Genomic DNA, 56,291 nt, shown 5'->3' with positions numbered 1-56,291 from the left:
GGAGCGGTCGACCGTGCGGACCTGGCTGCGGCGGACGTCGGAGGCCTCCCGCTCCGCTTCCTCCTGCGCCGCCGCGAGGAGCCTGGAGCGCAGGATACGCATCGCCTGCTCCTTGTTCTGAAGCTGGCTCTTCTCGTTCTGGCAGGAAGCGACGACTCCGGTGGGAATGTGCGTGATGCGCACCGCGGAGTCGGTCGTGTTGACGGACTGGCCGCCGGGGCCCGAGGAGCGGTAGACGTCGATCCGCAGATCGTTCGCGAGGATCTCGACCTCGACCTCCTCGGCCTCGGGCGTGACGAGGACGCCGGCGGCCGAGGTGTGGATACGGCCCTGCGACTCGGTGGAGGGCACGCGCTGCACGCGGTGCACACCGCCCTCGTACTTCAGGCGGGCCCAGACGCCCTGGCCGGGCTCGGTCGCGCCCTGGCCGCCCTTGGTCTTCACGGCGACCTGGACGTCCTTGTAGCCGCCGAGCTCGGACTCGGTGGCGTCGATGATCTCGGTCTTCCAGCCGATGCGCTCGGCGTAGCGCAGGTACATGCGCAGCAGGTCTCCGGCGAACAGGGCGGACTCGTCGCCTCCGGCGCCCGCCTTGATCTCCAGGATGACGTCCTTGTCGTCGCTCGGGTCGCGCGGGACCAGCAGCAGGCGGAGCTTCTCGGTGAGCTCCTCGCGCTGCTTCTCCAGGTCCTTGACCTCGGCGGCGAAGTCGGGGTCGTCGGCGGCGAACTCCTTGGCCGTGCCGATGTCGTCCCCGGTCTGCTTCCAGGAGCGGTACGTCGCGACGATCGGGGTCAGCTCGGCGTAGCGCTTGTTGAGCTTGCGCGCGTTGGCCTGGTCGGCGTGGACCGACGGGTCAGCGAGCTTCTTCTCCAGATCGGCGTGCTCGCCGATCAGTTCCTCGACCGCCTCGAACATCTCCGGCTCCAATGGACTGTCCCCGGTTCCGGGAGGGCCCGGGGACGTAGGTACGGCGTGGGGTTCCCCTGCTCGATCGCGTCGAGAGCCCGGGGAGGGGGCTGGACCGCAAAGCGCCGGTCCCGGCGTCCCCCGTGCGGGAGACTCCGAAGACCGGCGCTGTGGGCTCGCTACTTGTTGGCAGCGGCAGCCTTGCCGAAGCGGGCCTCGAAGCGGGCCACACGGCCACCGGTGTCGAGGATCTTCTGCTTGCCCGTGTAGAACGGGTGGCACTCGGAGCAGACCTCGGCACGGACGGTGCCGCTGGAGATCGTGCTGCGGGTGGTGAACGACGCGCCACAGGTGCAGCTGACCTGCGTCTCGACGTACTCGGGGTGGATGTCGCGCTTCAAGGGTGTCTCCTAGTTTCGGGAGGGCGCCGGGTCGCCGCCGCTGGATGCGGATGCGTGAACCGGGGCCGACGTACCAGTCTGCCAGGACTGGCCGTATCCCCCAAAACGGGGGGACGCGGTGATCTATTCCCAGGAGGCCGCGCGGAGCCCGCACGGCACTCGCGCGACGCGGGCGCAGGGCCGTCGTGGGCCCCGTACGCGGCTCAGCCGGGGCTGACGACGCCCTTCGCGGTGCCGGTGGCGGTTCCCTCGGTGGCGGCCTTCGGGATCGGCCGGTCGGCCTTCAGCGCCTTCCAGACCATCGCGGCCTTGGCCTTGTCGACCAGGACGCGGTTGCCGTCGGCGGGGTCGTACTGGACGGGCATCGTGACCATGTTCATGTGGGACGCGCCGATCCCCTTGAGGCCGCCGGCGAAGGAGGCGAGGTCGGTGACGCTGCCGATGTCGGAGTCGGTGGTCACCGTCCTGGTCGCGGTGTCGGCGAGGTCGTACAGCTTTTTGGGGTTGGACAGGAGCCCGATGTGCTTGACCTGGCCGACGAGGGCCTTCATGAAGGCCTGCTGGAGCTGGATGCGGCCGAGGTCGGAGCCGTCGCCGACGCCGTGCCGGGTGCGGACCAGGCCGAGCGCCTGCTTGCCGTTGAGCTTGTGCGATCCGGCCGCCAGACGCAGATGGCTCTCGTGGTCGGAGATGGCCTTGTTCGTGGTGACGGTGACACCGCCGAGATCGTCGATCAGCTTCTGGAAACCGCTGAAGTCGACCTCGACGTAGTGGTCCATGCGGATGCCGGTCACCGACTCGACGGTCTTCACCGCGCAGGCCGCGCCGCCGGTGGAGTAGGCGGAGTTGAACATCGCGCCGGAGACGGCGCCGTGGACCGTGCCCTTGGAGTCGGTGCAGGAGGGCCGCGCGACGAGGGTGTCACGGGGGATGGAGACCACGCTGGCCCGCTTGTGGCCCTTGTACACGTGGACGATCATCGCGGTGTCCGAGCGGGCACTGCCGTCGTCGGCGCCGCCGCCCAGCTTCTTGTTCGTACCGGAGCGGCTGTCGGAGCCGAGGACCAGGATGTTCTCCGAGCCGTTGTCGACCTTCAGGGGCCGGTCGCTGCCGAGCGCCTGGTTGATGTCGACGCTCTTGAGGTTGCCGTTGAGCTTGAAGAACAGATACCCGGCTCCGGCGCCGCCGAGCGCCACGACACCCGCCGCGGTCCAGGCCGTGATCATCAGGGCCTTGCGCCGTGCGCTGCGGGGCTTGCGGCGGCCGCCCCCTGGGCGGCTCGGGGTGCTGTTGCCCGGGCCGCCCGGTATGGCGGGCTCCGGCGTGCTCTCGGCAGGCATATGGCTCCTCGGGTCCTTTGCGGTCGGTTACCCCCTGCTTTCAGGGCCAGGCCCATCTGGTCGTGACGAGGCGTACCGCTCCATGGTCACTCCGTACGGTCAGACGGGGAAACTCGGGAAAGGGTTGCACGACGAAAAGTGCCCACCGCGTGATGCGGTGGGCACTCTGCGTCATCGGCCTGAGCGGGGAGAACCCCACCCACCTGCGATGTCAGCCGAAGATGTCGTACGCGTCGAAACCGGTACCCACCGAGATCCTTGTGGCAAAGATCTCGCTGGTGGCCTTTCCGGTCCCGGGGTACAGGTACAGCGTGCCGGCGGGGGTGCGGGCCAGGAAGTCGGCCTTGCCGTCGCCGGTCACGTCACCGACGGCGTCGAAGGCGTTGTAGCCGGACCAGGTGCGCACCTTGACGCGGGTGGAGAAGGCTCCGCTGCCGGTCTTGCCCGTGCCCTTGTACAGGTACATGTACGAGCCGGTCTTGCTGCGCACGATGAGGTCGGCCTTGCCGTCGCCGGTGAAGTCGCCGTGCCCGCGCACCGAGTTGTACTGGTTCCAGCCGGTGGCGACCTGGACGCGGGCCGAGAAGGTGCCGTTGCCCTTGCCCGGGTACTCCCACAGCACTCCGGCGGAGTCGACGGAGAGGATGTCGGGCAGACCGTCGCCGGTGAGGTCGCCGGGGGCGACGATCCGGGTGCGGGTCTTCCAGTTGGTGAAGAGCTTGTCCTTGGCCCACGTCCCCGTCGCCGGCAGCCAGTGCATCCAGGTGACGTCGCCGCTCGCGCTCTCGCGGACCACGAAGTCCTGGTAGCCGTCACGGTTGAGGTCCGTCTGGAGCACGACGTTCACGCCGTCCCACGAGCTCCACGACTGGCGCGCGCCGAACGAGGTGCCGTTGGAGTCCTTCTCGTAGCCCGTCTTGGTGGCCGCGCTGCGGACCCACAGGTCCGCCTTGTGGTCGCCGTTCAGGTTGGCGTCCTCGACGCGCGGCCAGGCGGCGCCGACGTAGGCGCTGACCTTCGAGAAGACGCTGTACGCGCCCTTCTTGACGCAGTCCTCGACGCCCCAGGAGACGACGCCCACGATGCGCCCGTCGACGATCAGCGGACCGCCGGAGTCACCGTTGCAGGCGCTGATGGTGTGGGCGTCCGTGCCGGATGCCGGGGTGCCCGCGCAGATCATGTGGCCCTCGACGAAGGCGTCCACGCCACCGAGGACCGACCGCATGGCCGTGTTGCACGTGCTGTCCGAGTTGATGGGCAGCGTGGCCGTCTTCAGTACCTCGGAGATGTCGTTCGTGGTCGAGGTGGTGCGGCCCCAGCCGTAGAGCGTCGCCTTGGTGTTGGCCGCGTACGACGCGGTGTCGCCCGAGGTCGTCATGCGGATCGGCTTGGCGGTGACGGCCGCCGACAGCGTGAGGACCGCGACGTCGTTGTTCAGGGTGCTCGGGCTGAAGGACGGGTGGGTCCACTGGCGCGAGACGCCGGTGGCGACACCGCCGTTCAGGCTGGTCTCGGACGGCAGCTGGGAAGTGCCGGTGATGACGGTGCCGTTGGCCGCCCAGTCGTACGTCTTGCCGTTCTCGTCCTTGGTGCAGTGCGCGGCCGTGAGGATCTTCGTCGGGGAGACGACGGAGCCACCGCAGAAGAAGCCGATGTCCTTGGCCTCGTCGTAGTACCAGAGCTGCGCCATCCACGGAGCCGTGGCGATGGCGGTCGTGGTACCACCGATGATCTTCGGATCGACATGCGCCGGCGTCGTGGAGGCGCTCAGGGAGGACTTCCGGGCCGTATGACCCGCGATGTCGTCACTGGCCAGGGCGCCCGCGACGCGCTTCTTCAGCACCGCCTGGGACGGCACGGAGCCGGCGAGGTGTACGGCGGGCAGCGACGGTGCCGCCGGGCCGGTCGCGGCGTTCGCGGACGACACCAGAAGCGCACCGGCGACCACCGCGGCGAGCCCGGCCGCGGCGACCGGGACGGCGATCCGTATACGGCGTCTGTGCCTACCGCCCCCGGACGTGGACGTATCCACTCAAGTCCCCCCTCAGAGATAAGAGTTCAGATCTGATTCAGCAGAAGTTCGAAGGCGCGATCGTACATGTGCCCCGGGCAGGGCAAAGGGCCGCCCCCGTCACCTGGGTGACGGGGGCGGCCCTTTGCGGTTCTGCCCTGCGAACTTCGGTCCTGAGGGACCTCGGTCGTCAGGAGATCAGTCGTTGCCGTTGCCCGGCGACGGCGTGGTCTTCTGGATCTGGAGCAGGAACTCCGCGTTCGACTTCGTCTGCTTCATCTTGTCGAGCAGCAGCTCGATCGCCTGCTGCTGGTCGAGCGCGTGGAGCACGCGACGCAGCTTCCAGGTGATGGCGAGCTCGTCGGCGCCGAGCAGGAGCTCTTCCTTACGGGTACCGGACGCGTCGACGTCCACCGCCGGGAAGACACGCTTGTCGGCGAGCTTCCGGTCGAGCTTGAGCTCGGCGTTGCCGGTGCCCTTGAACTCCTCGAAGATGACCTCGTCCATGCGCGAGCCGGTGTCGACGAGCGCGGTGGCCAGGATGGTCAGCGAGCCGCCGTCCTCGATGTTGCGCGCGGCACCGAAGAAGCGCTTCGGCGGGTACAGCGCGGTCGAGTCGACACCACCGGACAGGATGCGGCCGGAGGCCGGGGCGGCGAGGTTGTACGCACGGCCCAGACGGGTGATCGAGTCGAGCAGCACGACGACGTCGTGGCCCAGCTCCACCAGTCGCTTGGCACGCTCGATGGCGAGCTCGGCGACCGTGGTGTGGTCCTCGGCCGGACGGTCGAAGGTCGAGGAGATGACCTCGCCCTTGACCGACCGCTGCATGTCGGTGACCTCTTCCGGACGCTCGTCGACCAGGACGACCATCAGGTGGCACTCGGGGTTGTTGTGCGTGATCGCGTTGGCGATCGCCTGCATGATCATGGTCTTGCCGGTCTTCGGCGGGGCCACGATCAGACCGCGCTGGCCCTTGCCGATCGGTGCGACGAGGTCGATGATGCGCGTCGTCAGCACACCCGGGTCGGTCTCCAGACGGAGCCGGTCCTGCGGGTAGAGCGGCGTGAGCTTGTTGAACTCCGGCCGGCCGCGGCCCGAGTCGGGAGCCATGCCGTTGGTCGAGTCCAGGCGCACGAGCGCGTTGAACTTCTCGCGGCGCTCGCCGTCCTTGGGCTGACGGACCGCGCCGGTGACGTGGTCACCCTTGCGCAGACCGTTCTTGCGGACCTGGGCGAGCGAGACGTACACGTCGTTGGGACCCGGCAGGTAGCCCGACGTACGGATGAACGCGTAGTTGTCGAGGATGTCGAGGATGCCCGCGACGGGGATCAGCACGTCGTCGTCGGCGACCTGCGGCTCGGCGATCTCGTCGCGTCCACGACGGCCACGGCGGTCCCGGTAGCGGCCGCGACGGCCGCGGCGGCCGCCCTCGAAGTCGTCGTCGTCCTGCGGTCCGTTGTCCCGCGGGCCGTTGTCGCGCGGTCCGTTGTCGCGCGGCTGCTGGCGGTCCTGACGGCCGCCCTGCTGCTGACGGTCCGGGCGCTCCTGCCGGTCCTGGCGCTCCTGGCGCTCGGGACGCTGCTGGCCGGCACCCTGGCCGCCCTGCTGCTCGTCGCCCTTGTTCGGGCGGCGGTCACGGCTGCCCGAACGGTCGCGGTCGCGGCGGTCACGGCGCTCACGACGGCCGTCGGCGCCCTCGGCGTCGCCCTGCGTCTCGGTCTTCGGCTCGCTCTTCGCCTCGGCGGTGACCGTCTCGGGGCTGCCCGCCTCGGCGGTGGCACGGCGACGGCGGCGCTCGGCGGGAGCGTCGTCCCCGCCCTCGCTCGACCGGGAGGGACCGCCGGCCGGCTGGCCGGGGATCTCGATCTGCTGCTGAGACACGGCCTTCTCGGCGGCCTTCTCGGCCTTGTCGACGGCCGGGGCCGCGGCCTCGTCACCCGTACGGGCCTTCGAGGTGGTCCGGCGCTTCGGCTTGGCCTCGGCGGCGTCGGGCGCCGCCTTGGCGGGAGCGCCGCCGCCGGCCTGGGCCTCCTTGATGACCTCGATCAGCTGGCTCTTGCGCATCCGCGCGGTGCCCCTGATGCCGAGGCCGGATGCGACCTGCTGGAGCTCGGCCAGCACCATGCCCTCGAGGCCGGTACCGCGGCGTCGCCTGGAGCCGGCACCGGTGGCAGGCGCGGAGGCGTCCGTGGCGGGCGCGGCGGTCTCCTCGACACGTGCGCCCATCAGATCGGTGGTGTCGCTCACGAAGGGTCCTTCCCTGGAGCGGACGTCGGCCTGTCTGGCTCGGCGACCGGTTGTGCTGTCCGGCATTGGCCCTTGCTGTGTGGACCGTGCCGGGGCGGTGGTCCGCCTGAACGGCGGAAGACATTGCTGGTGATGACGATTCCAAAGCCGTGGCACTGAGGTTCGGTGTCATCGGCTCGGTCACGCCGGTTCCGGAGCGTGCTCAGCACTGCTCAGCGCATAGCACCCAATGCAAGGCACGAAGCAGTTTGGGAGGCTCCCGGAAGAATGGGTGTCCCGGACAGGGACGCGAAGCACCTCGCCATGGTGGGGTCGGGTGCAGACTTGAGGTTAACACTACCGGATCCAACAAACATTCCCCCTCTCAAAATCCGGCGACCGTGCGTCGTCAATCGACCTCGACAGGTGCGAGGGGCAGCACGCACGCCCCCTGGGCGTCGAGGTCCAGACGGTTGGCGGCCCAGCCCTGACCTGCGAGATCAGCCACCTTGTCGGCCGACGCGCGGTCCGCGAGCGCGAGGACCGTGGGGCCCGCGCCGGAGATCACAGCCGGGATGCCGTCGGCGCGCAGGCGCTCGACGAGCGCGGCGCTCTCCGGCATCGCCGGGGCTCGGTACTCCTGGTGCAGCCGGTCCTCGGTGGCGGGCAGCAACAGCTCGGGGCGCCGGGTCAGCGCCTCGACGAGCAGTGCGGCGCGGCCCGCGTTGGCGGCGGCGTCGACGTGCGGCACGGTGCGTGGCAACAAGCCGCGCGCGGTCTCGGTGAGGACGGGCTTTCCGGGGACGAAGACCACCGGAACGATGGAGTCCGCGGGGTCCATCCTGATGGCCCGCGCGGCGCCCGACTCCATCCAGGAGAGCGTGAATCCGCCGAGCAGACAGGCCGCGACGTTGTCGGGGTGTCCCTCGATCTCGGTCGCGAGCTCCAGGAGCGCGGTGTCGTCGAGCCTGCTGTCCCCGCCTATGGTCACCGCGCGCGCGGCGACGATGCCGGCGCAGATGGCGGCCGACGAGGAGCCGAGACCCCGGCCGTGCGGAATGCGGTTGGCGCAGACGATCTCCAGACCGCGCGGCTGTCCGCCGAGCAGGTCGAACGCGGTGCGCAGGGAACGGACGAGGAGATGCTTCTCGTCGCGCGGCAGCGTCTCGCTGCCCTCACCCGCGATGTCGATGTGCAGTCCTGAGTCGGCCACCCGGACGACCACGTCGTCGTAGAGCCCCAGTGACAGGCCGAAGGCGTCGAAACCCGGGCCGAGGTTGGCACTGGTGGCGGGGACGCGCACCCGGACGGCGGCGGCGCGGAACGCTGGACCGGCCATCGCTCGATGACTCTCCTTGAGCTGCGTGATGTACGAGATTTTCGAGGAACTACGAGGTGAACCGCGACGAACGGGCACGAGGGCCCGGAGTCCGCACAGACCGCGCGACACCGCGGCATATGCGGCGGGCGGGTTCGGTACAGCCTATCGAAGGAAGGTTCTGTGGCGACATAGGGCGCACAGGAGGCGCACGATGCGTGTCGTAAGCCCCTCGTGCACCCCCCGTCGGGTCGGCATGGGGATGACCCCACGAGCGGACGGGTTCCGTCGGTGTTCCCGGCGGTTTCCCGCCCGCTCACGGCGAGTTCCCGCGGCCGGACGAGTCCCGCCGGTCCGTACGGGGGCCGTCCGGACGAGGTCCGGGCGGCCCCTTCGTACGAGGACCGAGCCGCTCGGCTAGACGAGTCCGAGCCGCTCCGCCGCCGTCGCCGCGTCCACCGGGACCGTGACCGGCTGCGGAGCCCCCGCGACGGCCCAGTCGGGGTCCTTGAGGCCGTTTCCGGTGACGGTGCAGACGATGCGCTGGCCCGGGTCGACCTTGCCCTGCTCGGCGGCCTTCAGCAGACCGGCGACCGACGCGGCGGACGCGGGCTCGACGAAGACGCCCTCCTGCGCGGCCAACAGCCGGTAGGCGCGCAGGATCTCACGGTCCGTCACCTCGTCGATGAGGCCGCCCGACTCGTCCCGCGCGGCCAGCGCGAACTGCCACGAGGCCGGGTTGCCGATCCGGATCGCGGTGGCGACGGTCGAGGGGTCCTTGACGATCTCGCCGCGCACGATGGGCGCGGAGCCGGACGCCTGGAACCCCCACATGCGGGGGGTCTTCGCGGCGACGCCGTCGGCGGCGTACTCCCTGTACCCCTTCCAGTACGCGGTGATGTTGCCCGCGTTGCCCACCGGGAGGACATGGATGTCGGGCGCGTCGCCGAGCATGTCGACGATCTCGAAGGCAGCGGTCTTCTGGCCCTCGATACGCACCGGGTTCACCGAATTGACCAGCGCCACCGGGTAGTTGTCGGACAGCGAGCGCGCCAGCGTCAGGCAGTCGTCGAAGTTGCCGTCGACCTGGAGGATCTTGGCGCCGTGGATGAGGGCCTGGCCCATCTTGCCGAGCGCGATCTTGCCCTGCGGCACCAGGACGGCGCACACCATCCCGGCGCGAACCGCGTAGGCGGCGGCACTGGCCGAGGTGTTGCCGGTGGAGGCGCAGATGACGGCCTTCGCGCCCTCCTCCTTCGCCCGCGTGATGGCCATCGTCATACCGCGGTCCTTGAAGGAGCCGGTCGGGTTGGCGCCCTCCACCTTGAGGTGGACCTCGCAGCCCGTGCGCTCGGAGAGCACCTGCGCGGGCACGAGCGGCGTACCGCCCTCGCAGAGCGACACGACCGGCGTGCTGTCGGACACCGGAAGCCGGTCCCGGTACTCCTCGATGATTCCGCGCCACTGGTGGGTCATTGCTCGCTACTCCCCTTCAACCCGCATGATGCTGGAGACGCCCCGTACGGTGTCGAGGCCGCGTAGCGCCTCGACCGTCCCGGCGAGGGACGCGTCGGACGCGCGATGGGTGACGACGACGAGGGAGGCCTCGCCGTCCTTGCCCGACTGGCGCACGGTGTCGATGGACACCCCGTGCTCGGCGAAGACGGTGGCGACCTGGGCGAGGACACCGGGCTTGTCGGCCACGTCGAGGCTGATGTGGTACCGCGTGACGACCTCGCCCATGGGCGAGACGGGCAGCTGGGTGTACGCGGAGTCGCCGGGCCCCGTGGACCCGCCGAGCTTGTTGCGGCAGACGGCCACCAGGTCGCCGAGGACGGCGGAGGCGGTGGGTGCGCCACCGGCGCCGGGCCCGTAGAACATGAGCTGCCCCGCGGCCTCCGACTCGACGAACACGGCGTTGTACGCGCCGCGCACGGAGGCGAGGGGGTGGGTCAGCGGAATCATCGCGGGATGGACCCGGGCCGTCACCGAGCCCCCGTCGGCGGCCCGCTCGCACAGGGCGAGCAGTTTGATGGTGCAGCCCATCCCCCTCGCCGAGGCGAAGTCGGCGGCGGTGACCTCGGTCATGCCCTCGCGGTAGACGTCGTCGAGGCGCACCCGCGTGTGGAAGGCGATCCCGGCGAGGATGGCGGCCTTGGCGGCGGCGTCGAACGCCTCGACGTCGGCGGTGGGGTCGGCCTCGGCGTACCCGAGCGCGGTGGCCTCGTCGAGGGCCTCCTGATAGCCCGCCCCCGTGGAGTCCATCTTGTCGAGGATGAAGTTGGTGGTGCCGTTGACGATGCCCATCACCCGGTTGATCTTGTCGCCGGCGAGGGACTCGCGCAGCGGCCTGATCAGCGGGATGGCGCCGGCGACGGCGGCCTCGTAGTAGAGGTCCCTGCCGTGCTCCTCGGCCGCCGCGTGCAGGGCGGCACCGTCCTGGGCGAGCAGCGCCTTGTTCGCGGAGACGACGGAGGCGCCGTGCTCGAACGCGGTGGTGATCAGCGAACGGGCGGGCTCGATGCCGCCGATGACCTCGACGACCACGTCGATGTCCCCGCGTTTGACGAGGGCGGTGGCGTCCGTGGTGATCAGGGCGGGGTCGATGCCCGCGCGCACCTTGGAGGGCCGGCGCACGGCGACGCCGGCGAGCTCGACGGGGGCGCCGATCCTTGCCGTGAGGTCGTCGGCGTGCGTCGTCATGATGCGAGCCACCTCTGAGCCGACAACCCCGCAGCCCAGCAGCGCCACCTTCAGCGGACGCGTACGCATCATCCGACCTCGTTTCCTCATACCGTGTTCGGTTGGACCAGTCTCACTCACCGGACGGGAGTTTCTACCCTTGGTCCGGATCGTGAGACGTCCATTTCATTTTTCTGGAAGGTGACGACAGGAGATCTTCCGTCCGGTTCCGCACCGGCCGATCCGGTCTCCCGCCGTCGGGCTCCCGAGCCTCTTACGACGGACTCCTGAGCCTCACCCGACGTCGAGACGCAGGAGGTCCTCCTCCGTCTCGCGCCGGACGATCACCCGCGCCGCGCCGTCCTTCACGGCGACGACCGGCGGGCGGAGCGCGTGGTTGTAGTTGCTGGCCATGGACCGGCAGTACGCGCCGGTGGCCGGCACCGCGATCAGGTCGCCCGGCGCCAGATCGGCCGGCAGGAAGGCGTCCTTGACCACGATGTCCCCGCTCTCGCAGTGCTTGCCGACGACGCGCACGAGCATCGGCTCGGCGTCGGAGGTGCGCGAGACCAGGGCGACGCTGTACTCGGCGTCGTACAGCGCGGTGCGGATGTTGTCGGACATGCCGCCGTCCACCGAGACGTAGGTCCGCAGCCCGTCGAGCGGCTTGACGGTGCCGACCTCGTACAGCGTGAACGCGGTCGGACCGACGATGGCGCGCCCGGGCTCGACCGAGATCCGCGGTGTGCGCAGCTTCGCCGCCTCGCACTCACGCGTCACGATCTCGCTCAGCGCCTTGGCGATCTCGTGCGGCTCGCGGGGGTCGTCGTCGCTGGTGTACGCGATGCCGAGGCCGCCGCCGAGGTCGATCTCCGGCAGTTCGACCCCGTGCTCGTCCCGTACGGCGGCCAGCAGCGCGACCACCCGTCGGGCCGCGACCTCGAAGCCGGCCATGTCGAAGATCTGCGAGCCGATGTGCGAGTGGATCCCGACGAGTTCGAGCGCGTCCAGCGAGAGGGCCCGCCGTACCGCCTCGGCGGCCTGTCCGTCGGCGAGCGCGATCCCGAACTTCTGGTCCTCGTGCGCCGTGGCGATGAACTCGTGCGTGTGCGCCTCGACGCCCACCGTCACCCGGATCTGGACCCGCTGCCGCCTGCCGAGGGACTGCGCGATGTGGGCGACCCGCACGATCTCCTGGAAGGAGTCGAGCACGATCCGCCCGACCCCGGCCTCGACGGCCGTACGGATCTCGTCGGTGGACTTGTTGTTGCCGTGGAAGGCGATGCGGTCGGCGGGCATCCCGGCCGACAGGGCCGTCGCCAGCTCACCCCCGGAACACACGTCCAGGTTGAGCCCCTCCTCGTGCAGCCACCGTACGACGGCGCGCGAGAGGAAGGCCTTGCCCGCGTAGAAGACGTCGGCGTCGTGCCCGAACGCGGTGCGCCAGGCGCGCGCCCGCTCACGGAAGTCGCTCTCGTCGAGGAAGTACGCCGGAGTGCCGAACTCCTCGGCCAGCGCGGTGACTTCGAGCCCGCCGACGCGGACGGCCCCGTCCTCCCCACGGCTCACGGTGTGCGACCAGACCTTGGGGTCGAGGACGTTGAGGTCGGCGGGCGGGGCGCTGTAGTGGCCCTCGGTGAGGACGTCGGCGTGACGGGGCCCGGCGGGGTGCGCGGAACGGCTCATGTCTGGAGTGCTTTCTGCTTCGTCAAAGGTAGTCGGGTGCGCTGATGCCGAGCAGGGACAGGCCACCGGCCAGCACCGCCCCGGCGGCTTCGGCGAGCGCGAGCCGGGCACGGTGGGCGGCCGAGGGTTTCTCGTCGCCGAGCGGCAGCACGGCGTACTGAAAACCGAGAACGGCGTCGGCGGTCACGACCAGATGCCGCGCCACCCGATCGGGCGCCCGGTCCCGCGCGGCGAGCCGCAGGGCGTGCGGGTAGTCGGCCAGCGCGACGAGGAGCTCGGTCTCGGCGGGGGTGGTGCCGGGGCCGGGGGGTGTCGTCGTGCGGGTGGGGCCGGGGGGAACGGGGGCCGGCGGGGCGTCCGTGCGGGAGCTGTCGGCGGGGGCGGGGACGGCTGCGAGGACGGGGTCGGTGCCGGGGCCGGGGCCGACGGCATGGCTGCGACCGTGGCCGTAACTCTGACTCTGACTCTCGCCGTGATTCTGACTCTCGCTGTGGCTGTGGCTGTAGCCGAGGGTGGCGGCGTTGCGGCGCAGGGCCCGGGTGCGGGCGTGGGCGTAACGGACGCGGAAGAGAGGGTTGCTCTCGCGCTGGAGAAGGTGATCGGCGCTGATCCGGGGCCGGTCGTGCGCCGCGGGGTGGAGCAGTGCCCAGCGGGCGGCGTCGTGTCCGAGGAGAGCGGGGTCCTCGGGCGCGGGCACGGGCCGCAGGTTCACGGGCTCGGCGTGACGGACCTCGGCACGTCCGCCCTGGGTGGCGACGATCCGTACGAGGGAGTCGGCGACGATCTCGGCCCGGGTGTCATAGGGCACGCGCAGCTCGACGAGCTGTCCGGCGAGGGTGTCGCCGTACCCGTAGCGCGTCCCCTGCTCCAGAACCTGCTCGACCAGGCCGGCGGACACGCCACCGGCGAGGGTGATGTTGAGGAAACCGGGCCCGGTGACGGTCACCTCGGCGACACCGGGCTCGCGCTCGATGTACGTCCGCAGGATCCCGGCGACTTCGAGCGCCGGCTGCCGAGCCTGCCCGGCCAGCCGTAGGGCGACGTTGCTCGCGTAGTCCCCGCACCCACCGGGCCCCGGCGGACCGACCGCCACGCTCGCGGGCACGGAGACGTCCAGTTCCCCCACGTCGACAGCACGACGCACCGCGCGCAGCACGGTACGGGAGAGCTCGACGGGGGTCACGGGGCAAGCCTAGGGGAGGAGGGGGGTGGGAACGCGAGCCAGTTTGTCGATGGTCCGGGATGTGGACGGGGCTGATGCGGGGAGGGGGTGCGGATGCCGCTCACGATCGAATTGATGATCGAAAGAAGCCGCGGGCGCCATATGAAGGGCCGATGCACGGCGGCCTATGGAGCTCAATGCCCCCGAGGCACGCAACACCGGGAGGGACTCATGGCTCGGAAGAACTCAATGCCCGGAAGGACTCAGCGTCAGGAGGGAATCCATGCCCGGAGGGAATCCATGCCCGGAGGGGCTCAATGCCCGGAGCGCCCGGCCCGCTCGGCCTCCTCGACGGCATCGTCCGCGCCACCACTCACCTCGCGCGGACCGTCCACCTCACGCCGCTCGATCAACTGCCGTACGAGACTGACGAGTTCGGATGGCTCGAAGGGCTTGGCGAGAAACGCATCGACTCCGACGTCGAGCCCGCTCTCGACCTCGTACTGCGTGCAGGCGCTGACGATGGCGAGGGGAAGATTCCGGGTCCGCGGGTCGGCACGCAGCCGAGCGGCGGTACGGAGGCCGTCGAGCCGGGGCATCACGACGTCGAGGGTGACGACATCGGGCCGGACCTGATGGACGACGTCCAGACACTCGGCACCGTCAGCCGCGGTCACGACCTCGAGACCCTCCAGCTCGAGATTGACCCTGATCAGCTGCCGGATGACCTTGTTGTCGTCCACAACAAGCACCCGACCGGACGCGCCTGGCACAACTCGAGAGTAGGTCCGCGCCCACCGCCGCGTCCGGCTTTTCCCCACTTCCACCCCGCACGGCCCCACCACCCGAGCCACCCTCCACACCCACCCCGCTTCCCCCGTCCCCCACTCGCCCCTCACTCCCCTCTCCCGCCCCCACAACACCACCCCCACCCCGACCAAAACACGTGGCGATCACCCCTGAAAGAGCTGGTAGGGTTCTACCCGTCGCCGCACAAAGCGCCCGACACGCCCCCGTAGCTCAGGGGATAGAGCAACGGCCTCCGGAGCCGTGTGCGCAGGTTCGAATCCTGCCGGGGGCACTCGCCTGTCAGACACCCAGAACCACGATCTGACCAGGGCGGATGCCGACAGATAAGGGCGGGAGTCAGTCTCACTGACTCCCGCCCTTTCTCACTCTCTCCCACTGATTGTGCGTGAGGAGTGCGTGAGCCACGCACGGCTCATAACGCAGCGTCCGGCGATCCCCAACCCATCGCCCTTTCGATCTTCTTGTTGTCCTCTGCCTCGCTGTTGTCGAGGCAGCCCGCATAGTGGCGGTCGATGACCTCAGGAGACGTGCCAGCCCTGCGAGCCACCTCCGCCACCGGGAGGCCCGAACGGAGCCAGTCGGTAATGCACGTGGCCCTGCCGTCGTAGGGCTTCCTAGCGAGCGGGGACGGGATCTTGTGCGGCGGGAACGCGAGGGGGCGCGCCTCCTGCCAGACGCGCCAGTAGCTGGAAGTGCCCACCAGACCGCCCCGCTCATTCTGGAACAGCCGGCCGTCGGCCGCCGTACCGAATTCCTTCACGTGCGCCCGGAGCATCGCGACCAGGACGGGCGGTATGGGCACCGGCCGGTCTGCCTCCGGGTCCCGCATCTTCAGCCCCCGCTTATCGTGCCTCTCGCCGGAATCGGTCCATTTCTTGCCCGACACGGGGCGAGTCTCACGCAGAGTGAGCACACCCCATCCCGTTTCCGGCAAGTGGCAGTCATCCAGTCGCAGCGCTACGACTTCCGCCGGACGCATTGCCGCGTACAGGATGCAGCCGAAGAAGGCGACCAGACGCCTTCCTCTATTTCGGTGCACCGACCCCACATACGAGACGGCGGTTAGGAACTCCCGCCCCTGTACGGCGTTCATGAGTACGCGAGGGTCGATAGGTCCACTGGCGGCAGTGGCGGGCCTTTCCAGCCCGGCAATTGGGTTTGCTTCCAGATACCCCTTCTGAATCGCGTACGCCATGGCCGAGTTGAAGCCTCGCCGGCGGCGCTTGTAGGTGTCTTTGGCCGCGAGCTTCCCGTCAAGCTTGTAGGCGAGCCGATAGTGCACGTCCTCGGCGATGCCGGATTCCCTCAGCGCGGACAGCGGACGGGAGTTCTCTGCGAGCCACGCACAAACCTTCTCCAAGGCCGGTGGAGGTTCTGCGTTCTCATGACTCGGTACCACCGCCCATCTGATGGCCAGACGCACCGCAGCAAGTTCGGGAGCATCAGATCCGTCCCCGAGCATGCCCAAGGCAGCCGCTGCAAGACTGTCCGCGAATCCTTCCCGCGTCTTTGCCGCCGCAGTACGCCAGCGACGCTTCATGAACTCACGCGAGAACTCCCACCATGTGGGATCAGCCTTGGATTCGGCCGCATCTTTTGCCGCTGCTTCAGCTTTTCGAACCTCCGATTCAGGGATACCAGACTCCACGTCGAACGCCTCGCCTTTACGCATGGCTTGCCGTAGCTCTGCGCGGCGATTGTCGGCGAGTGTGAAGGTAGAAAATGACGCATAGCAGCGTTTTCCCGCCACCGCCCAACGGAGTTGATACGGCGCGCTCTTGCTTCTTACTTTGCTGATCCCCCATACGCGAACATCACTAGAGAAGACGTGTTCCTTGCCCCCGGGGCGCCCACTCTCGTGGGCGCCCCGAGTTGCACCGTTCTTACTGATGGTCACGCAGCGTCCTCCCGCTCCGCAAGCCAACGCTCGTATTCCGAACGCCGTATTCGAACGTCTCCGTTCGGGAGCTTGATGGCTTTAGGGGCTTTCCCCAGTTGCCGCCATCTGTGAAAGGTCGAAGGGGGAACCTTCAGATCGGTAATGACCTCTTTAATGGTCATCTTTTCGTCTACCACTCGGGCGCTCATGCCGGCGGCGTCCTCTCTGGAGTTGTGTTGTGGGGCATGAAGTTGGCGTCACATTCCCGTGGGTCGCGGACCATCGCGGACCACCCCTGTTGACCTGCGGCTTTGTTGACGTCGCGTCCGGACCATCGCGGACCACCGGTGGACGGGTGGTCCGCGATGGTCCCGTTTCCGCGGTTGATGAATGCGCAGGTCAGGCAGGGTGGTCCGCGATGGTCCGCGACCCGGCGGAATGTCGGCGGCGCTCTACTCGGGTGCCTCTTGGGAGGGGCGCAGGCCGATTCCGGTGTAGGTGCGGATACGGATACCGCCGTCGCGAGGGCGGGTGAGGATGAGCTGAGGGATGACGGACAGAAGGTTGCGGCCGAAGATCTGCTTCGTGCCGTGGCGTACGCCGTTGTCCTCGGTCCACTCGCGCCATACGTTCCACAGATCGTCCACGGCGACGGTGCATGCCGGGCCAGTGGTGCAGCGTTCGCGGACGAATGCACTGGTCGGCGAGGCGGTGTCCTGCATGGTGGTGATGGCCTCGCGGCTGGACGGTGGCTGTGTAATCCGTCCGTTGCGCTGGAGGCGGGCGAGCCCGTCCAGGGCCCAGTTGAGGATGCCGGGCATCTCTGCGGTGAGGCGGTCGGTGAGGGTGGAATCTTCCTTGCCGAGCCAGGACACGCGCATGCTGAGCAGGATGAACCGGTTAGCGATGACGCCGGAGGAATCTCCGAAGTGCGGCAGCTCGTTGGACAGGATCATTAGCCGCGAGGGCACCCGGCCTGTCCACGGTTCGCGGAACTTGCGGTCGATGTCGATCGTGTCGTCACCGGAGATCGTCAACAGCCGCTCCACCACCTGACTGTTGTCGTTCCCGGACAGACGGGCGTCCGAGATGATCGCGAGGGACTTGCCAATCAGCGTGGACAGACCGAAGTTCGTCCCGAGCCCGGCCAGGGTCGGGCCGGCCAGATTCTCTTTGCCGACCAGCGCTTTCAGCACGCGGGCGATGGTGCCCTTGCCGGAGCGGGACGGGCCGACGATGAGCAGGATCTTTTGCTGGTCGGTCCGGCCGGACAGGACGTAGCCGAACCACTCCTGAAGTGCGGCGATGCTGTCCGGGTCGTCGGGCCAGAGCTGCGCGAGGAACCGTTCCCACGTCGGCGCGGTGGCGTCGGGGTCGTAGGCGAACGGCACGGACACGAGGTTGAAGAATTCCGGACCGTGCGGCAGTAGCGCACGGTCCTGAATCCGCAGGAGTCCGTTCTCACAGGCCACGATGGGTCCCTCATCCTGCCCCGTCGCCCCCTGCCCGTCGATCCATGCCGGGACGTCGGTATCCGTGGGCAGCAAGGTGATCGCCCCGAGCGCGTCGAGCAGGTTGCCGATCTTCTGCTTTGTCGGGGCCCACTGGTGCGGTTCCGGCTCTCCCTTCTTGTTGACGCCGATGTAGATGGCGTGTTCGAGACGGGTGTACATGCCGGCGCGGATCTGTGCGTCGTCCATCTCGCGCCAGCAGGAGCCGTTCCAGCGCATCCACGATGCCCGCCAGCGCCGGCACACGAGCCGTCCGTCCTCGGTCCGCCAGTCGGGCAGCAGCCGGCGGGCGACGGCCAGGGGGTTGGTGGGTGGGGGCAGTTCCTCGGTCTCGGTGTCGGTTGCGGGGCGGTTCCTCATGCGGCCGTCCTCTCTTCGGCAAGCGGAGCGGGTGTGCCGGTGCAGACGGATCGGTGGGCGCGGTAGTCGGCGACCAGCGCGGCCACGGCGTGGGCTCCGGTAGCGGTGCGGGTCTGCCCGCACGGGCAGGCGTAGGCGGCGTTCGGGGTGCTGCCGTGCCGCTTTGACCAGCGGGCCCCGTCGTTGGGGTGGCGGTAGACGGGCGGGGCGAAGATGCGGATGCCGGGGCGGTTGGGTGTGGGGTTGTTCGTGTCGCTCGTGTGCGGGTCAGAGCTTGTTCGGACGCCCTGACGGGCGGCGCCTTTCGGCTCGCCTACGGCCACGGTGTCCACAGGCTGTGGAGCGGCGTGCGGGCCGTCCGGGGTGGTGGTGATGCTCTTCAGAGGGGGATGCCGGGGGGTGCTCATGCCGTCCGCCGGCTGCTCTGGTTGTGGGCAATCGACCAGTCCAAAGCGCTCCGCAGCGTGGAGCGGCATTCGGACGCGGACAGTCCGGCCGCTTCGCCCCCCGCCTGAAGAGCCTGCTCTACCACGTCCCGGGGGAGGTCGCCCCACGCGACGAACCGTCCCAGAGCGCGTGCGGCCCGGAACAACTTCGCTTCCCGCGCCCCGACTTGAGCCGCGGCCACATTCCGCGTCTCCGCGGCAAGCGCTACATCCGCGTATCGACGGGATTGCCCCGCCACGGCCCCTGAAGGTGCCTGTACAGGCTTGGGGGCCGGCCGAAGGATGCTCAGCAGCCATGACGGCACAGGGGACACCACAGGGCCGCTGACGGCTTCGTAGGGTCCGATGGGGGTGATGCTGCCCGCGGCAACGACGTAGCCGCCCCATGCCCGCGTGTCGACCAACGGGGCGATGGTTCCCGCGGTGTTGGTCATCCGCGCCCCCACCGGCGCGGTGAAGTACAGGTGCCCGCCACCGCTTGCGGTCCGCGTCCGATAGGTGTCGGGGACGACATGGCCGGTGCGCTCGCAGAGCGCCCCAAAGGTCGCCGCGCCGTCAGGCGTGCCCTTGTTGCTGTTGTCCTTGGGCACGTCGAGGTCGACCACCAAGAGCCCGGAGGGGCCGGTGGCGATACCGACGTTGAACGGCCCGCGGGACCAGGTGGCGCGGATGCGGTCCGCATCAGTGGTGGCGCGTTGCTCCCACTTGCGGTGGCCGGCCGCGCACACTCCGGTGCGCGGGCATGATGCCTCCCCGTGCAGCGCGGGGCGCTTCGTGGCGGGACGGAGCGGGAAGACGTGCCAGCCGCGTTCCGCGGCTGTCAGGGCCGCGGCGAGTAAGGCCTCTCGCGGACTGTCGGTCGGTTGCGTCATGCTGAAGACCTCCAACAGGTCTGTTGCGGACTGGTTGGCAAGGGCGGCCCCGTTCTTTGGCGAGATGCGGGGGCCGCCCTTGGCGTAGCTAGCTGTAGAAGCGGTTCCGCTTGATCACGGCTTTGCGGATGTTGACCGTGCTGCCCTTGCCGCCGCTGATCGCCCGGGCCGGGGCTCGCAGGGCAAGGACGATGACGGCGACCCACACGAGGGCCCCGCCGCTGATTCCTGCGGCAGCGCTGACGATCTCGCCGACGCCGTAGCCGATCCCGGCCGCGAGGGCACCGCCCCCGAGACCGGCACCTAGGAAGCGTTGGGCGAGCGGGTCCAGGAGCGGGAGCGGGGTGAGGTCGCGCGGCTCGGGGGCGAGGACCGGGGCGGGGGCGAGGTGCTTGGGCATGGGGACCATGCGCCCGTAGGCGTCGGGCACCCACACCACCGGCCCGCGTTCGGCGGCCAGTTCCACGGCGGCCGGGATTGGCGCGTACAGGGTGAGTGATGCCAGGTCGTACGCCGGTGCGGCGATCGGGTCGGTCCGCGGGGCGGGGGCGTGTCCGTTCACGGCGGTCTCCTTCTCTAGCGGCCGGTGCCGGCGAGGGCGCCGGTCACGGCGGTGACGAGTTGGTTGACGGTGTCGGCCGCACCGGTGTCGGCGAGGTAAAAGCCGAAGAGCACGGCGGCGACGGCCGCGCCGGCACCGAGGGCGCGGAAGCGCAGCAGCAGGGCGAGGACGGCGGCGAGCAGCAGGACAAGGGGGATGGTGAGGACCACGGGTGTCTCCCGGCGGGGTCAGCGGGTGCCGGCGCGGTAGGTGCGCGCGGCGCGGTTGTAGATCCAGCGGCCGACGCGTATGCGCTTGCCGGTGGCGTGGCAGCGGTGGCAGTCCCGGCCGCGTCGGGTCCTGCCTTTGCGGTCGGTTTTGAAGGCGTGGCCCATGCCGTGGCACTTGCGGCAGTCGCCGAACGGGCTCAGCCAGCACTTACCGACGTAACCGAGTGTGATGACGAGCAGGCATGCGATAGCAAGGAGGGGAAGGCTCATCAGGGGCCTCTCGGAGGGGTTTTCGAGGGTTTCCGCAGGTGGGCCGCTATCTGCTAGCGGCCTGATCAGGTGTGGTTTGGGTTGCTAGCAGGGTTGCTACCGGTAGCGACGCCCGCCGCTACCGGTAGCACCCTCCGAGACCTATCCGGCGTCCCGCTTCTGGTTGCGCTGCGTAATCGCGGTGGCGATGTCGTCGCGCTTGATGCCGCGCTTGTTGACCTGTTCGCCGTCGATGCGCCGGCTGATCTGCCCGGTGCCGATACCGAACGGCTTGAGCGCGGCCGTGAGCGCTTCCGCCTTGGGCTTGGGCTCCAACTCCGCCCACGGGCCGTAGGTCTCGGGGCGGAGGTCGGCGAGGCGGTCCACGACTGTTTCGGACCACACCTTGGCCTCGCCCTTGCCGAGGACGGCGGCGACGTCGTCCAGGATCGTCGCGGATGTCTCCGGGGCCGGGGCCTCGCCGACGGCGTCGCCGGACAGGGTGCCCTCGGCCTCGCGCAGGGCGGCGGCGCGGGTGAGGATGCGCTCCGCGTCGCGGCCGTCGGCGAGGTAGGTGCGCACGATCCCGGAGTCGTCGGACATGCCCTTGAGCAGTCCGACGCCCTTGTGGGACTTGAGGAGTTTGGACGCGTCCAGCCCCTCGGAGTAGGAGCCGGCGCCGAGGATGGTGTCGGAGACTTGGTAGGCGCCGACCCGCAGGGCGAACCGTGCCTGATGCTGGTCACGCAGCTCCGAGGGGCAAGCCTTGTCGTCCGGCTTCTGCGTCGCCGTCATCACCGAGACACCGACCGCCGGGGCGACCCGGGCGAGGTAGACCATCAGGGACAGGATCTCTTTGCCGTGCTCGGGGTGGGTCAGGTACTCCTGCACCTCGTCCACCACGAACAGCGTGAGCGGCATGTTCAGCTTCGGGTCCCGGCTGATCTCCGGGGTCAGCTTGCCCTCCGGGCAGATGTGCAGCGGCAGTTCCGAGAGCCGGTGGTATCGGTCCTCGACGTCCGCCTTCAACTCCCGCAGCGAGGTGAGCAGATGCGCCACCGGGTCGATGCCGTTCTTCGGCACGATGCCGAACCCGATCCGGTGCGCGACCAGCGCAAACTTGCGCCAGTCCGGCGACGCCTTCCCGTCGAACACGTACAGGCGCACGTACGGGTCCAGCGCCGCGGCGAGCGCGATCGTGCGAGCGGAGAACGTCTTGCCCTGCCGCGGAACGGCGCCGACCAGCAGCGACAGCCACAGCATCGTCGCCATCACCGCGTTGCCGCGCTCGTCCACACCCCACGGGAACGGCTTCCAGAAGTCCACCCGGGTCGCCCCCAGCAGCGGGGACTTGCCGGACGGCACGGCGAGCGGGTCACGGTCGGCGATCCAGTACGACACCCGCCGGCCGCTCGTCTCGTCCTTGTCGAGGAAGAGCTGAGTGGGGGCGATGTCCATGCCGGAGGCGAGGCGGCCGTGAGCCTTCATCGCGTCCTCGAACGTCTTGCCGTAGGGCAGGTCCACCACGACGCGCCATCCGTCGCCGTCCCGGCCGATCGGCCGCGGGAAGGCAACCGTCTGATCCTTGCTGGTCAGCCCGGCTACCTCGTGCGCGCGGATCACGATGTCCGAGGACAGCCGCCGCTTGCGGAACGTCACCTTGGCCATGTCGATCAGCGGCCGGTCCGCCGGCGCCCCGACCACCCCGAGGGTCGTGGTCAGCGCGGCCATGGCCAGCAGGAGCAGCCACGACGGCGCCATGACGTAGAGGGTCAGGGCGGCGGCGAGACCGACCATGGACGCGATGGCGGCGACGATCCCCCGCAGTCGGACGCGGTCGTTGCGCTGCCGCGACAGCTTCAGGTACTCCGCCGCGTCCTCAGCGGCCACGGCCGCGAGCCTGAGCGTCTTGCCCTCCGCGTCGAACACCCACCGGCCGGTCGCGGCCGACCAGCGCCACGCACCGCGAGGCGCGTACAGGCAGATCTTCGGCGTGTAGACCAGCGGCAGACGGACCGCGTGATACCCGACCACAGCCGAGTAGTGCCGGACGGCCCACTTGCGGACGGCCGTGCGCTGGTCAGGGAGCTTGACCCAGTCCGGGAGGACGGGAAGACGGGTCTTGTCCCGCTCCTGCATCCATTCCGCGGCCGAGGGCGGGTAGACCTCGCGCGGAGGGTCGACCGGGGCGCCGTCGGTCAGGCCGTCGGCCTCCGGGTCGTCGGTGTCGGGGAGTTCAGCCTCCCACTCCCCCGGCTTCACCACACCCTCGCTCGGGCCGGTCGGGTCGGGGTCGGTCTTCTTCTTCAGCGGGAACGGCAGCACGGCCGCCGTCGGCCGCTCGATGCCCTCCGGGTCCCCGGCGGGCGTGAAAGTGGTGGTCTCGGTCACGATGTACGTACTCCTTCGGGAGTCGACGGGTCCGGCCGGCTTGCTGTGGAAGGTCGGGCGGCCGGACCCGGAATTCCAGGGATGGTTCAGGCAGCGCGCTGTTCTTCGGGATAGGCGCAGGTCACGCACGATCCGAGCGAGGGCGGGATGACGTATCCGGCATCCCTGCCGCACTCGGGGCAGGTGCGGCGGGCGCGCATCATCGCGGCGTGAGCCCGCCATCGGCCCGGCGTCATCGGCCGCACCGGTTTGGCGAGGTCGACGCGGTACAGGTGGGCGACCAGCGGCGGGCGCCGGCGGCGCGGGCGTTCAAGCGTCGCGGCCACCTGCTGACCACCGGGCCGCAGTCCGCGGGACCGGAGTTGGCGGCGGGTCGCGTAGCCGTCCGGGGCGAGGTGCCACCGGAACACCGGCAGCGTGCTCACGCCGCCCCGCGCCGTCCCGGACGACGGCCCGCCACCGACCCGAGCAGTCGACCGAGGCGGGCCCGGCGAGGACCGGACCGGCCGGAACGCTTGGCCGCGTACATCGCCTCATCGGCGCGGCGCAGCAGCGCTGACAGGTCCTCGCCCGGGTGGTCGGCGGCCCGTACCCACCCGAGCGAGACGGTGGTGTGCACGTCGGGGGCGGTGTCGACCGGCCGGGCGAGGACGCGGGCGAGGGTGTGCAGCCGATCCGGCATCGTGCCGTCGCGGTCGACGACGACGGCGGCGAACTCGTCCCCGCCGAGCCGCCCCGCCACCCCGCCGAGGGTGGTGCCGTGGGCGAGGCGGGCGGCGACCGTGGCGAGCAGCGCGTCACCGGCGGCGTGGCCGTGGGCGTCGTTGATCTGCTTGAAGTGGTCGACGTCCGCCAGCACGACCACGGCGCGCGGGTCGCGCAGCAGGCGACGGGCCCGGCTGGTGAACGCGTCCCGTGTCCACAGGCCGGTGAGCGGGTCGCGGCGGGCCGTGTTCAGCCTGCCGTGCAGCCACCGGGCGTGTGCCGCCCACCCGAGGACGGGCGGCACGGCCGGTAAGAGTGCGGCGAGGGTGTTCATGCCGCCACCCGCTTCCATGCAGCCCGCAAGCGGACTTCGGATGCGGAGTGGCCGGCGGTGCGGAAGCGGGTCGCCATCTCGCGGTAGGACAGGGCCGGAACGCGGCTGGTACGGATCTCGTCCACGACCGCGTCAAGTTCGGCGTCGGTGAGGGCTGGCCCGGATTCGAGGGCGGTGAGCGTCTCGGTGGGTCCCCAGATGGGCAGTTCCCAACTCGGTGTGACGTCGGGCGTGACGCGGCTCGTCACGCTGGTCAGCGCCCTGCCGGTGTCCTCACCGTTGCGTGCCGTCTCCAGGGTCGACCAGGCCCGGGAGAGGGTCTGAGCGGTCTTAGCTTGGACGCGTGCGACGCGGGCGCCGGCCTGCGTCACGGCCGTCAGCCGGGTCTCCTCCGTCGTGGCTTCTGCCCGCAGTTGGGCGCGGGCCACGGCCGCGTTGTCTCGGGCTTCCTGCTGAACGCCACGGATCACGTCGAGTGCGCGCGGGGTGAGGGCGGTGCGCTCCCACATGCCGTGCACCAGCCACAGGGCCTTCGCCGCGATCGGCAGCCAGGACACGGCCAGCCACGCACCCGTGTTCGCCTCCGCGATGAGGGCGTGAGCGACCAGGACACCGGTGGCGACCAGACCGAACGACCAGCCCACGCCGGTAACGGCGTTGCTGTGGTCGCCCTGGGCGGCGAGGCGCCGTTCGTAGGCGAGGGTGGCCAGCCAGCCCCCATCGATACCCAGGCCGACCACGAGTGCGACCGGCCACGGCATTGCCGTGCCCAGCCACATCACGACCACGGCCAGGGTGAGGACCATGGACACCGCCGTCATCGTGACGGCGGGCAGCGCGGTCTTAGCCTTCACGCCGCGCCCCCGGCGGCCATCTCGCCGGCGGTGCGGTTGGCGAGGACGCGGTATTCGGTGAGGACCCGGGCCAGGGCGCGGCGCACGCGGCGGGTGTCGACCTCGTTCGGGGTGTGGTCCATGGCGGTGATCTGTGCGTCGATCAGGTCGACGTCCGCCAGGATCAGCGGCATCTCCCGATCGATCGCGTCCAGCTCCGCATCCGTCGGCTCGTTCCAGTCGGCGAACGCGGTAACAGCTTCCTGAACAGTGACGATGGGACTCATTGGGTCGTGGTTCCTCTCAGGGTGGTACGGCCCGAAGCGGTCCCCGGGGGGCAACCCGGGGACCGCGCGCCGTTGTGGGTGGTGGTGAGGGTCAGCCGTGCTCGTTCTTGCTGCTTCGGCCGTAGGTGTTGTTCAGCTCTGCCGTGACGTCCTTGCACTCGCCGGACACCAGGCGGGCGTAGACCTGCTGGCCCTTCTGCACGTTCTCCGGGGTGGTCAGGTCGGACGGCTGCTGCGACTTCTTGCCGGACATGCGGGTCTCCTGACGGTTCGCGGGTTGGGCCTGGCCGGACGGTTCCGGCCCCGGCTCCCTGCCACCCCGCCCGTACGACCGGAAAGGCCGGACGGGCGAGGGAGGCAACCGGCCGCAGCGCTGCACGCTGCGGCGGCGAGATCGGCTTTTGCCAGCCGGCCATTGCGTGGCAGGCCGGCCCCGAGCCGGTGAATCGGGCGCGTCATCGTCACTGCTCTGACGCCAGCAGGGCGGCGCATACCAGGTGGCAACCAACGGGCTGACCTCCCGTGAGGGAGGGATGATCCCGATGGCTGGTCTCCAGAGCTGACATGCGAGGAAGTGGCCGCCGGCGGCCGTTACCCGGGCCGTTGCGGGGAACGGGGATTCTCCCCCGTCGATTCAGACACACTGTTGAGTTCTCAACCAATCGACGCTCCCTTTGTACTCACCCCCTCGGGCTTTCCTCCGGTGCGCCATACGTGCAGGTCAAACACTTACGAATGCGGTAAGTGGTGCCGTTTTAGGGCCCACTTCCCGACTGACTTCAGATTGACCCATGTCAATCTGACTGTCAAGGAGGTTCGCGAAAGGATCAGAGATTGACCTAGGTCCGGTTACTCTCGAAGCTATGGACCAGAGCCCGAAGGTGGCCAAGCAGACACCCACAGCCAAAGAGATTGCGGCGGAGTTCCGCGCGAAGATCGCGGGACCCGAGCCCGAGTACGAGCCCGGTGGCCAGCTTCCAGCCGCTCGCAAGCTCGCCAAGGAACTTGGCGTGCAGCTCATGACCGTTCAGAGCGCGTACGGTCAGCTTCGAGACGAAGGCTTGGTTCTCACTCAGCAGGGCCGCGGGACGTTCGTCCGTGACCCCTCTGTGCCCCTCGGCACCGAGCCGGGCAGCAGCCCCGCGTTCTCTGCCTTGGCGGCAGAACTCAGCACGATTCACGACGCCCTCAACCTGCTCGGTGAGCGTCTAGATCGGCTTGAGCGACTGGTCGGCAGCGAGACTCCGCCATCGCCGTGAGTTCGCCCGCGCGCCTCAGCAGTCGTTCGACCTTGACTCGCGCTTCGCTCAAACTCGCTTTGATCAAAGCGAGTTCAGCAGGAGTCATACCGTCCGGCTCGCCGCTTCGCTCTTGAATCCCTGACATGCCAATGAGCATGTGGCCGGGAGCGGCAGAGGACCCGGACAGACTGTCCGGGTCCTCTTTCCTTGCTGGTCAGGGTAGTTGACGACTCGTCACCGAGTAGCGTCGTCCACTGCATCCATTACCGCCGCCCACGGGAGTTCGCGCCCCGCCGGCGCTTCCCGTGGTTCGTAGAGCGGCCACACGTCCGGACCGTAGACGACGCGCACCCCTCCCGCCCTGAGAGTGTCGATATGGCGCTGCCACGCCGGGTGGCGAGCATGCGCCGCATTCACCCGAGGGAAGATGACAACGGGCAACCCGAGGGTGCCGATAGCCTCGCCCACCTGCGTCAGCGCCTGGTTGTCCATCAGTCCCGTCGCGAGCTTGGCAACCATGTTGGCCGATGCGGGAGCGACCACATAGCAGTCAACCGGCGGGTGCGGTCGCGCCTCACCCGGCAACCGCGGCTCATCGCGTACAGGAAGGCCGGTTAGCTTCTCCAGTCGTTCGGTCTCACCGCTCATCCGTAGCCACTGACCCGCGGTCGGCGTCAGAGTGACGGCCACCTGCCAACCTCGCTCCATCGCGGGCTCGACGAGGCCGGTACGCAGGGCCTCTACGCCTCCAGCGGCCGACCCGACGACCCCGAGCGTCCCACGCTTGCCTGACTTCACTGCACCGCCCTGCATCGTTGCGCCATCACGAACACCTCAGACGAGCGCGAGCCGCCGGTGACCGGTGACTGTTTGATGAGGTCCCGCAGTGTCTCGCGCACCCGGGGATTGTTTCGTACGAGCTGCGGCGATGTGCGTTCAGCCGTTCGCAACTCGGTGAACGCCTCATCTCCTTGTCCAGCGAGCGACAGAGCGCGCGCGAAGTCGATTCGGTGCGACACGCTGCGTTCCTGCGGCATGTGGTCGACGTTGATTCGCCCGCGCTCCACCACGTACGACACGTTGTCGAGGTCCAGTTCGACCGACAGGCGGTGCAGCAGGACGTTCGTGGGCCCAAATCCGGTCTGCCAGTAGTTCTCATCCGACCCGAGATCGTCCGCGAGCTCTTCGGCTCGGTCCAACAGGCCCGTTGCGGCGGGTCGGTCCTGGTGGCGTGCTGCCGCTACAGCGGCTCGCAGGTGGATCATTCCCAACAGGCTCAGCGCTGCGGGGTCGTTCTCGGCGACCCGCTGCGACAGCCATGCCGCGGCCGTATTGCCCAACTCCAACGCGTCGTCATAGCGGCCGTTGGCTAGCAGAGCGTGAGTGCCGGAGCGAGCGGCGGATGCCAGCACGAGAGGATCATCCGACTCGTCGGCGGCGCGCATCGCACGCTCAGCAGCGAGCCATGAGATATCCGATTCGCCGATCTTCGCGAGCGTTGTTGCTGCAAGGTGATGTGTCCGAGCCGACACGGCCCAGCAGTCGCCGCGGTCCTCACCCCGGCGTGCTGCGCGCTCCTCCAGCTCCTGGGCTGTCTGGAGAAGTGCGGGAAGCGCGGCAATCACGCTGCCGAGTCGCCCGCCCTGGTAATCGTTCCAAGCGTGCTCCACGCGCACGGCCACAGGGGCGGGCGTAGGGAGCTGCACATCGGCCTCGGGGCCGAAGAGCAGACGAGACAGGCGCCGCGGGCTCATGAGCGCGTCACGCACGGCCGGCACGTCGTCCTGTTGCCTGTCGTCCTCCATGAGCACGGTCTGACCGAGCAGGTCCCCGAGAGGGACCCGGAGGATCCGCGACAGCTCCGTGAGCATGTCGATGCGAGGCGGCTTTCGACGCCCTGTTTCGATCTTCGCCAACCAGTCGGTGCTTCGGCCGACCAGTCCAGCTAAGACCTCTTGCGTGTAGCCGCGTCGCTTGCGGTAGAACGCGATCCGCTCGCCGATGCTGAGGTGATCTCCGAGACCACGCATTGCGTGCTGCCTCCTGCTGATTGTGGGGGCTGGAAACACGGTACCGAGCCGGTGATGGGGCGGGTAGTCGGCCTTCCTTGTCATCAGTGCCACGGGGGCGTAACCGGCCCAAAGCGAAGAGACCCGGACGCAGTGTCCGGATCTCTGATCCTGCGGGCGAGGACCTGCCGCCAACTCCCCTGAGAGCGCCATACTCGGCACGGCAAGTGCGTGAGCAGTGCGTGAGCCCTCAGTGCAAGAAGGCGCGATCCAAGCAAACCGCAGGTCAAGCCAATCAACGAGCCTGTCGTACACATGCTCTCCGGAGCCGTGTGCGCAGGTTCGAATCCTGCCGGGGGCACCCCTCATGAGGTGCCCAAAGACCCCGTCACCAGCGGAAACGCTGAGGCCGGGGTCTTCGCGTATCCACAGCCCTGCGCAGCCGAATGCCACCCTGAGCGGCCCTATGTCGGCATCTGTGGACTATTCGTGGACAGGATCTTGGAGCATCTTCCCTGGTCAACTGCCCCATTATCCAAGAGCAGCACGCAGCGTCGCCTCCAGCGCGAACGCGGAACCGTCTACTCCCCCGAGCCCGGGGAATGCGGTGCCCATGACACTGGCGCGCTCACTGCCCGACAATGCCACCGAGTGGTGGATCTTCCTGGGAACGTTCGTCCTCTACGCGCTCGGACGCTGGTTCTTCGCCTGGCAGCAAGCCAGGCGTGAGGGCGACAGCCACCCCATGCGCACCGCGTTCGCCGAAGAGGACGATCCTGCCGCAGGCCACGCGGCCATGATCGGTGCCTTCCGCTCCTACCGGCAGTTCTTCGGCTTCGTCGGAAGCGCCGTCGCAGTGGTTCTTGTCGCCGCTCTGACCGAAGGCTGGCTCCGCCACGCCCTGCTATGGATGATTGTTCCGCTTCTGGTCATAGCGCTTTCGTACCTCGACTTCCGCCAGTCCCTGAAAGAGCGCTCAGAAGCCTGACAGGGGCGTGGACCAGCGACAAGGCACACCGCCCGGCCTCACTCGTACTCGCGCAACAGCTCCTCGATCTTCCAGTTGGCGATCTCCTGCCGCCCGTCAATGCACTTGGCGTAGCGGCCCAGCAGAACCTCAACGCTGTTGCCCGCCCGTTCGGCGACCTCGGTCGGGTCGACCCCCGCGTTGAGCCACGTCGACAGAGCGGAGTGGCGGAGATCGTACGGCCGCCGGCCCAGCGGCGAAGCCACCGCAGCCGGCGGAAGGGCAAGCGGGCGGGCTTCCTGCCAGGCCCTCCAGTACGTCGACGAGGCGACCACTCCCCCACCCTCGCTGTAGAACAGGCGTCCGTCAGCGGCGGTCCCGAAGGTGTCGAGGTGCTCGCTGAGGATCGCCACGAGTTGGGGCGGGACCGGGACACGGCGCACGTCCTCTGCCGGTCGATTCTTCAGCCCGCGGTCGTCGTGGCTCTCCCCCGAATCCGTCCACTGCTTGCCGACGCTCGGACGCGTGCGATGCAGGAGCGCGGTTCCCCAGCCCTGCTCGGGCAGCGTCAGGTCAGCTTCGGCAAGGCCTGTCGCCTCGGCAGGCCGCAGGCCGGCGAAGTACATGCAGGCGAAGAGCCCGACGAGTCGACGGCCGCGGGCCCTGCGGTAGCCACCCACGTAGGACACGGCGTGCAGCAGGGAGCGAGCCTGCTGCGGATTCACCACAACGCGCGGGTCCACCTCGCTGGAGACCTTGGGCTTCTGCCAGCGCACGGCAGTTAGCGGATTCTCCCTGAATTCACCGAGGTCAACGGCGTAGTGCAAGGCGTTGACGAAGGTACGGCGCTTGCGGCGTACGGTCTCGGCCGCAGCGGACTTCCCATCAAGACGGATCTTGAACGAGTCGAGCACCTCACGCGCCGTCACAGGATCGGTCAGGTCATTCAACGGGCGCGACGCCTTGGCGATCCAATGCAGCGTGTTCGCGATCTCGGTAGGCGCCTCCCGCTCAGCCGGCCCGGGGAGGACAAACGCCCAGTTCCGCAGGGCCTGCCTGATCAGAAAGGCGCTTGGCCGTCCCGCGCGGTCGTCGAGCAGCGCGATCGTCACCGAGGTCAGTGATTCGTTGATCCCGTCGCGGGTGTTGGGCGCGGCATGCGGCCATTTCATCGCCAGGTACTTCAAAGCGAAGTCGTACCAGGTGAGCTTGGCCTTCTGCTCTGCCATCGCATCCGGGAGGCCGGTGGCGTCGTCGAATTCCTCACCGTCCCGCGCGGCACGCATGAGCTTGGTGCGGTAGTGATCCGCGAGCGCCTTGGTCCGGAACGTCTCGGAGAAGACCTTGTCAGCAACCGACCAGCGCACGTCGTAAGAGGGTCGCTTTGAAGCACGCTTGCGAACCCCCCAGATCTTCACGTCCAGGGACTTCATGCGGCTTCCTCCCGCTCGCGCAGCCACGCGGTGAAGTCGCTTCGCCACACACGCAGCTCACCGTTGGGGAGCTTCAGGGCTTTCGGTGCCTGCCCCAGTTCTCGCCAGCGGTAGAAGGTACGCCGGGAGACCTTCCCCAACTCTTCGAGGATCTCCGGAACGGTCATCAGTTCATCCCTCACAGGTGCGCTCCTTCCAGGGCTAGTTGGTCGGGCAGGGCTTCGCGTGCGGTTTCGCGGTTGATCTGGAGGTCCCGGGCGATGCCAGCGGCGAGGACGGATTCCCCGGGCGTGTGGCCGTGGCCGGCGTATTGCCAGCTCGCCAGCACGAGGACCGTGTCCGGCTCCGTGTCGTCGAGGCCGCGGTCTTGGCGCTCTTGGGCGGCGCGGTAGTCGGCGCGGATCTGACGCAGGGTGCCGAGGGTGGTCGAGTAGCGGCGGGACTTGGTGGAGAAGTGGCCGCGGAAGCCGAGCATGTGCGCCCAGGCCCGCAGGCGCCGGTCCGGATAGAGGGAGTCAAGGTCGAAGCAGGCTTCGATGAGGCGGCGGGCGTGGTCGGGGACGCCAAGGACGACCGGGGCTTCGCGGTTGCCGATCGGCCGGTCCAGGGTGCCCGTGTTCTCGGCTGCCTTGGTGGCGTACTTGGCGACGTAGGAGGCGACTGCCTGCTCGGTGATGTCGGAGCCGTCACCGAACGCCTTGACTGGGCGGATGTCGAGCTGAGTGCCCCATTGGAAGGAGCGGGCCGGCTGCTGCCCCGCGGCGGGCACGCTGACAGTCGAGTAGCGGTGAACAGAGGCGGCCCGGATGGACTCCGTGAGAAGCGCGGTCGTGGCCCAGGACGGCGGCGGATCGTCCGGGCCGTCGGGTCCGTCGAGGCGGATCACGGCGTGGAAGTGGACGGCGCCGCGCTTCTGGAACTCGGCGACCTTGCCGTAAGAGAGGCGACAGGTGTCGGCGAGTTCGCGTTGGGTGAGACACGCGCGGGCAGCGATCTCACGACACAGCCGCTTGACGAAGCGGTGCCACAGGTCACCGGCGTGGTTGTTGAAGAGCACGGCGCTCGCGTAGTCGTACGTTGTCGGGTCCAGCGCCGTACCGAGCTCGGGATCGTCCTGAACGTGCCGACTGCCACAGCGGCAGCACCCGCGAGTGGGCCGGTTGTGGACGGGCCCGAAGGAAGGGGCAGTGAAGGTGGCGAAGACGCGGGGGCGTTCGCGGACGGTGGCAGGGATGCCGTGGCGGTCGTCTCCAGCGAGGCCCGCGCGGATCAGGTGGTAGGTATCGCCCGCGTACGTCCAGGCGCAGGCCGGGCAGCGGGAGGCACGGCGGTTTCCGCAGGCGATCCGTAACCGTGCGCCCGGCTCTTGCTCGGTGCTGTAGAAGTGCAGCGTCTCACCGGTCGTCCTGTCCTTCGTCAGGGTCCAGCCCGCGAGGTGAATGGGGTTGGCGCAGCCGCCGGTGCGGCGGATCTGGTCCTGCCAGCGGTCGAAGCCCGGGGCCGCGGCCACCCGCAAGGTGTCAGCGAGGGTGGCCAGGTCCAGGTCGTGGATGGTGGCGGCGGTCACGTCCAGCACCACCCGTTGTCGCAGCCTTCATCATCGGCGTCGAAGAGCGGCAGTTGAGTTCCGGCCTTGAACAGGTGGCGCAGGGGGCGTCCCATGCGGGTGAGGTACACGGGTGGCTTGCCCTTGCGGGCCAGGTGGTTGTTGATGGTGTCTTCAACTTCGCAAGCCCGAGCGAAACGCTCGGGGTCTTGCTCTTGCATGGCCTGCCATTCGGGAACCTTCCGCATTGGGCAGAAGTCGCAGGAGCTCTTAGGCGGCACCGGGAGACCGGCCGAGCGGATGATGCGTGGGCAGTCAGCCCGTCGGATGCCGAGGTCAAGCAACGGGTAGACGAGACGCTCGTACGGCATGGCTTTGGATGAGTTGGCGCGGCCAATCTCGTCCAAGCTGATCCCCATGGCCACGATGGCTCGGTGCTCGGGGCTAGCGCCATGTTGCTGCAGCCAAGCCCCAGTAACGAGGATCTTGAACTCCTTCGTGCAGACCCGAGAGCCAGGCTTGCCATTAGTCAAGAAGACCGGGATGGTCTGGCGCCTGCCGTCGCTGGTCATGATTCGCTGACGAATCGTCTCGGTGGCGCCTTTGGCAACCCGGTGCAACTCGATCAGGTCGAGTCCGTGGGCAGCGGCGTAGGGGGCGGCATGCTGTTGGACGTAGCGCAGAGTTGCCGGGTTTTCGCTGTCGGCCCCGACGTTGGCAAAGAGGAAGGTGCGGAAGTCGATTCGCTCCCGGGCAGCTAGAACCAGAGCCGCCGTGGACTGCCAACCGCCACCAAAGCTGAATGTCCGCAACGGGTTCACGCAGCCACCTCCCACACTGCGGCGTGGAGGCGCGGGCGGAGGGGAACGGTGCCGAGCCCTTGGCAGGCCGGGCAGTCAACTTTGATCGTGCGCAGGTGGCCATACGCGTCACGTCCCCCGGAGATAACGGCCGCAGCGGCGAAGCCGTCGCAGTCCGGGCAAATCCGTGACGATACAGCGAGGGCGGGGATAGGGCCGGGCATGATGGGTGTTCCTTTCGGTTCGTTCAATGGATCGGACAGGGGGACGGCGCCCGGAGCGGACGAAACTTGGCGGTAGAGGCCGCTCCGGGGGCCGGTCAGCGTCGGGTGTCGCTGGCGAGGATCGAGCGGACGACGAGCGCGCACACCGCCAAGGAAGCGGCGGTGATGGCGACCGCGAGCAGCATGGAGACCAGGACCACTCCCACGACGAAGACCACGGCAACGCCCGCGCCGGCGACGGCCACAACAGCGCCCGGGGTGAGCTGGACGGTAGGCCGGGACGGTGCGGAAGCCATGGCGGCCGACGCCTGGTGTTGGCAGCCGCAGGCGACGGCCGTGGCGTGGTGGGGTTGTTGGACGGCGGTCGGCGTGACCACGGGGACGACCTGCTGGCCAGGGGTCGGGTTGACCGGGATGCGGGGCTGGAACACGGTGGAACTCCCTTCTGGATCAGCTCATTTGGTGGTGGCGTCGATGGCAGGGGCGAGGAAGCTGTCGGCGAGGAGGTAGCCGCCGATCAGCAGGACGATCACGAGCCAGAGCGGCGGGCGGACGAGCTTGATACCGACCAGGCCGACGCAGGCGACGAAGAACCACAGCGGTACAGACATGGCACCGGTCCCCTTTCAGCGGACGGGGCAGCGGTGGCCCTGGGCGGCGATCATGGCGGGGCTGATGTCGTCGTATTCGACGGCCCAGCCGCAGTCGGCGGCGGCGCAGGCGGCGACATATTTGATCTGGCCGCGTCGTCCGTGGGCGGTGCCGACGGTGACCTTTCCGACGCGGTGCAGTTCGCGCCAGATCTGGTAGATGCCCATGGGTGGTGCTCCTTTCGGGTCAGGTGAGGTGGGCTGCGATCGCGTTCGCGAGATGGAGCGGGACGCCGAGGCGGGCGCGCAGGGTGTCGGTGTCAATCGGGGTGCCGGTGCGGGCGCGGTGGTCTTCGGCGACCTTGCGGGCGTGGTCGACCAGTGCGGCCGGGACGGGCGGAAGAGGATCAGCAGCGGGCAGGGCGGGCGGCTCCTCGGCAGCGGGCACCGAGGCGGGCTCTGCCCCGAGGACCGGCCCTCGCTCGATGTCCAAGTCCGTGTTTGGCGCGGTCGGCGGGACTTCGGTTGCCGGGCCCGTGGGCGCCGGGTCAGAGGGCGCGTAGGAGTGCGCGAGGAGCGTCCCGCCGAGGAAGGCGAGCGCGGGCCATCCGGCGATGCCGAACCGCAGCCAGGCTGGCGGGTGCGCAAGGTCGAGGAATCCGGCCGTAGCCACGTTGGCGCCGAGCGAGGCGACCAGGGCGATCAGGAACCAGCACCAGGCCAGCCGGGACGGTCCGTCGGAGCGGAGGCGCCGCCAGGCAGCGACCAGGAGCAGGTCGACCGAGACCGGATAGGCCCAGGCTTTCCAGCCGTCCTGACCAGCAGCGTCGGCCAGGTCGTGCAGGTGGGCGAAGGACAGCGCACCAGCGATCACGGCTTGAACGAGGACGGCGTCCGGGCGGATCGAGCGGAACATGTCTTCACCTCCTTGGGTGGTGTGAAGCCGGGACCGGGCGGGAATCCTGTCCGGCCGCCCGGTCCACGGCGCTTCAGTCGGTGGGGGCTTCGCCGCTGCCCCAGCAGGTGAGGCAGAGTCCGGCCTGCTGATCGGCGGTGGCGCGGCCTTTGCGGGAGCCGACCCGGACGGCTTCGGTGCTCTCGCCCATGCCGTCGCAGTCCGGGCACTTCGCGGGCTTGGGTACGGCGGTCCTGCGGCGACCGGCGGGCTTCCTGGCCGTGGCCATGGTCACCGGCCCTGGCCGGGGTACTCGGGGCCCTCGTTCGGGTCGTAACCGGGCGGGAACATCCCCGGCGGCGGCTCCGGCAGAGATGCAGCCAGGCACGGGCCGACGGTGTCGATGAACGTCTGGTCGGCGTCGTGGAGTTCGGCGTAGACGGCCAGGGAGCCGAGCATCAGCACCGTGCGGTGGAAGTCCTCGCAGTGCTCACACATCGAGTGGTCCTCCTGTTTCAGGCATGGCTCGGGTAGGGACGTGGCACGAGGCGGTCACGCCAGCCGGTGGAACGCGGACGGGTCAGGCGGCTCGAACTACCACCTGAGCCTCAGAGGGCGCGAGATCCAGCGCGGGCCGGAATCGGGCCAGCTCCGGGAGATCCGGCACCAGGTGGGCGTGCCGGTTGCACGCGGCGACGGCCTGCCGCATCGAGGTGTGCGGCGTGCGGATACGGGTCCAGTCGCCGGTGGAGTAGCCGACCACGGCCATCCCGCGGCGGACGTTGGGAATCTGGGTCGCGGCGAACACCGCGTGCGGGGAGACGTCGCCGAAGGCCATCTTGGCCGTCGATTCGTCATTGACGCGGTGCACGGTCCGGCCAGTCAGCTGGGCGCGGAGCATGGTGATCCCGTCACCGAGTTCGGACCCAAAGCGCTGCCCGTAGATGTCGAGGAACATGCCCGCCGCACGCCCGAGCTGGGCGAGGCGGATAAGGGCGGTGACGATCCGATCCCGTCGCGGATCGTTCCGCTTGGCGCTGAGAGCGAGTTCGGCGATCTCGTCGATGGTGACCACCACCGGGACCGGGCGTAGGGCTTCGGGCAGGTCCCAGATGTTCGCGGCGATCTCGGCATCCGGGGTGTCGGCGCTGATCCGCTGTTCGCGGCGGACCACGTCGTAGATGGACTCCATCCGAGCCACGAGGGCTTCGAGCAGGTCGGCGGCGTCATCGGGATTGTCGGCCAGCGCGGAGAAGCGACGGGCGAACGGTCCGAGTTCGATCTTCTTGCAGTCGATGCCCACCAGCGCGACCGGCTGTGCGGCGAGCTCCTTGATCACGGTGCGCTGAAAGACGGACTTACCGGACTGCGTGGCACCGACCGTGACCGAGTGTGGCACCTCGCGGTAATCCCGGTAGTGGACCGAGCCGTCCTCCACGAGAGCGACCGGGATCTTCAACAAGCCACGGTCGGTCTTGGCGGGCATCTGTACGTGCCTGAGCACGTCGTAGCCGGTCAGGGTGATCTCGACGACGCCCGGCTTAACCTCTCGGGAGGTGACCTGATGGACGCCGAAGGAGTGGCGCAGTCGGTCGGCCGCGGCGGAGAACTCGAAGGCGTCCTGACCGGGACGCATCTTGATCCGCAGCCGGATGCCGGTCCGTGTCGGCCGCAGCCACAGCAGTCGGGGCACCCGCTGCTGCGGTACGGGCTTGTTGAACCACCGGGCGAGCGCGAGCCGCAGGCGCGAGGCCGGCACGGTCAGGTGGCAGGCGTCCATGACGGCCGCGTAGCGGAAGCGGATCCGGAGCGCAGCCAGGGCAACGCCGAAGGTCAGCCAGTACCAGGCCGGGCGGCGCCACCTCAGCAGCAGCGCCACCCCGGCCACGATCGCAAGCGCGATCATTAACCGGGCCATGATCAGGCCGCCTTGGGCTTGGCTGCCTCGGTCACCAGCGAGGTGACGGCGACCGCACGGAAGCTGATTCCGTGCCGCTTTTGGCCGTTGAACTCGTTCTCCCACGGCCGGGCCACCAGACCGGTCAGGGCGACCGGCGTACCCATAACCAGCTCGCCGGAGATGTCGGGCTCTGCCACGGTCACCGTGATGACCTCAGCGTTTCCGTTCATGACGAACAGAACATCCACGGTCACCAGCGCGCTGCCGGTCTCCTGGTCGGTGGCGATCTCACCGGTCCGACGGTCCTTGACCTTGGGCTGCGGGGGCTGCGCCACCATTGCGGTGGCGGACGAAGTGTCGACGGGGATCTGACGCATCGTGCGTACTCCTTGGGTGAGTGTTGGCGCCAAGTAGCAACTGGCTCAAGCCAGTTCAACTGGCTTGCACCAGTAGTACTGGCTCAAGCCAGTAGCGTCAACCCCTTCACCGCAACTGGCTTGAGCCAGGCGATACAGTGACGTCAGCCAGTTAGGAGACTCGATGACGGATCAGGCCGGCGAGAGCAAGCCGCCCAGCCAGCGGATCGCCGACGAACTACGCACCGCGATTCAAGGCGGGGAGTACGAGCCCGGGGAGAAGCTGAAGTCGCAACGCGCGTTCGCGGAGCAGTACGGCGTAGCACGCAACACCGTGGACGAAGCGTTCAAGATCCTCGGCCGCGAGGGACTCGTCACCTCGGAGTGGGGGCGCGGGGTATTCGTGCGGGAAAAGCAGGCACTGATCCGCCTGGGGAACGACAGGTACTCACCCAAGTACCGGGAAACCGGCCTCTCCCCGTTCCTGATCGAGTGCGCGAAGCAGGGGAAGACCGGCCGGTTCGAAGTGCTCGGCATCGAGCGAGTGAAGCCGGACGCCGAACTGGCCAAGCAGCTCAAGGTGCCAGGCAAGACGAAGTCGGTGCTGCGGCGGGAAAACGTGTTCTACGCGGACGACGACCCCGTCTACCGGGTCACGACATGGATCCCGTGGAGCATCGCGGAGGGCACCGGGCTGATCGAGGATGAAGTCCCCCACCAGTACGGCATCCACGGGATTCTCGAAGAGAAGGGTCACGTCATGGCCCGGATCAACGACGAGATCACGGCACGTATGCCCACTCCGGAGGAGGTTCGCTACCTCAGCCTGCCGTCTGGAGTCCCTGTGATCGAAGTTGCCCACACCAGCCTTGACCAGGACGGCGAGCCGTACGAGCTGACGAAGTTCGTGATGCGGGCCGACATGAACGGGCTCAGCTACAACGTACCTGTCGAGTGAGGACGAGATGCACCGCGACGCAGCCGGACAGACCACGACCATCCGCCCACGCACAGAAGCAGACCTGCCAGGGGCGGCGGCGGCTCTTGTCGCCGTTCACGCCGTTGACGGATACCCAGTGGAAGGCGTCGACGCCCCGCTGGAATGGCTGAGCCCCGCGGGCGTTCTTCAAGCGTGGGTGGCGGAGAAGGGCGGCGAGATCGTTGGGCATGCCATGCTCAGCCGGCCTCAGGGCGAGGACGCCGTGGAGATGTGGCTCGAGCAGAGCGGCGACTCCGCGGACCACGTAGCCGTAGGTGCCCGTCTGTTCATCGCACCCGAGGCGCGAGGCGAAGGGCTCGGCGAGCGGTTGATGCGGACCGGGTTCGACTACGCCCGGGACCACGGGCTACGGGTCGTTCTCGACGTGATGACCAAGGACAAGGCAGCCATCCGGCTCTACGAACGGTTGGGGATGCAGCGCCTCGGGACCGCCAAGCACACGTACGGCGAGGGGCAGGAGATCGACGCTGTCTGCTACGTCTCCCCACCCCCCGCAGCCTAACCGGGTGCCGAAGGCGGGTCCGTGCGAAGCCACGCGCGCTTGTGCCGGGCCACCGCGAACAGCGAATCGACCTGGTCCAGAGTGAGCTGCCCGGTCAACGGCGCCAGGGCGGAGACCTCCCGTTCCTGGTAGGTCCGCACGGTGTGCTGCGTCGGTGCGCGCACCACCGAGGCGACATCGACGAAGGCAAGGACAGGCACCACGTCGGGAGCGAAGCCGGCGTAGCGCTCCAACACCCTTCGCACATAAGCGGCTTCCACCTTACTCACTGCGGGGTACGGGTGCGGGAAGCCGTTGACCTTGGCCACCTCGTCACCGACCCAGACCGATGCACCAGGATGCCGCTTCGTGTTGAAGACGAACACCCCGCCGGGACCGATCAACAGGTGATCGATGTCCCCGCCATTGCCCTTGGGGATGCCATGCAGAACCCGCCAGCCATGAACGGTGAGACGTTCCAGCTCACGGCCCACCCTCTTTTCCCCTTCAAGGCCATCGAGCCACGATTCCCAGCCTGAGGGGCGTTTCAGCAACTTGGACCAGACTCGCGCAACAACCGAGGGGCCACGGACGGCCATGTCGCTGAGGAGTACTGCACCGGGAGGGTTCTTCGCCAAGTCATCGGCAACGGTGAGTTCGGGCAGAGACAGGGGACGTCGATCACGCCGCGGCTTCGCCGGGGGCGATGATTGCTGAAGAGGCTTGACCGGCCGAGGCCGACGAGAAGGCGTGCGGTCTGGGCGGTCGGTGCGCACGGTCACCGGATCACCAAGGTGTTGGCGGAGCAGGGCGACAGCCTCGTGCCGATGCTCGGTGACCTTGACAGTGATGACCTTGGAATCCCGGTCCGCCCACGCGACCGGCGTGCCGTCGGGCAGGTTCACATAGAGCCTGTCCTTACCGTGCCGCTTCCACGGATTCACCGTGAGGCCTTCCATCGACTCCGCCCCCCAAGTGCGCATTTGTCCCCAGCACTCATGGCAGCAGCCGACGATGCCCCCTGCAAGGGCGCCATGCGGCCAAACTTTCCCTACTTCATCAAGGCTCGCTGCGCTCGCTCGTCCGGCGGTCAACGGCGCTCATCGATCATCGCCAACCCGGCCGCCGCACACTCCGCCCAAGCACATCAACGGCCGCATACGGCCCGCATGCCACCGCCACCACGATCCGGCCTCAGGAGGGGAAAACACAACTGCGGCCGGACCTCAACGCCCCGCTTCTGGGGCCACGCCGCGTCCCCTTCCACCTGGTTGCCTACATAAGTAGGTCGGATCAACCGAGGGCCGCATCAAGCGCGGCGGCGCCGGCCGGTCGCCGCCGCGCCGCCTCAATGTCTCCGCCACCGGCCGCACGTCGCCGCCCGCCCGTCGCCGCACACAGCGGCCACATTCCAACACGGGCACAGGGACGAACCGTGATCCCCAACGGTGCAGGTCAAAGACACTTTGTGTTCCCGAAAAGGGCCGGATCGTGGTGGCGGTGGCATGCGGGGCCGACGCTGCCAGATGCGCGGGCGTTCGTACGGCCCGCTGATCCCGCACCAGGCCGCTGACCGGACGGCGGGCGCGGCCATGAGTGGGGAGAAACCCCGCTGTGGCTGGGGCGGTCGGCTCCACGACTTTAGCCAGCCACTTTGGCGCGAGCCTCGAAGATCATGGCCCCAACGTCGTGCTTTACCGGGCAGGTCCACAGACTGCCCGACGCGCCGGAAGCTTACGGGGCCATGATCACTCGCGCCAAAGCAGCTCCCGGCCAAAGTCGCTCCACCGATCTACATGTGAAGCACTGGCATCGACACCAGCTTGCTGAGCGCCGCGGGTCGCTCTCAGGTCCGACAACCTCGAACGTCTCGCTCCGGATGCACCACAGGCAGAGTCGCACAAGATTCCGAGCCCTGACCGTGCCTCGAGGCAACCACCAAACCGCTGATCACAAGACTCAAGGTGCCCACGCGTGTCAGTGGGCTGCGCTAGCCTGCATCCGTGATTACAGGTGAGCTGAAGAGCAAGATCGATCGACTGTGGGACGCCTTCTGGTCAGGAGGTATCTCCAATCCGCTGGAGGTCATCGAACAGATCACCTACCTGATGTTCATCCGACGCCTCGATATCCTGGAGCAGGCGAAGGAGAACAGAGCCAATCGCACCGGACGACCAGTCGAGAACTCGATCTACGCGGACGACACTCAGGTCTTGCGCTGGTCGATGTTCATCAACGAATCCCCCGAGAACATGCTCACCCGGGTACGTGACGGTGTCTTCCCCTGGTTGCGCACGCTGGGCGGTGAGGGGTCCACGTACGCGCACCACATGAAAGACGCACGATTCACCATCACAACCTCAAACTTGCTCACCAAGGCTGCCGACATGATCAATGGCATCGACATGGGTGACAAGGATACAAAGGGTGACCTATACGAGTACATGCTCAGCAAGATCGCCACTGCTGGACAGAACGGTCAATTTCGCACCCCCCGGCACATCATCCAGCTAATGGTCGAGATGATGGCTCCACAGCCAGGAGACGAGATCTGCGACCCAGCATGTGGCACAGCTGGCTTCCTAGTGGCTTCCGCTGAGTATGTGGAGCGCACTCACCGCGAGGCATTGTTTGAGCCAGCCCAGCGGCAGCACTTCAACGAGAGCATGTTCCACGGCTTCGACTTCGACAGCACCATGCTTCGTATCGGCAGCATGAATATGCTTCTGCACTCAATTGAGAACCCTGACATCCGCTACCGTGATTCGCTTGCCCAGAGCGCAGCCAGCGAGGCTGACCGGTACTCCCTCATTCTTGCCAATCCTCCCTTCGCCGGCAGCCTCGACTACGAGGCGACGGCGACTGACTTGCAGAAGGTCGTCAAGACCAAGAAGACTGAGCTGCTCTTCCTTGCCCTCTTCCTGAGGCTACTCAAGCCAGGTGGCCGGGCTGCAGTCATCGTCCCCGAAGGGGTTCTATTCAGTTCCAGCAAAGCACACAAGGAGCTCCGGGAGCTGCTCGTTGAAAACCACAAGCTGGACGCGGTGGTGAAGCTACCGGTTGGGGCCTTCCGGCCCTACGCAGGCGTATCCACTGCGATCCTCTTCTTCACCAAGACCAACAGCGGCGGCACCGACAACGTTTGGTTTTACGAGGTCACTGCAGACGGCTGGAGTTTGGACGACAGACGCGCGCCTCTGCTCGACAAGGACAAACTCGGACCGCTTGTAGGCGACGTCGAGTTGACCGAAGATGAACACGCCAAAAACAATCTGCCTGACGTACTGGCCCGCTGGAAGCGCCGGAACGGAAGTGAGCAGGAACGGGAGCGCACCGAGCAGAGCTTCTGTGTTCCAGCGGCTGACATCGCTGCCCAAAGTTATGACCTGAGCCTCAATCGGTACAAGGAGATCATTCACGAGAATGTGGAGCACCGCGCGCCGATTGATCTCTTGGACGACCTAGCTCAGCTCGAAGCAGAAATCCAGCAGGAGATGAGCGAACTGAGGGGAATGCTGGGATGAGCAAGTGGCCCCTGGTACCTTTGTCTTCTGTGGCATCAATCGAGCGCTCCGTAATTCAACCTGCGGATATTGATGCGTCAGAATATTATGTTGGATTGGAGAATATCGCTCGGGGTGGCGGCTTTGTCGGCGTGAAGCCAGCCGGAGTTACCGGAATCAATAGCGCTAAATTCATTTTCGATGCCAGGCAAGTTTTGTTTGGGAAACTTCGGCCATATCTTGCCAAGATTGCCTGTCCTGATTTCTCGGGCGTTTGCAGTACCGACATTCTCCCTATTACGCCCGGACCCGATCTCGACAGATCCTATCTCAGTCGATTTCTCGGGCTCCCCGATACAATTGCGCTCGCTACGAGCCGCTCAGCAGGGGCAAATCTCCCCCGGCTTTCCCCTCGGGAGCTTGCGAAATTCATGCTACCGCTACCTCCTTTGAAGGAACAGCAGCGGATCGCGCAGGTACTGGACCGTGCAGATGCGCTGCGCAGGCGCCGGCGCCAAGCCATCTCCCTACTCGATGAGCTGGCCCACTCCATCTTCATTGAAATGTTCGGCGACCCAAGTGAGAATCCTTTGGGGTGGCAGAAAGACAGTCTGGCCAACTTGGCTGACAGCGACGACCGGATCAACTACGGCGTTGTCCAGCCTGGCGACGACCACCCGGGCGGAGTACCGCTCGTGCGAGTGGGGGATCTGGTCGGCGGGCGGGTAGACCGTTCGGCGATCAAGAAAATTGATCCCCAGATCGAGGCGAAATATTCGCGCTCCCGCCTGAAAGGTAATGAGGTACTTGTCGGTTGCGTCGGATCCATTGGGGCGATTGCCGTCGCCAGGGCTTCTGACATTGGATCCAATGTGGCGCGCGCAGTAGCGCGAATTCCCATTTCCTCAGAACCTCGGAGAGAATACGTGGCCGAGCATCTGAGGGCGGCTAGCGTACAGCATTACTTCACGAGTGAGCTGCGCACGGTTGCACAACCCACTCTTAACATTAGGCAGCTTTCGGACACGATTGTCATGGTCCCTCCTGAGGAATTGCAAACAGAATTTGCATTGCGAGTCGCCGCAGTCCGCAGGATCAAGGAAAGCCACACGCGACACCTTGATTCGCTCGACGCCCTATTCGCCACCCTCCAGGATCGCGCGTTTCGCGGCGAGCCGTGGTCACACAATTCCGGATTCGTTGCCTGACGCGCGCTGAACCATCTCAGACTTTCTTAACCTGCACTATCGAAAGGCTGCCACTGTGAGTAACTTTGCGTTTCTTCAGGCCGAGTGGCCCGATCTGCACCGCGAAGCTGTCCACGCAGAGCGACTGGCGCACGCGGACCCAAGGGCATCGGCGTTCTACGCCCGGCGGGTGCTGGAACTCGCAGTAGCATGGCTATTCGAGGCCGATGGCACGCTCAAGCTGCCGTATCACAGCGATCTGGCAGCGCTAATTGCTGAGCCGACGCTGGTGAAGGTGGCTGGCCCTGCGATCCGGGCGAAGATGGACGTCATCCGTCGGCAGGGCAATGTCGCAGTGCATCGCAAGACCCCTGTTGCGCCAAAGGATGCAGTGCGTACAGTCGCTGAGTTGTTTCATGTCTTGTATTGGATGGCCCGTACCTATACACGCGACCCGGCGCGACTGCCCGTTTCCACCCTCTCGTTTGACACCGCGCTGATACCTCGCCCGGTCCCGGCGGAGGTGCGAATCGCCAAGCAGGCCGAACTGAAAACGCAGGCCGAGAAGTATGCTGCACAGGATGCTGCGCTGGCCGCCGAGCGGAAGAAGAACCAAGACCTCGATGCCGAAATTGTCCAGCTGCGCGCTGAGATCAAAGCGGCCAAGGCCGCAAACGAGGCGCAGCCGGACACGCACGACTACAACGAGGCCGAGACTCGCACCCTGATCATCGACCTCCTTCTCAAGGAGGCCGGCTGGGCGTTGGATCAGCCGAGGGATCGTGAGTACCCGGTTGCGGGCTTGCCCACCTCTGCCGCACCTTCCGGCAATGGCAAGGTCGACTACGTCCTGTGGGACGACGATGGCAAGCCCTTGGCCGTCGTGGAGGCCAAGCGGAGCACGCGCGACCCCAAACAGGGCAAGTACCAAGCAACCCTCTATGCCGATGCCCTGGAAGCACAGTTTAAGCAGCGGCCGGTGATCTTCTACACCAACGGGTATCGCACGTACCTGTTCGACGATCTTAAATACCCGCCTCGTGAGGTTCAGGGCTTTTACACCAAGGACGAGCTACGTCTCCTGGTCCAGCGCCGGGCCAGCCGTCGCAGCCTCGCCAAGCTGCCAATCAACGAGCAGATCGCCGGCCGTCACTACCAGTCCCGGGCAATAAGACGGATCGCCGACTCCTTTGAAAAGGACTCGCTACGCCACGCCCTGCTCGTGATGGCAACCGGCTCGGGTAAGACCCGCACCGTGATTGCGCTCAGCGATCTGATGATGCGCGCTAACTGGGCCAAGCGCATCCTCTTCCTCGCCGACCGTAAAGCCCTGGTCAAGCAGGCCACCACCGAATTCAAGAAGCACCTGCCAGGTGCCCCGGTGGTGAACCTGCTGGAGGAGAAGGACCCCAATGCGCGGGTGTTCGTCTCCACCTATCCGACCATGATGAATCTGATCGACCAGACCGACGCCGAGGGTCGCCGTTCCTTTGGTCCCGGCTTCTTCGACCTGATCGTGATCGACGAGGCACATCGCTCGATCTACCAGCGATACGGAGCAATCTTCGACTACTTCGACGCACTCCTCGTGGGCCTGACAGCTACGCCTAAGGACGAGGTCGATCGGAATACCTATCGACGCTTCGAGCTTGAGGACGGCGTGCCCACCGACGTCTACAGCCTGGACGAGGCCGTGGCCGAGGGTTACTTGGTAGCGCCGCGTGCCGTCGATGTCCCGTTGAAGTTCCAGCGCGGAGGCATCAAGTACGACGACCTGTCCGACGAGGACAAAGAGAAGTGGGACGAGACGGAGTGGAGCGAGGACGGCGACATCCCCGACGAGATCACCACTGAAGAGCTGAATAAGTATCTCTTCAACGCTGACACCGTCGACAAGGTCCTTCAGACCCTGATGACACACGGTCTGAAGGTTGACGGCGGCGACAAGCTAGGCAAAACCATCGTCTTCGCCGCCAACAACCACCACGCTGAGTTCATCGCCGAGCGGTTCGACAAGAACTACCCGCACCTCAAGGGAGCCTTTGCGCAAGTCATCACCTACCGTAAGGAGTACGCCCAGAGCCTGATCGACAAGTTCTCCGACGCGGCGGAGCTTCCCCAGATCGCGATCTCCGTTGACATGATGGACACCGGCATCGATGTCCCCGAAGCCGTCAACCTCGTCTTCTTCAAGCTGGTCCGCTCCAAGACCAAGTTCTGGCAGATGATCGGCCGTGGCACCCGCCTGGCGCCCGACCTGTTCGGCCCGAACCGCAGTAAGGATGGCTTCCTGGTTTTTGACCTGTGCCAGAACATCGAATTCTTCAACCAGAACCTGATGCGGGCCGAAGGAAAGGTCGCCCCCTCTCTGAGCCAGCGGATCTTCGAGCGTCGCGCCGACCTACTCCTTGCCCTCGACGGAGTTACAGATCCCAGCCAAGGGGCAGCCGTGGAGGCCGCCGTACGCCCTGAGTACGACGGCACGGTCAGCGAGTCTGGCTTGCGCTGGGACCTCGCCACACGGCTGCATGATGAAGTAACGGCGATGAACTTGGGTAACTTCTTGGTCCGCTCACACCGCGAACAGGTTGAAGCCTTCGCCGACTTTGACGCCTGGCTTGCGTTCACGTCTGACGCACACGGCCAGGTCATCGATCATCTGGCAGGGCTCCCGACCGCTTTCCGGGACAAGGACGACACCGGCGAAGAGGCCAAGCGATTCGACCTGCTGGCGCTCCGTCTCCAACTCACGGTCGTGAATGGAGACCCAGGCTTCACTCGCCTACGAGACCAGGTCCAGGAGATCGCATCTACCCTGCTCGATCAACTGACCATCCCTGCAATTAAGGCCCAGCAGCTCCTGCTCGACGATGTCGCGGGCGACGAATGGTGGCAGGACGTGACACTGCCCCTGTTGGAGACCATGCGTCGCCGTCTGCGCGGACTCGTGCGCCTGATCGAGAAGACCAAGCGCGGCATCGTCTACACCGATTTTGAGGACGAGCTTGGCGAGCTGACCGCTGCCACGCTCAGCGGCATGGAAATCGGCACCGACCTCACCCGTTTCGAACAGAAGATCCGCATCTACCTAAACACGCACCAGGACCAAATCGCCGTCCAGAAGATCCGTCGTAACAAGCAGATTACCGCTACAGACCTGGCCGAGCTGGAACAGATCTTCGTCGAGGCTGGCCTGGGTACCACAGCAGACATTAACTACACCAAGGACGCTAAGGGCGGCCTCGGCCTTTTTCTGCGGTCGCTGACAGGCTTGGAGCGGGAGGCGGCTGCTCTGGCTTTCGATACCTTCCAGCGGGGCAAGACGTTCACAGCCAACCAGCTCCGCTTCGTCAACGAGTTGATCGACTACCTGGCACGCAACGGCACGATTGAAGTCGACGCGCTCTATGAGTCGCCGTTCACTGCGCTGGCACCGACCGGTCCCGAGGCGATCTTTCCAGAGGCTGAGGTGGACGTCATGGTGTCTGTCATTTATTCAATCCGCTCTACCGCTGTCGCCTCCGAAAGTGCGGCGTAGTCAACCAGACCCGGAGGAGAAGCAATGCGTCAAAGGAAGTCACCGAAGAGTGCCCTGGGACGGGACAGGACGGGTACATGGACGAAAATGCGCCTGGCGACGAGTGGTACGTGATCTGCCCGGTCTGCACAACGAAGTGGGCAAGAGGCAGCACCATCATCGAGCCCCACAAGGACTGGCGGATGCGCTGACCCGTCAGCGGACTGCCGCTGCTAAATGGCCGCTGGGGCTAGTACCACGCCTAGCAAAAATCGACCTTCCCAATGTCCGCAGGCAGCCTCTGAACCTTGAGGGTAAAGCGAGCGGCTTCGACACGAAACCCGGGCTTTCACGGCGTTCCTGCCGTAGGGACGACTGTCAACAAGGTGGTCTGGAGCCTGTGGACCACATGTGGACAAGCCTGCTAGTACGGATCTCACGCGAAGCCACGACCTGCAGCGATGTCCCGCACACGAGGGCCCTCCGGAGCCGTGTGCGCAGGTTCGAATCCTGCCGGGGGCACCCCTTATGAGGTGCCCAAAGACCCCGTCACCAGCGGAAACGCTGAGGCCGGGGTCTTCGCGTATCTACGATCATGCGCAGGCGGATGCCGCCGAAAGCAGCCGTTTGCCAGTGATCACGTTGTAATGACGTGTTGATCTTGAAGGGTTTCAGACCTGTTCAGCGGCTGTTCCGCGGCTCTTGGAGAGTCACAGCGTGGACCGAGGGCGCACCGGTCATGCAACTCGGATCACGCGTTGTCGCCGGGGTGGAGCACCGCCTCCGCAATCTCGCGTACGCGGTCGTACGTCATACCGGTCCGCTGATCGACTGCGAGGGGATGATCGGTGGGTTCCAGCACGATGAAGGGACGCTGGCCGATGGGACGTGTGTGAGCGTTCGTCTTCAGGTTGAGCGTGCTGGGCGAATACAGACTCAGCTCAGTGGTCAGCCAGCCGAAGTACGGCTTCTCAGCTTCACGCCCAGGGGTGTTCCACATGTCCAGGGCTCGGGCGAAGCTGTCCCGACTCAAGGAGACCCAGACGCCCCAGGAGAAGGGGGCTTCCCTGCCGACCACCGGTATCTCGATCAGGCCCTTGATGAAGTAGTGCTGGCCTTTGATGATGCACTGGTCACTGGAGAGCATGCTGTCGGGATCGTCCGCGAAGCTCTCGTGCCAGACGTCGGGGGCCGTGGTCGAGTAGCCCATCGGAAGCTCCGCGTGGCACTCCCCGCAACATGAGCAGGTGAAGCCTAGATCTTTCGCCATGGCCGGGAGCTTAACCAGCCGCCCATGACATCCGACCATCCGGCCGCACATTGAAAGCGCCCTTGGGTGGCTATCCACGGTTGCGGCGTCGAACGCGACACCCGCCGGCGCGTAACCCTTCGCGAGGAATCGCCAATCGATCAAACACTAAGACGAACTCAAAGCCATCTTGTTCTAAACCTGACCGACTTTGCCAATGCATGATCAGCCCCCTGCTAGCGTGCGCCGGGTCCAAAGAGCCACCACGGGGAGGGTCGTTGATGCAGGACAGAGTCCGCAAAGCAGTGCAGGCGGCAGGCGTAATCGGTGCAGCCACCGTGTTAGGCCTTGCTACGTCCACCGCTGCTAGCGCCCACGTCGTCTATGAGGACGAGGAGGTGTGGTCGAACTCCGATAGTTCAAAATGCGAGTACACCTATTCCGAGGTCTCTCACGGCGGTAGCGGCGGCTACACGAAGACTCAAGGTCATGCCGGACAAAACGGAAGCGGAATCGGCGGCTGCATTTTCCCCTACGAGCGCCCAGCTGGCGATCTCGAAGTGGGCTACCAGTACATGAAGTACGGCGGCGGTAAGTGGTACGTCTGCCGTGAGTACATGAGCGGCATTTACAACTCTGCGAAGACCAGCATCCTCACGACCAGCTACAACTTCGGCATAGCCCCACCGTGCGGAGGCGGCGACTACGCCACCAAGGCGGGTTCTGGCCTCTACTACGGCGGTACCTGGTACGGCCGTAACGTCCCGATCTGGTCCGGGTCCCACTTCATCGAGCCGTAGAGCGAAAGGTAGTCACGTGAGCAAGATTCTTACCGGAGCCGTTGCCGCAGCAGCGCTCATCATCGTCGGTGGGGCGGCAGCGTCATCTGCAATGGCAACCGATACGCCGCACACGCCGCCGCCACCGCCGGCGTGGGTAAATGCCGACGGAACAACCGACGTCAGCAAGGTTCCCGACAAGCTCCCTGTCATGGGATCGGACGGGAACCCCCTAAAGGACAAGGATGGCAAGCAGGTCTACGTGCCAAGCGGCGTACAGCCGCCCGCTCCTGGGTTAAGGCGCGCGACTGCGGACGACCCCAATGCGAAGCGCTGGACGGAAACCGATAGCGAGGGGCATACCATCGAGCACGTTGACGTGGCGCCGACAGCTCCAGCAGCAGGCTGACATCGACTGGCGGGGAAGGGGAACAGTATGCGACTGGTCCTGATTCTGTGTGCAATGTGGTATTTCCTCCTCGCCGTCCTACTGGTCGGAACTGGTCCCGCTTTCCTATCTGTCGTCGCCGCCGCTGCGCTGGGCGTCTGTTCAGCGACGCTGCTAAGAGCAGTTGCTGTCTGGAACGGAGACCGGGAGCGTGCCGTAAACTCCGCGCGCCGTTCCTCCTGGGCGGTCCTGGCAATCTGCGGCATGTTCGTAGCGGTGTGGGCTGCCTCTGTCATCTCGGCCGGCGCATACCCCATGTTCTACGCAGCACGAGCCAACGGAACGCTGCTCTCGCTCGGCGCCACCGTCTCACCTGCCCTTTTGGTACTCATCGCCTCACGGGTCTCGCGCCGACGACCGCAGGACCACGCTTTCGGGTCACCAGAGTGAGCTGCATGACGAACGGGAACCCCGGACCAGAGGCGGCCCGGGGTTCCCGTTCGGCGGTCATGTGGTTGTGTCAGTCCGTGAGGTCGTCCTCCTCCCCCAGCCCTTGCATGATCCGGTCGCTCATCTCCTGCTCCTGGCCTTCGATGCACCGGGCGTAGATCTTCAGCAGGACGTCCACCGAGTGGCCCGCGCGGGCGGCGACCTCTGGGGCCGGGACACCGGAGTTGAGCCACTGGGAGACTCCCGCGTGCCGGAGGTCGTACGGCCGGAAGGCGAGGACCGAGGACACCTGATCCGGGACGAGGGCGAGTTCCCGTGCCTGCTTCCACGCACGCGAGTACGAGGAGGCCGCGATCACGTTGCCCCGCTCGCTGGAGAACAGCCGGCCGTCCTTCGCCGTACCGAATTCCTCGAAGTGCTCGCGCAGCAGTCGCACCAGCGGAGGCGGCACGATGCGTACCTCGCCCGGGGCTCGTTGCTTCAGCCCCCGCCGGTCATGCGCCTCGCCGGAGTCGGTCCACGCCTTCCCTGCCGAGGGACGCGTCTCCGCCAGTTCGATGCGTCCCCAGCCCGACGCCGGAAGCATGCAGTCGGGTCGGCGGAGCCCGAGCGCCTCGCCCGGCCGCATAGCCGCGTAGTACAGGCATCCGAAGAATGCCCGCAGCCGCCGACCACCCGCCCGCTCGAAGCCGCCCACGTAAGTGAGCGCAGTCAGCAGCTCCCGAGCCTGCCGCGGGTTGACCACCACCCGGCGGTCGACTTCCTGCACCGCGCGCTTGCCACGCTTGCGACGCACCCGACTCAGCGGGTTGGATGTGAGGTGCTCCAGCTCCACCGCGTATTCGAGCGCGTTGAAGACCACCGCCCGGCGACGCCGATACGTCTGCGTCGCCGCAGGTTTGCCGTCCAGCTTTCGCCCCAGTCCGTCGATCAGCTCATGGACACGGGTGATCTCTTGCAGCTCTCCGACCGGAAGCGAGGCCTTCTCGATCCAGCGCACCGCAGAGGCGATCTCTTCCGGCCGCTCCCGGTCCCGGCGCGGCACGGGCAGGACGTACGAGCGGAGAGCGCGACGCAAGGCCCCCGGGGTCGGCCGCCCCCGTCCCGGCTTGACGAGGACGGGAATGACCGTCGCCAAGGCATCGGTCATGCTGTCCCGGTGCTTGGCTGATGCCTCCGACCACCGGGCATCGACGTACTTGATCGCCAGGTCGAGGAAGGAGAGGGCGGCCCTCCCGCCTCGGAGCGAGTCGGGGAGGCCCGTCACCGTGTCGAACGGCTCACCCTTGTCGAGTGCCCGCACCAGCTTGGCCCGGAAGCGATCGGCCAGCGCCTTCGTCTTGTGCGACTCACTGAACGGCTGTCCGTCGACCACCCAGCGCACGAGGTAAGTCGGCTTCTTGGTGGTCTTGTTGACCGACAGTTTCCAGACAGAAGCCTTGTACGACTTCACGAGGCCACTCCCTCCGCCCGCTCCTCCAACCAGTCGTTGAGCACGTCACGCCGAACCCGCAACTCACCGTTCGGCAGCCGTATGCAGGCCGGAGCGATACGGAGCTCCCGCCAGCGGTAGAAGGTGCGCCGGGAGATGCCGCCGAGCTCATCGAGCACCTGCCGAACGGTGAGAAGTTCGGCCGATTTCGTACGGGTGTCACGCGCCACGGGAAGCACCGCCCTCCCGTACCGAAGCAGCCAGAAGAGCCGCTTCCGGCGAGTAGCCGCGCCCGGCATAGCTCCACGTGCCGACCGTGACCGTCGGTCGCGAGCCGATACCGAGGACGGCCCGCTGCTCCTCCGCGCGATGTTCGGCGCGAGCCTGCCGGAGTGCGGTCAGAGTGGTGGAGTAGCGACGCGACTTGCTGGAGAAGTGGCCGCCGTAACCGAGCATGTGCGCCCAGCGCCGCAAGCCGAGCGGCGCGAAGTCCGGCAGGCCGCCGAGCCATCAGCACGTGCTGATCATGCGGAGCACGTGGGCGCGTACGGGTAATAGGACCAGGTCCCGCGCCCCGTGAATACGACCGTCCACCGCGCCGGCGGTCTCGGCTCCCTTCGTCGCGTACTTGGCGATGTAACCGGCCACGGCCGCCGAAGTCAGCCGCTCCCCCGCCCCGAAAGCGAAGATGGGGCGTACGTCGATCTGCTCCCCGAACCGCAGCACGCGCAGTCCGACGATGTCCCGCCCGGGGGCCAGAAGCCGCACCCTCTCGGTAGCGCCGCGGACAGCTGCCGAGAGCAGGGAAGTCGTGGCCCAGCCCGGAGGAGTCGAGTTGGCCCCCTCCGGGCCGTCGAGGCGGATGACGGCATGGAAGTGGACCAGTCCGCGCCGTTGGTACTCGGCGACCTTGGTGTACGACAGTCGGGCGCTCTCGCTGAACTCCCCGCGGGAGAGTCCAGCCGTCCGGGCGATCTCGCGACGCAGCTCCAAGATGAAGCGGTGCCAGAGTCCACCTGATTGCGCCTGCCAGAGCACAGCTCCGGCGTAGTCGTAGCAGCGCGGGCAGAGAGGTTCTCCGAGCCGCGGGTCGTCGTCCGTGTGCCGTGCGTGGCACCCGGCCGGCGATCCATGCGGGCAGGGCTCACCGGACTTGCGGGGTCGGCAGGCCCGTACGCGGCCGTCGCGCTCCCGGCGAGTGTGGACCGGGCCGAAGCCTGGAGCGGTGAGCGTTGCGAACACCCGGGGATGGCCGCCCACTTCCTCTCCCACGCTCTTGCCGCCGACCAGGCCGGCACGGATCAGTTGGTACGTGTCCGCCTGGTAGATGCGGGCGCAGGTCGGGCAGACCGCCGCACGGCGGTTGCCGCACGCTGTGAGCAGCCGGCCGCCGTAGACGTCCGAGCCGTACGAGAGGAGGGCCTCGCAGCGCAAGGACGGAATCCGCGTCGGTCTCGGAGACGTGGCCGCCATCAAGACCACCGCGGACATGTTCGCCGAACTGGACGACCGGTTCGGCGGCGACCACGCACGGCACGCTGCGATCCAGTACCTCAGCACCGAAGTCGCGCCGCTCCTGCGCGGTCAGTACACCGAGCAGGTCGGCCGAGCCCTGCTCTCCACCGCGGCGGAAGCAACACTCCTCGCCGGTTGGATGTCCTACGACGCCTGCCGCCACGGCTTGGCACAGCGGTACTTCCTCCAGGCTCTCCGCCTGGCCCAGGACGCCAACGACCGCCGGCTCGCCGGAAGCATCCTGTCGGCCATGAGCCACCAGGCGACTTTCCTCGGTCGCTACACGCAGGCCGCGACGCTCGCCCGTGCGGCTCTCATGGGCATCTCTCCGGTGGCCACGCCCACCCTTCGCGCCCAGTTCCACGCGATGGAGGCCCGCGCGCTTGCCCGGACCGGGGACGTACGAGCCTGCGAAGCCGCCTTGAGCGCCGCCACGGAAGCACTGGAGGGCCGAAACACCGACGACGAGCCCGAATGGATCAGCTACTTCGACGAAGCTGAGCTCGCCGCAGAGGCCGCCCACTGCTTCCGTGACGTCAACAGCGCCCGGCAAGCCGTCGCGCACGCTGAGAACGCGATGAGCGGAAGCCATGTACGGAGCGACTTCTTCGCGACCATGGTGCTCGCCGACGCCCACCTACGCGCCGGGGACGTCGAGGAGGCGTGCCGCGTGGCAGTCGATGCGCTTGACCTGGGCGAGCAGCTCAAGTCGGCGCGATGCGTCAGTTACCTTGCCGAGTTCCGGCAGAACCTCGCCGCGGTTGACGACAGTCCCGACGTCCAGGCATTCGCCGAGCAGGTCAGAGAGCACAGGCTGTGGATCGTCTCGGGCGATCACGTCGGGGTCTAACTAATCGTTCCAAAATGAGATCGATGTGTCGCCTGGTGGTTGGTGATCTTCGCAGGCAGGGTCTGCATGGTGCCCGATGATCTTGTTTCTGATGCGCTGTGGGCGTGCGCATCACAGCTTGGCGGGACGTTTCCGGATCCAATAGTGGGCTGCTCAGGGGTGACTACCTCGCGCCGCCTGCGGAACTGGACTGAGACCAGGGCTTGGCCCCGCCACCGCACGGCAGATGCCCGCCCGAGCCCGGAGCGGGGCTTGTGCACGTCATCAACTACTTGACGATCTCCTCGATCACGCTCTGGGCGATGCTCGACACCTGGTCGGTACTCAGCCCGTCACACTCCTTCGGCCGCTCCGGCTTCCCCTTCAACTTCAGAGTGCCCGGCTCGTACTGTGCCTTGATCGCGTTCCGGCACGCGGCCGGATCAGGGTCGTGGTGTTCGCTGGCACAGCCGGCAAGTGCGAGGCCGACGGTGAGCAGCAGGGCGGTGGCGGTGCGACGGCGCATTGTGTCCCCCGGAGCGTTGACGTGCTGCCGTGCATGATGCCGCCCGGCCACGCCACCTGGAGGCGGTACAGCCGGGACGATCACCATTGTCTGGTTAGGACAGCTTCCACTCGCCGGTCTGCTCGGCAAAACCGGAGTCCATGCCGAACTGCACGACCGACACCTTCGACGCCTTCGGCACCTCGAACACAATCCAACCGAGCGCCTTCGCACCCGGCTTGAGCTTCACCTCCGCGACCATGGACGGCCCGGCGGAAATGTCGCCGAACGTGGACTGGAACTGCTGCCCGTCCTTGTCGGCAAGCTGCGCACCATTGGAGGGACTGTCGTCGTAAGCGACGCTGCCGGTGTTGGCCAGACGGAACTGGACACCCACGAACCGCTTGCCGGACGTGGGCGTGGTGAACTCGTCGGCGCCCTTCGCAGGGTCGACGACCTTGACCACGGTGACGTCGAGCTTGCTGCCGTCGTCGGTGCCCTTGAGGGTGATGGTGTCACCGACCTTGGCGACGTCCGGGGCCTTGGACGTCTTGGCAGCCGGCTTCTTGCCGCTGCTCTTGCCAGCGGGTGCGGCCTTGGGCTTGTCGGTGACGGTACTGCCGGTGTTGCAAGCGGTGAGGCTGAGCGCACAGGCCGCAATGACGGCTGCGGCGGAGAGTCTGATGCGGGTGCGGTGGTTCATAGTCCCCCCAGGGATTTGTGTCACAGAAGTGAAGGCTATGTAAAGACCCCGCATGGTTGCACGTTTAACCAGAAAAAGCTGCAACCCCCACGCGACTCGAAACGTCCACTGTCACCTTCCAAACCAACAACCCACACCGCAGGCCCACTTCAGACATGGCAACGCCCCACGGCGGGGTATGCCGCAGGGCGTCTTCCAGAAGTGCGGGCGCGACCCAGCGCGTAGCGGCCAACCCGGAGGCGCAGTCACCATCCGAAGGCCCGCACGAAGAACTCCGCGACCGCGAGCAGCACCAGGCCGGCGAGGAGCGGGCCCGTGACACGTACGGGCCGTCCGGATCCGGGGGCTCCCGGCCACCTCGCCCCGCGGGACGATCCCTCCATGCTCCGCAGCACGGTGCTCTTGGCGGTACGTCTCAGCCTGTCGTGGGGTGACGGGCGGGCGGACTACACGTCACAGCCGGCGTCGGTACTCAAAAGCCGGGAGCCGCTCCACCACGCGATCCACATGGCGAGGCAGCGGCCCCCCAACGGCAGTCCGTGCAGAGTTCTCCAGCGGTACGCAGCGCCTCCCGCCGCAACCCCACAGAATCACCCGTGCCACTTCAGCTGGTACGGCGGGCCAGTCGCGCCACACGGCCACGGCATCAACTATCGGCTCGGCCGCCCGATTGCTGTGAGCAACGCCCAAGTCCGGACGGAACGTACGGATCGGCTTCTCTCCGGGCAGGCGGAAATCCTGCTGTGGCGAGCCTCGCGTACAACTGGACCAGTGGCGTCCAGGGGGTGACGCTGCACCGCACCGCGAGAACACGCCAGAGGATGCGACAGAATCCGGAACGCCGGGCTTACAGGGGTTGCCGCGCGTTCAAATCGGGCGCCACTCGCCCCGCCCCTCCCCTGAACACCGTCAAACGCTACGCACGAGCCGACCGGCCCGAGCGGATGCTCCGCGTCCCCAAATACCGCCCCAGCCTCGTCGACCCCTACCGCGAGCACCTGCGCAAACGCCGAGCTGAGGACCCCGCCGTCGCCGTCAAGCACCTCTTCGAAGAGATCAAGGCCCTCGGCTACGAAGGCTGCCTCAACCTCCTGCACAAGTACATCAACCAAGGCCGCGCGGACGCCGACCGCAGCCACATCTCCCCACGCCGGCTCACCCGGATGCTCCTCACCAGGCCCGACAACCTCAAGACCGAACATCACGACCTCCTGGCACGGCTCACCGCCGTCTGCCCCGAGATGACCCAACTGGCCGCCCGCATCGCGGATTTCGCCCAGCTCCTGACGCCTCGCGAAGGAAACGCCGACCGGCTCTCACGCTGGATCGTCCAAGTCCGCGCGACCGATCTATCCCATCTGCGCTCCTTCGCCCGGGGCCTGGACCGAGACCGGGACGCTGTGATCGCCGCGCTCACACTTCCGTACAGCAACGGCCCCACTGAGGGCGTCAACACCAAAACCAAGCGGATCGCGCGCCAGATGCACGGACGAGCCGGCTTCACCCTGCTTGGGCGTGTCAGGGATCTTGTGTAAGTCGGTTGGTGTCATTGGATGCTGAGCCGGTTCTCGAAGAAGAGTGAGAACTGGTTCAGTGCCTCTTTCCA

General features: G+C 67.2%; 54 protein-coding genes, 1 tRNA gene and 3 pseudogenes (1 of these 58 running past the window's edge). 12 read left to right on the top strand and 46 right to left on the bottom strand.

Annotated features, from left to right (window positions below; genetic code table 11):
* From prfA to ACZ4AA_RS34175, 11 genes are all read right to left on the bottom strand, one after another.
* Positions 1-918, bottom strand: the 5' portion of a protein-coding gene (prfA, locus tag ACZ4AA_RS34225) for a peptide chain release factor 1 (RefSeq protein ID WP_339131552.1). 159 nt of this gene lie to the left of the window's left edge; only the first 918 of its 1,077 coding nucleotides appear in the window; it begins with the start codon at positions 916-918; its stop codon lies off the left edge, out of view.
* A 170-nt stretch (positions 919-1,088) separates the two neighbouring features.
* Positions 1,089-1,310, bottom strand: coding sequence for a 50S ribosomal protein L31 (gene rpmE / locus ACZ4AA_RS34220; RefSeq protein ID WP_100595864.1), 222 nt, complete (start codon positions 1,308-1,310; stop codon positions 1,089-1,091).
* 203 nt (positions 1,311-1,513) lie between these two features.
* The gene (locus ACZ4AA_RS34215) at positions 1,514-2,650 is read right to left on the bottom strand and encodes an LCP family protein (protein WP_467611339.1); all 1,137 of its coding nucleotides are present in this window, start codon (positions 2,648-2,650) and stop codon (positions 1,514-1,516) included.
* Positions 2,651-2,861: 211 nt separating this feature from the next.
* The gene (locus tag ACZ4AA_RS34210; RefSeq protein ID WP_467611337.1) at positions 2,862-4,682 is read right to left on the bottom strand and encodes a trypsin-like serine protease; all 1,821 of its coding nucleotides are present in this window, start codon (positions 4,680-4,682) and stop codon (positions 2,862-2,864) included.
* Positions 4,683-4,859: 177 nt separating this feature from the next.
* Positions 4,860-6,911 carry a transcription termination factor Rho gene (gene rho, locus ACZ4AA_RS34205; RefSeq protein ID WP_467611335.1) on the bottom strand — a complete coding sequence of 684 codons (2,052 nt, stop codon included), beginning with the start codon at positions 6,909-6,911 and terminating at the stop codon, positions 4,860-4,862.
* Between the two features lie 388 nt (positions 6,912-7,299).
* Positions 7,300-8,229 carry a homoserine kinase gene (gene thrB, locus ACZ4AA_RS34200; RefSeq protein ID WP_339131544.1) on the bottom strand — a complete coding sequence of 310 codons (930 nt, stop codon included), beginning with the start codon at positions 8,227-8,229 and terminating at the stop codon, positions 7,300-7,302.
* A 396-nt stretch (positions 8,230-8,625) separates the two neighbouring features.
* On the bottom strand, positions 8,626-9,684 hold the full coding sequence (gene thrC, locus ACZ4AA_RS34195) for a threonine synthase (RefSeq protein WP_467611333.1): 1,059 nt from the start codon (positions 9,682-9,684) through the stop codon (positions 8,626-8,628).
* A gap of 6 nt (positions 9,685-9,690) precedes the next feature.
* Positions 9,691-10,980 (bottom strand): homoserine dehydrogenase, encoded by a 1,290-nt coding sequence (locus ACZ4AA_RS34190; protein WP_467611378.1) that lies wholly within the window; start codon positions 10,978-10,980, stop codon positions 9,691-9,693.
* A 204-nt stretch (positions 10,981-11,184) separates the two neighbouring features.
* Positions 11,185-12,576 carry a diaminopimelate decarboxylase gene (gene lysA, locus ACZ4AA_RS34185; protein WP_467611332.1) on the bottom strand — a complete coding sequence of 464 codons (1,392 nt, stop codon included), beginning with the start codon at positions 12,574-12,576 and terminating at the stop codon, positions 11,185-11,187.
* A 22-nt stretch (positions 12,577-12,598) separates the two neighbouring features.
* Positions 12,599-13,759: an ArgS-related anticodon-binding protein NrtL gene (gene nrtL, locus ACZ4AA_RS34180; RefSeq protein ID WP_467611331.1), complete on the bottom strand. Its 1,161-nt coding sequence runs from the start codon at positions 13,757-13,759 to the stop codon at positions 12,599-12,601.
* Positions 13,760-14,052: 293 nt separating this feature from the next.
* Complete coding sequence (locus tag ACZ4AA_RS34175) at positions 14,053-14,559, bottom strand: response regulator (RefSeq protein WP_467611376.1); 507 nt, start codon at positions 14,557-14,559, stop codon at positions 14,053-14,055.
* Between the two features lie 188 nt (positions 14,560-14,747).
* Between ACZ4AA_RS34175 and ACZ4AA_RS34170 the strand changes: the two genes are divergently transcribed.
* A tRNA-Arg gene (locus ACZ4AA_RS34170) sits at positions 14,748-14,819 on the top strand.
* A gap of 141 nt (positions 14,820-14,960) precedes the next feature.
* Here the strand turns inward: ACZ4AA_RS34170 and ACZ4AA_RS34165 are convergent.
* From ACZ4AA_RS34165 to ACZ4AA_RS34100, 14 genes are all read right to left on the bottom strand, one after another.
* On the bottom strand, positions 14,961-16,445 hold the full coding sequence (locus ACZ4AA_RS34165; protein WP_467611329.1) for a tyrosine-type recombinase/integrase: 1,485 nt from the start codon (positions 16,443-16,445) through the stop codon (positions 14,961-14,963).
* On the bottom strand, positions 16,442-16,636 hold the full coding sequence (locus ACZ4AA_RS34160) for a helix-turn-helix transcriptional regulator (RefSeq protein WP_467611327.1): 195 nt from the start codon (positions 16,634-16,636) through the stop codon (positions 16,442-16,444). The genes ACZ4AA_RS34165 and ACZ4AA_RS34160 overlap by 4 nt, the downstream gene beginning before the upstream one ends.
* A gap of 243 nt (positions 16,637-16,879) precedes the next feature.
* Positions 16,880-18,298: a DNA primase family protein gene (locus tag ACZ4AA_RS34155; protein WP_467611325.1), complete on the bottom strand. Its 1,419-nt coding sequence runs from the start codon at positions 18,296-18,298 to the stop codon at positions 16,880-16,882.
* Positions 18,295-18,705, bottom strand: coding sequence for a hypothetical protein (locus tag ACZ4AA_RS34150; RefSeq protein WP_467611323.1), 411 nt, complete (start codon positions 18,703-18,705; stop codon positions 18,295-18,297). Before ACZ4AA_RS34150 ends, ACZ4AA_RS34155 begins: the two co-directional genes overlap by 4 nt.
* Complete coding sequence (locus tag ACZ4AA_RS34145; protein ID WP_467611321.1) at positions 18,702-19,616, bottom strand: bifunctional DNA primase/polymerase; 915 nt, start codon at positions 19,614-19,616, stop codon at positions 18,702-18,704. Before ACZ4AA_RS34145 ends, ACZ4AA_RS34150 begins: the two co-directional genes overlap by 4 nt.
* Before the next feature lie 88 nt (positions 19,617-19,704).
* Entirely contained in the window at positions 19,705-20,178 is a 474-nt protein-coding gene (locus ACZ4AA_RS34140; RefSeq protein ID WP_467611319.1) for a hypothetical protein, read from the bottom strand.
* A 14-nt stretch (positions 20,179-20,192) separates the two neighbouring features.
* The gene (locus ACZ4AA_RS34135) at positions 20,193-20,387 is read right to left on the bottom strand and encodes a hypothetical protein (RefSeq protein ID WP_466127605.1); all 195 of its coding nucleotides are present in this window, start codon (positions 20,385-20,387) and stop codon (positions 20,193-20,195) included.
* An 18-nt stretch (positions 20,388-20,405) separates the two neighbouring features.
* The gene (locus ACZ4AA_RS34130; RefSeq protein ID WP_467611317.1) at positions 20,406-20,657 is read right to left on the bottom strand and encodes a hypothetical protein; all 252 of its coding nucleotides are present in this window, start codon (positions 20,655-20,657) and stop codon (positions 20,406-20,408) included.
* A 141-nt stretch (positions 20,658-20,798) separates the two neighbouring features.
* Positions 20,799-23,027 (bottom strand): cell division protein FtsK, encoded by a 2,229-nt coding sequence (locus ACZ4AA_RS34125; RefSeq protein ID WP_467611315.1) that lies wholly within the window; start codon positions 23,025-23,027, stop codon positions 20,799-20,801.
* Positions 23,028-23,113: 86 nt separating this feature from the next.
* Positions 23,114-23,452, bottom strand: coding sequence for an RRQRL motif-containing zinc-binding protein (locus ACZ4AA_RS34120; RefSeq protein ID WP_467611313.1), 339 nt, complete (start codon positions 23,450-23,452; stop codon positions 23,114-23,116).
* Positions 23,449-24,066: a GGDEF domain-containing protein gene (locus tag ACZ4AA_RS34115; protein WP_467611311.1), complete on the bottom strand. Its 618-nt coding sequence runs from the start codon at positions 24,064-24,066 to the stop codon at positions 23,449-23,451. The genes ACZ4AA_RS34120 and ACZ4AA_RS34115 overlap by 4 nt, the downstream gene beginning before the upstream one ends.
* A complete protein-coding gene (locus tag ACZ4AA_RS34110) occupies positions 24,063-24,920 on the bottom strand; it encodes a protein spdB (RefSeq protein WP_467611309.1) in 858 nt (285 codons plus the stop codon). The genes ACZ4AA_RS34115 and ACZ4AA_RS34110 overlap by 4 nt, the downstream gene beginning before the upstream one ends.
* Positions 24,917-25,186 carry a DUF6284 family protein gene (locus ACZ4AA_RS34105; RefSeq protein ID WP_382783043.1) on the bottom strand — a complete coding sequence of 90 codons (270 nt, stop codon included), beginning with the start codon at positions 25,184-25,186 and terminating at the stop codon, positions 24,917-24,919. Before ACZ4AA_RS34105 ends, ACZ4AA_RS34110 begins: the two co-directional genes overlap by 4 nt.
* A gap of 91 nt (positions 25,187-25,277) precedes the next feature.
* Positions 25,278-25,439, bottom strand: a complete 162-nt coding sequence (locus tag ACZ4AA_RS34100; RefSeq protein WP_467611306.1) for a hypothetical protein — start codon at positions 25,437-25,439, stop codon at positions 25,278-25,280.
* 610 nt (positions 25,440-26,049) lie between these two features.
* On the opposite strand from ACZ4AA_RS34100, the gene ACZ4AA_RS34095 reads away from it, so the two are divergent.
* Positions 26,050-26,445, top strand: a complete 396-nt coding sequence (locus ACZ4AA_RS34095) for a GntR family transcriptional regulator (protein WP_467611304.1) — start codon at positions 26,050-26,052, stop codon at positions 26,443-26,445.
* Between the two features lie 216 nt (positions 26,446-26,661).
* Here ACZ4AA_RS34095 and ACZ4AA_RS34090 read toward each other — a convergent pair whose 3' ends face one another.
* Together ACZ4AA_RS34090 and ACZ4AA_RS34085 are read right to left on the bottom strand one after the other, a co-directional pair.
* Positions 26,662-27,240, bottom strand: a complete 579-nt coding sequence (locus tag ACZ4AA_RS34090) for a flavoprotein (RefSeq protein WP_467611302.1) — start codon at positions 27,238-27,240, stop codon at positions 26,662-26,664.
* Positions 27,222-28,457 carry a helix-turn-helix domain-containing protein gene (locus ACZ4AA_RS34085; protein WP_467611300.1) on the bottom strand — a complete coding sequence of 412 codons (1,236 nt, stop codon included), beginning with the start codon at positions 28,455-28,457 and terminating at the stop codon, positions 27,222-27,224. Before ACZ4AA_RS34085 ends, ACZ4AA_RS34090 begins: the two co-directional genes overlap by 19 nt.
* A gap of 592 nt (positions 28,458-29,049) precedes the next feature.
* Between ACZ4AA_RS34085 and ACZ4AA_RS34080 the strand changes: the two genes are divergently transcribed.
* Entirely contained in the window at positions 29,050-29,424 is a 375-nt protein-coding gene (locus ACZ4AA_RS34080) for a hypothetical protein (protein WP_467611298.1), read from the top strand.
* Positions 29,425-29,462: 38 nt separating this feature from the next.
* Here the strand turns inward: ACZ4AA_RS34080 and ACZ4AA_RS34075 are convergent, their stop codons facing one another.
* The 12 genes from ACZ4AA_RS34075 to ACZ4AA_RS34020 all read right to left on the bottom strand — a co-directional run bounded on the left by ACZ4AA_RS34075 (position 29,463) and on the right by ACZ4AA_RS34020 (position 37,168).
* The gene (locus ACZ4AA_RS34075; RefSeq protein ID WP_467611296.1) at positions 29,463-30,836 is read right to left on the bottom strand and encodes a tyrosine-type recombinase/integrase; all 1,374 of its coding nucleotides are present in this window, start codon (positions 30,834-30,836) and stop codon (positions 29,463-29,465) included.
* Entirely contained in the window at positions 30,833-31,003 is a 171-nt protein-coding gene (locus ACZ4AA_RS34070; protein WP_387301192.1) for a helix-turn-helix transcriptional regulator, read from the bottom strand. The genes ACZ4AA_RS34075 and ACZ4AA_RS34070 overlap by 4 nt, the downstream gene beginning before the upstream one ends.
* Positions 31,004-31,014: 11 nt before the next feature.
* Positions 31,015-32,403: a replication initiator protein RepSA gene (gene repSA, locus ACZ4AA_RS34065; RefSeq protein WP_467611294.1), complete on the bottom strand. Its 1,389-nt coding sequence runs from the start codon at positions 32,401-32,403 to the stop codon at positions 31,015-31,017.
* The gene (locus tag ACZ4AA_RS34060) at positions 32,400-33,203 is read right to left on the bottom strand and encodes a phosphoadenosine phosphosulfate reductase (RefSeq protein WP_467611292.1); all 804 of its coding nucleotides are present in this window, start codon (positions 33,201-33,203) and stop codon (positions 32,400-32,402) included. The genes repSA and ACZ4AA_RS34060 overlap by 4 nt, the downstream gene beginning before the upstream one ends.
* A gap of 298 nt (positions 33,204-33,501) precedes the next feature.
* On the bottom strand, positions 33,502-33,837 hold the full coding sequence (locus ACZ4AA_RS34055) for a SpdD-like protein (protein WP_467611290.1): 336 nt from the start codon (positions 33,835-33,837) through the stop codon (positions 33,502-33,504).
* Positions 33,838-33,861: 24 nt separating this feature from the next.
* Positions 33,862-34,017, bottom strand: a complete 156-nt coding sequence (locus ACZ4AA_RS34050) for a hypothetical protein (RefSeq protein WP_467611288.1) — start codon at positions 34,015-34,017, stop codon at positions 33,862-33,864.
* 15 nt (positions 34,018-34,032) lie between these two features.
* Complete coding sequence (locus tag ACZ4AA_RS34045; RefSeq protein ID WP_467611286.1) at positions 34,033-34,224, bottom strand: mobile element transfer protein; 192 nt, start codon at positions 34,222-34,224, stop codon at positions 34,033-34,035.
* Between the two features lie 19 nt (positions 34,225-34,243).
* On the bottom strand, positions 34,244-34,912 hold the full coding sequence (locus ACZ4AA_RS34040; RefSeq protein ID WP_467611284.1) for a DUF2637 domain-containing protein: 669 nt from the start codon (positions 34,910-34,912) through the stop codon (positions 34,244-34,246).
* 73 nt (positions 34,913-34,985) lie between these two features.
* Positions 34,986-35,180 carry a hypothetical protein gene (locus ACZ4AA_RS34035; protein WP_467611282.1) on the bottom strand — a complete coding sequence of 65 codons (195 nt, stop codon included), beginning with the start codon at positions 35,178-35,180 and terminating at the stop codon, positions 34,986-34,988.
* Between the two features lie 2 nt (positions 35,181-35,182).
* A complete protein-coding gene (locus tag ACZ4AA_RS34030; protein ID WP_326842336.1) occupies positions 35,183-35,389 on the bottom strand; it encodes a hypothetical protein in 207 nt (68 codons plus the stop codon).
* Between the two features lie 82 nt (positions 35,390-35,471).
* Positions 35,472-36,809: an FtsK/SpoIIIE domain-containing protein gene (locus ACZ4AA_RS34025; protein ID WP_467611280.1), complete on the bottom strand. Its 1,338-nt coding sequence runs from the start codon at positions 36,807-36,809 to the stop codon at positions 35,472-35,474.
* Between the two features lie 2 nt (positions 36,810-36,811).
* Positions 36,812-37,168 (bottom strand): SCO3933 family regulatory protein, encoded by a 357-nt coding sequence (locus ACZ4AA_RS34020; protein ID WP_121415015.1) that lies wholly within the window; start codon positions 37,166-37,168, stop codon positions 36,812-36,814.
* Between the two features lie 163 nt (positions 37,169-37,331).
* Between ACZ4AA_RS34020 and ACZ4AA_RS34015 the strand changes: the two genes are divergently transcribed.
* Entirely contained in the window at positions 37,332-38,105 is a 774-nt protein-coding gene (locus tag ACZ4AA_RS34015) for a GntR family transcriptional regulator (protein WP_467611278.1), read from the top strand.
* Between the two features lie 118 nt (positions 38,106-38,223).
* Positions 38,224-38,649, top strand: coding sequence for a GNAT family N-acetyltransferase (locus tag ACZ4AA_RS34010; protein WP_467611276.1), 426 nt, complete (start codon positions 38,224-38,226; stop codon positions 38,647-38,649).
* On the opposite strand, the gene ACZ4AA_RS34005 is transcribed toward ACZ4AA_RS34010, so the two are convergent.
* On the bottom strand, positions 38,646-39,587 hold the full coding sequence (locus ACZ4AA_RS34005) for a nuclease-related domain-containing protein (RefSeq protein ID WP_467611274.1): 942 nt from the start codon (positions 39,585-39,587) through the stop codon (positions 38,646-38,648). The two genes, ACZ4AA_RS34010 and ACZ4AA_RS34005, sit on opposite strands and share 4 nt — an antisense overlap.
* A gap of 1,044 nt (positions 39,588-40,631) precedes the next feature.
* Here ACZ4AA_RS34005 and ACZ4AA_RS34000 point away from each other — a divergent pair.
* Genes ACZ4AA_RS34000 through ACZ4AA_RS33990 form a run of 3 tightly spaced genes read left to right on the top strand, consistent with a single transcriptional unit; the run spans position 40,632 to position 46,856 of the window.
* On the top strand, positions 40,632-42,152 hold the full coding sequence (locus ACZ4AA_RS34000; RefSeq protein ID WP_467611272.1) for a type I restriction-modification system subunit M: 1,521 nt from the start codon (positions 40,632-40,634) through the stop codon (positions 42,150-42,152).
* Between the two features lie 29 nt (positions 42,153-42,181).
* Positions 42,182-43,339, top strand: coding sequence for a restriction endonuclease subunit S (locus ACZ4AA_RS33995; RefSeq protein ID WP_467611270.1), 1,158 nt, complete (start codon positions 42,182-42,184; stop codon positions 43,337-43,339).
* A gap of 55 nt (positions 43,340-43,394) precedes the next feature.
* Positions 43,395-46,856 carry a DEAD/DEAH box helicase family protein gene (locus tag ACZ4AA_RS33990; protein WP_467611268.1) on the top strand — a complete coding sequence of 1,154 codons (3,462 nt, stop codon included), beginning with the start codon at positions 43,395-43,397 and terminating at the stop codon, positions 46,854-46,856.
* 730 nt (positions 46,857-47,586) lie between these two features.
* Here ACZ4AA_RS33990 and ACZ4AA_RS33985 read toward each other — a convergent pair.
* Positions 47,587-48,045: a DUF2199 domain-containing protein gene (locus ACZ4AA_RS33985; protein WP_467611266.1), complete on the bottom strand. Its 459-nt coding sequence runs from the start codon at positions 48,043-48,045 to the stop codon at positions 47,587-47,589.
* A 320-nt stretch (positions 48,046-48,365) separates the two neighbouring features.
* Here ACZ4AA_RS33985 and ACZ4AA_RS33980 point away from each other — a divergent pair, with 320 nt between their 5' ends.
* Together ACZ4AA_RS33980 and ACZ4AA_RS33975 are read left to right on the top strand one after the other, a co-directional pair.
* Positions 48,366-48,884, top strand: a complete 519-nt coding sequence (locus tag ACZ4AA_RS33980) for a hypothetical protein (RefSeq protein ID WP_467611264.1) — start codon at positions 48,366-48,368, stop codon at positions 48,882-48,884.
* A 16-nt stretch (positions 48,885-48,900) separates the two neighbouring features.
* Positions 48,901-49,272 carry a hypothetical protein gene (locus ACZ4AA_RS33975; RefSeq protein ID WP_467319129.1) on the top strand — a complete coding sequence of 124 codons (372 nt, stop codon included), beginning with the start codon at positions 48,901-48,903 and terminating at the stop codon, positions 49,270-49,272.
* A 499-nt stretch (positions 49,273-49,771) separates the two neighbouring features.
* Here the strand turns inward: ACZ4AA_RS33975 and ACZ4AA_RS33970 are convergent, their stop codons facing one another.
* From ACZ4AA_RS33970 to ACZ4AA_RS33960, 3 genes and pseudogenes are all read right to left on the bottom strand, one after another.
* Positions 49,772-51,154 (bottom strand): tyrosine-type recombinase/integrase, encoded by a 1,383-nt coding sequence (locus ACZ4AA_RS33970; RefSeq protein WP_467611262.1) that lies wholly within the window; start codon positions 51,152-51,154, stop codon positions 49,772-49,774.
* Positions 51,151-51,363, bottom strand: a complete 213-nt coding sequence (locus ACZ4AA_RS33965; protein ID WP_467611260.1) for a helix-turn-helix transcriptional regulator — start codon at positions 51,361-51,363, stop codon at positions 51,151-51,153. The genes ACZ4AA_RS33970 and ACZ4AA_RS33965 overlap by 4 nt, the downstream gene beginning before the upstream one ends.
* Positions 51,353-52,555: pseudogene (locus ACZ4AA_RS33960) on the bottom strand (replication initiator); the annotation flags it as partial. The gene ACZ4AA_RS33965 and the pseudogene ACZ4AA_RS33960, both read right to left, overlap by 11 nt.
* 7 nt (positions 52,556-52,562) lie before the next feature.
* Between ACZ4AA_RS33960 and ACZ4AA_RS33955 the strand changes: the two are divergent.
* Positions 52,563-53,498: pseudogene (locus ACZ4AA_RS33955) on the top strand (hypothetical protein); the annotation flags it as partial.
* 268 nt (positions 53,499-53,766) lie between these two features.
* Here ACZ4AA_RS33955 and ACZ4AA_RS33950 read toward each other — a convergent pair.
* Both ACZ4AA_RS33950 and ACZ4AA_RS33945 read right to left on the bottom strand, forming a co-directional pair.
* Positions 53,767-54,003, bottom strand: coding sequence for a hypothetical protein (locus ACZ4AA_RS33950; protein WP_467611258.1), 237 nt, complete (start codon positions 54,001-54,003; stop codon positions 53,767-53,769).
* A gap of 94 nt (positions 54,004-54,097) precedes the next feature.
* Complete coding sequence (locus tag ACZ4AA_RS33945) at positions 54,098-54,685, bottom strand: DUF4352 domain-containing protein (protein WP_467611256.1); 588 nt, start codon at positions 54,683-54,685, stop codon at positions 54,098-54,100.
* Positions 54,686-55,584: 899 nt separating this feature from the next.
* On the opposite strand from ACZ4AA_RS33945, the pseudogene ACZ4AA_RS33940 reads away from it, so the two are divergent.
* Positions 55,585-56,220, top strand: a pseudogene (locus tag ACZ4AA_RS33940) (ISL3 family transposase); the annotation flags it as partial.
* Between the last annotated feature and the right edge of the window lie 71 nt (positions 56,221-56,291).

The sequence above is a fragment of the Streptomyces sp. NPDC024698 genome (assembly GCF_055559015.1).
The sequence above is the reverse complement of the archived record's forward strand: the minus strand, read 5'-3'. Positions and strand labels throughout refer to the sequence as shown.

Excerpts from the sequence above, each read along its gene's own strand:
- ACZ4AA_RS34215 (WP_467611339.1), bottom strand. The coding sequence starts at position 2,650 with ATGCCTGCCGAGAGCACGCCGGAGCCCGCCATACCGGGCGGCCCGGGC.
- thrB (WP_339131544.1), bottom strand. The coding sequence starts at position 8,229 with ATGGCCGGTCCAGCGTTCCGCGCCGCCGCCGTCCGGGTGCGCGTCCCC.
- thrC (WP_467611333.1), bottom strand. The coding sequence starts at position 9,684 with ATGACCCACCAGTGGCGCGGAATCATCGAGGAGTACCGGGACCGGCTT.
- ACZ4AA_RS34190 (WP_467611378.1), bottom strand. The coding sequence starts at position 10,980 with ATGCGTACGCGTCCGCTGAAGGTGGCGCTGCTGGGCTGCGGGGTTGTC.
- lysA (WP_467611332.1), bottom strand. The coding sequence starts at position 12,576 with ATGAGCCGTTCCGCGCACCCCGCCGGGCCCCGTCACGCCGACGTCCTC.
- ACZ4AA_RS34160 (WP_467611327.1), bottom strand. The coding sequence starts at position 16,636 with ATGAGCGCCCGAGTGGTAGACGAAAAGATGACCATTAAAGAGGTCATT.
- ACZ4AA_RS34155 (WP_467611325.1), bottom strand. The coding sequence starts at position 18,298 with ATGAGGAACCGCCCCGCAACCGACACCGAGACCGAGGAACTGCCCCCA.
- ACZ4AA_RS34150 (WP_467611323.1), bottom strand. The coding sequence starts at position 18,705 with ATGAGCACCCCCCGGCATCCCCCTCTGAAGAGCATCACCACCACCCCG.
- ACZ4AA_RS34145 (WP_467611321.1), bottom strand. The coding sequence starts at position 19,616 with ATGACGCAACCGACCGACAGTCCGCGAGAGGCCTTACTCGCCGCGGCC.
- ACZ4AA_RS34130 (WP_467611317.1), bottom strand. The coding sequence starts at position 20,657 with ATGAGCCTTCCCCTCCTTGCTATCGCATGCCTGCTCGTCATCACACTC.
- ACZ4AA_RS34115 (WP_467611311.1), bottom strand. The coding sequence starts at position 24,066 with ATGAACACCCTCGCCGCACTCTTACCGGCCGTGCCGCCCGTCCTCGGG.
- ACZ4AA_RS34105 (WP_382783043.1), bottom strand. The coding sequence starts at position 25,186 with ATGAGTCCCATCGTCACTGTTCAGGAAGCTGTTACCGCGTTCGCCGAC.
- ACZ4AA_RS34100 (WP_467611306.1), bottom strand. The coding sequence starts at position 25,439 with ATGTCCGGCAAGAAGTCGCAGCAGCCGTCCGACCTGACCACCCCGGAG.
- ACZ4AA_RS34095 (WP_467611304.1), top strand. The coding sequence starts at position 26,050 with ATGGACCAGAGCCCGAAGGTGGCCAAGCAGACACCCACAGCCAAAGAG.
- ACZ4AA_RS34090 (WP_467611302.1), bottom strand. The coding sequence starts at position 27,240 with ATGCAGGGCGGTGCAGTGAAGTCAGGCAAGCGTGGGACGCTCGGGGTC.
- ACZ4AA_RS34085 (WP_467611300.1), bottom strand. The coding sequence starts at position 28,457 with ATGCGTGGTCTCGGAGATCACCTCAGCATCGGCGAGCGGATCGCGTTC.
- ACZ4AA_RS34080 (WP_467611298.1), top strand. The coding sequence starts at position 29,050 with ATGACACTGGCGCGCTCACTGCCCGACAATGCCACCGAGTGGTGGATC.
- ACZ4AA_RS34075 (WP_467611296.1), bottom strand. The coding sequence starts at position 30,836 with ATGAAGTCCCTGGACGTGAAGATCTGGGGGGTTCGCAAGCGTGCTTCA.
- ACZ4AA_RS34070 (WP_387301192.1), bottom strand. The coding sequence starts at position 31,003 with ATGACCGTTCCGGAGATCCTCGAAGAGTTGGGGAAGGTCTCCCGGCGT.
- ACZ4AA_RS34050 (WP_467611288.1), bottom strand. The coding sequence starts at position 34,017 with ATGTCTGTACCGCTGTGGTTCTTCGTCGCCTGCGTCGGCCTGGTCGGT.
- ACZ4AA_RS34045 (WP_467611286.1), bottom strand. The coding sequence starts at position 34,224 with ATGGGCATCTACCAGATCTGGCGCGAACTGCACCGCGTCGGAAAGGTC.
- ACZ4AA_RS34040 (WP_467611284.1), bottom strand. The coding sequence starts at position 34,912 with ATGTTCCGCTCGATCCGCCCGGACGCCGTCCTCGTTCAAGCCGTGATC.
- ACZ4AA_RS34035 (WP_467611282.1), bottom strand. The coding sequence starts at position 35,180 with ATGGCCACGGCCAGGAAGCCCGCCGGTCGCCGCAGGACCGCCGTACCC.
- ACZ4AA_RS34030 (WP_326842336.1), bottom strand. The coding sequence starts at position 35,389 with ATGTGTGAGCACTGCGAGGACTTCCACCGCACGGTGCTGATGCTCGGC.
- ACZ4AA_RS34025 (WP_467611280.1), bottom strand. The coding sequence starts at position 36,809 with ATGGCCCGGTTAATGATCGCGCTTGCGATCGTGGCCGGGGTGGCGCTG.
- ACZ4AA_RS34020 (WP_121415015.1), bottom strand. The coding sequence starts at position 37,168 with ATGCGTCAGATCCCCGTCGACACTTCGTCCGCCACCGCAATGGTGGCG.
- ACZ4AA_RS34015 (WP_467611278.1), top strand. The coding sequence starts at position 37,332 with ATGACGGATCAGGCCGGCGAGAGCAAGCCGCCCAGCCAGCGGATCGCC.
- ACZ4AA_RS34005 (WP_467611274.1), bottom strand. The coding sequence starts at position 39,587 with ATGGAAGGCCTCACGGTGAATCCGTGGAAGCGGCACGGTAAGGACAGG.
- ACZ4AA_RS33985 (WP_467611266.1), bottom strand. The coding sequence starts at position 48,045 with ATGGGCTACTCGACCACGGCCCCCGACGTCTGGCACGAGAGCTTCGCG.
- ACZ4AA_RS33980 (WP_467611264.1), top strand. The coding sequence starts at position 48,366 with ATGCAGGACAGAGTCCGCAAAGCAGTGCAGGCGGCAGGCGTAATCGGT.
- ACZ4AA_RS33950 (WP_467611258.1), bottom strand. The coding sequence starts at position 54,003 with ATGCGCCGTCGCACCGCCACCGCCCTGCTGCTCACCGTCGGCCTCGCA.
- ACZ4AA_RS33945 (WP_467611256.1), bottom strand. The coding sequence starts at position 54,685 with ATGAACCACCGCACCCGCATCAGACTCTCCGCCGCAGCCGTCATTGCG.